Genomic DNA, 57045 nt, shown 5'->3' with positions numbered 1-57045 from the left:
GGGTGGCGGGATCGCCCGGGGTCAGGCGCAGCAGGCGGGTCGTCGCGATGAGGAAGGCCGGCGAGGTGCCGGTGAATCCGGGCGCCCGGACGTTGCCCTCGGTGGCCTCCGCGCCGGCGGGGTCGGTGCGGACCCAGGTGACGCCGTCGATGGCGGCGCCGCGGACCTGCCAGCCGGAGGCGTTGACCTCCAGCCGGATGGGGCGGCCGATCTCGTCGACGGCCAGGTCCACCGAGCCGGCGTGATCGCCGTTCGGGGTGGTGCGTTGGGCGACGTAGCGCCATCCGGAGGGGCCGGGCGCGCAGTGGAAGTGTTCCTCGCCGAGGGGCGTGTGGTCGTGCGGGTCGTGGAGCGAGTAGCGGCCGCGGGGCATCGGGTCCCAATTCTCGGATGGCCGCAGGGGCCTGGGTGGTCGGGGGCCTGGGGGCGGGGACGGGGCAGGCCCCCGGCGTGGTGCCGGGGGCCTGCCTGTGGTGCCGTGCCGCGGATCCGTCGGGGATCAGTAGCGGTAGTGGTCGGCCTTGTACGGGCCTTCGACCTTGACGCCGATGTAGGCGGCCTGCTCGGGGCGCAGGGTGGTGAGGCGGACGCCGAGGGCGTCGAGGTGGAGGCGGGCCACCTTCTCGTCGAGGTGCTTGGGGAGCACGTAGACGTCGGTGGGGTACTCCGCCTGCTTCGTGAAGAGTTCGATCTGGGCCAGGGTCTGGTCCGCGAAGGAGTTCGACATGACGAAGGAGGGGTGGCCGGTCGCGTTGCCGAGGTTCAGCAGGCGGCCCTCGGAGAGGACGATGAGGACCTTGCCGTCGGGGAACTTCCAGGTGTGGACCTGGGGCTTGACCTCGTCCTTGACGATGCCGTCGATCTTGGCCAGGCCGGCCATGTCGATCTCGTTGTCGAAGTGGCCGATGTTGCCGACGATGGCCTGGTGCTTCATCTTGGCCATGTCCGAGGCCATGATGATGTCCTTGTTGCCCGTGGTCGTGATGAAGATGTCGGCCGTCTCCACGACGTCGTCCAGGGTCGCGACCTGGTAGCCGTCCATGGCCGCCTGGAGGGCGCAGATCGGGTCGATCTCGGTGACGATGACGCGGGCGCCCTGGCCGCGGAGGGACTCGGCGCAGCCCTTGCCGACGTCGCCGTAGCCGAAGACGACCGCGACCTTGCCGCCGATGAGGACGTCGGTGGCGCGGTTGATGCCGTCGATGAGGGAGTGGCGGCAGCCGTACTTGTTGTCGAACTTCGACTTGGTGACGGCGTCGTTCACGTTGATCGCCGGGAAGAGCAGGGTGCCCTCGGCCATCATCTCGTACAGGCGGTGGACGCCGGTGGTGGTCTCCTCGGTCACGCCGCGGATCTCGGACGCGAGCTGCGTCCACTTCTGCGGGGACTCGCCGAGGGTGCGGTTCAGCAGGGTGAGGATGTGGGCGTACTCCTCGGAGTCCGCCGTCGACGGGTCCGGGGCCGCGCCGGCCTTCTCGAACTCGACGCCCTTGTGGACGAGGAGGGTGGCGTCACCACCGTCGTCGAGGATCATGTTCGGGCCGCCGGTGGGGGTGTTCGGCCAGGTCAGCGCCTGCTCCGTGCACCACCAGTACTCCTCCAGCGTCTCGCCCTTCCAGGCGTAGACGGGGACGCCCTGCGGGTTCTCCGGGGTGCCGTTCGGGCCGACCGCGATGGCGGCGGCCGCGTGGTCCTGGGTGGAGAAGATGTTGCAGGAGGCCCAGCGGACGTCGGCGCCGAGGGCGACGAGGGTCTCGATGAGCACGGCGGTCTGCACGGTCATGTGCAGGGAGCCGGTGATGCGGGCGCCGGCCAGCGGCTGGGCCTCGGCGTACTCGGCGCGGATCGACATCAGGCCGGGCATCTCGTGCTCGGCCAGGGTGATCTCCTTGCGGCCGAAGGCGGCGAGGGAGAGGTCTGCGACCTTGAAGTCCATGGGTGCTGCTCCTCATGGTTCGAGAGGGTGGGTACGGCTGAGCCGTGCATGGGCGGACCCGTGCACCGAGCACAGTCCGTCGGGGGCCCTCTCTCCCCTCGGCCGGTCACGAGGACCGCCCGACCGCCATCAGCAGCGACGCCTGACACTGGTGACGAATCTACACCGACCGGCCCGGTGAGCCCCAGCGGGCCGGAGAAGAAGTGCCAAGCGGACTCGGGCCGTCCGGCGCAGGGGTTCAGGGCCTTTCGGTCTTTTGGTCGGCCCCTCGCGTGTAGAAGGATGCGGTGGATCGGGTCGTGAGTGCGATCCCGCAGGACCTACGGCACGAAGGAGATCTCAGTGACCAGTCCGGCAGGCCCTCCCGGTGGCGGGGGCGCGAGCGTGGGCAAGCGCCTGAAGCTGCTCGCCGTGACCGCGTGCCCCACGGGGATCGCGCACACCTACATGGCGGCGGAGAAGCTCCAGCAGGCCGCGGAGCGGCTCGGCGTCGACATCAAGGTGGAGACCCAGGGGTCCATAGGGGCCGAGAACGTACTCGATGACAACGATGTCAATGAGGCGGACGGGATCATCATCGCCGCCGACAAGGAGGTCGATCGCACGCGGTTCGCGGGCAAGCGGGTCCTGTCGACGGGGGTCGCGGACGGGATCCACCGGCCCGAGGAGCTGATCGAGCGGGTGCGGAGCGCGCCGGTGCAGTCGGGGGCGACGTCGTCGGAGAACTCCGGGGGCGGCGGCAACGAGCGCAGCGCCGCGTACAAGGCGCTGATGAACGGCGTCTCGCACATGATCCCGTTCGTGGTGGTGGGCGGTCTGCTGCTCGCCGTCTCGATCGCGCTCGGCGGCCACTCGTCCGCGAAGGGCATCACCTTCGACGAGGGGTCGTTCTGGTTCTACGTGAACGCCCTCGGCGGCCTCGGCTTCAAGCTGATGCTGCCGATCTTCTCCGGGTACATCGCCTTCGCGTTGGGTGACCGGCCCGCGCTGGTGCCGGGCATGCTCGGCGGTTTCCTGGCCGCGGAGGCCACGACCGTCTACGGGGCGGAGGCGAACGCGGGGTTCCTGGGCGCCATCGCGACGGGCTTCCTCGCCGGCTACCTGGTGATCTGGATCAAGAAGGTCAAGGTCCCGAGGTTCGTCCAGCCGATCATGCCGATCATCGTGATCCCGATCGTCTCGACGCTGGCCCTCGGTCTGCTCTACATCTACGTGATCGGGCGGCCGATCTCCTGGGTGTTCACGCACCTGACCGACTGGCTGAACGGGATGACCGGCTCCAGCGCGATCGTGCTCGGCGCCCTCATCGGTCTGATGATCGCCTTCGACATGGGCGGTCCGGTCAACAAGACGGCCTTCCTCGTCGCCGTGGGTCTCATCGGCACGAACAATGCCGTCATGGGCATGGCCGCCGCCGCCATCCCGGTCATGCCGCTCGGCCAGGGCCTGGCCACACTGCTGCGGCGCAAGCTCTACGGCGATCAGGAACGGGAGACGGGCATCGCCGCTCTCTTCATGGGCTTCTTCGGCATATCCGAGGGCGCCATCCCGTTCGCCGCGGCGCGACCGGCGCAGGTGATCCCGGCGAACATGCTCGGCGGGGCGGTGGCCGGCGCCGTCGCGGGCATGGCCGGGGTCGAGAACTCGGTGCCGCACGGCGGTCCGATCGTCGCGCTGTTCGGCGCGGTGAGCGGTCTCGCGATGTTCTTCGTCGCCATCGCCGCGGGTGTCGCGGTCACCGCGCTGACGACCAACGCGCTGATCGGGATCAAGGAGCGGCGGAGCCGTTCCTCCGTGCCGGTACCGGGCGCGGTGCCCGAGCCGGTGCTCGTCGGGGTGGGCGCGGGTGCGGCGGGCGCGACCGAGGGGTCGGTCCCGGCCCCGCGGGCCGCCGGTGCCGGTGCCGGTGCCGGCGGCGCGAAGGCGACCGCGAACACGACGGTCGTGGCGGGGCCTTCGGCCGGCACGGACGACGGCGCGGAAGACGGTGGGGCCGAGGTGCTCTCCGGGTACCTGACCGCGCGGACCGTGAGGACGGAGCTGGTCGCGGACACCAAGGAGGCGGCGATCCGCGAGATGGCGGAGATGCTCGCGGCCACCGGCAACGTCCGTGACGTGGAGGAGCTGGTACGGGTCGCCCTCGCCCGGGAGGCGCGGGGGACGACGGGGCTCGGCGAGTCGATCGCGATCCCGCACGCCAAGACGGACGCGGTGACGAGTCCCACGGTCGGCTTCGCCCGGTCCGACGAGGGCGTCGAGTGGGGTGCGCCGGACGGCACGAAGGCCCACCTGGTCTTCATGATCTCGGTGCCGGAGGCGGCCGCCGGTGACGAACACCTGCGGATCCTGGCCCTGTTGTCGCGCAAGTTGATGGACGTCGACTTCCGGGCCCGGCTGCGGTCCGCACCGGACGAGCGGGCCGTCCTCGCGGTGCTGCGCGAGATCGCGTAGCCGGGCCGGGACGTGCGAAGGCCCCCGCGGCCGGTGGGCGGCGGGGGCCTTCGCACGTTCTCGGGGTGTGTCAGTGGGCGGGATCGCCGCCGGGGGTGGCCGCGGGGTTGGCGCCGGCCGCGGCGGCCTCGGCGTTGTAGATGTCCGGCTCCAGGTAGATCACCCGGGCGATCGGGACCGCGGCGCGGATGCGGGCCTCGGCCTCGTTGATGGCGTTGGCCACCTCGGTCGCGGTGTCGTCGTGCCGGACGGCGATCTTCGCGGCGACGAGCAGTTCCTCGGGGCCGAGGTGCAGGGTGCGCATGTGGATGACGCCGGTGACCACGTCACCGTCGACCAGGGCGGCCGTGATCTTGTCGACGTCCTCGGTGCCGGCGGCCTCGCCCAGCAGCAGCGACTTGGTCTCGGCGGCGAGCACGATGGCGATGATGATCAGCAGGACGCCGATGCAGAGGGTGCCGATGCCGTCCCACACGCCGTCGCCGGTGGCCAGGGCCAGACCGACGCCGCCGAGGGCGAGGACCAGGCCGATGAGCGCCCCGAGGTCTTCGAGGAGGACGACGGGAAGCTCGGGGGCCTTGGCGCGCTTGACGAACTGGGCCCAGGTGAGCGAGCCGCGGATCTCGTTCGACTCCTTGATGGCGGTGCGGAAGGAGAAGGACTCCGCGATGATCGCGAAGACGAGGACGCCGATCGGCCAGTACCACTGCTCGATCGGGTGCGGGTGGTTGATCTTCTCGATGCCCTCGTAGATGGCGAACATGCCACCGACGGTGAACAGCACGATGGACACCAGGAAGGCGTAGATGTAGCGCTCGCGCCCGTACCCGAAGGGGTGTTGGGGGGTGGCCTCGCGCTTGGCCTTCTTGCCGCCGAGGAGCAGCAGCCCCTGGTTGCCGGAGTCCGCGAGCGAGTGAACGCTCTCCGCGAGCATCGACGACGAGCCGCTGAAGACGTAGGCCACGAACTTGGCTACGGCGATGGCGAGGTTGGCGGCGAGTGCCGCCACGATCGCCCTGGTACCGCCCGACGCGCTCATGGGTGCTGGGTGTCCCTTCCTCGATGCGGCGCCCCTGGGCCGGGGAGCCGCGCTACGGCCGCATATTGTCGCAGCCGCCGGTAGGGACGGTACGTCAGACCACGACGGTGGCGCGGAAGACGGTACCGCTACCGGACAGTTCGACCATTTCGCCGGCCGGTACGAAGACGGACTCGCCTGGGGCCAGGGTCAGTTCGCCGGCCTGCGGGGCGCCGGCGGTGCAGAGCAGGATCTGCGGGGCCGTGTCGGGGAGGGACCGGGGGGCGCCGCCGGGGGCGAGGAGGAAGCGGGAGAGCCGGAACTCGTCGATGGGGGTCTCGTAGACCTCCTCGGCGCCGCCTTCGGGGCGCTGCACCGCGGGGTCGCCGGACTCGAAGCCGACGATCTTCAGCAGCTCGGGAACGTCGACGTGCTTGGGGGTGAGGCCCGCGCGCAGCACGTTGTCGGAGTTGGCGAGCAGCTCGACGCCGAGTCCGTCGATGTAGGCGTGTGGGACGCCGGCGCCGAGGAACATGGCCTCGCCGGGCTGGAGCCGTACGTGGTTGAGCAGCATGGCCGCGATGACGCCGGGGTCCCCCGGGTAGTCGTGGACGAGTGCCGCGTACGGGGCGTAGCGGCCGCCGAGGCGCGCGGCGGCGGCCGCGGCCTCGGTGACGGTGCGGGCCATCTCCGTGCGGTCGGCGGTGAGGACGGCGGTGAGGACCTCGCGCAGCGCGGCCTCTTCGGGGTGGGCGTGCAGCAGGTCGACGTACGGCTTGAGGGAGTCGACCTCCAGGCCGGCGAGGAGTTCCGCGGTCTCCAGCGGGGCGCGGAAGCCGCACAGGCCGTCGAAGGGGGTGAGGGCGCAGATCATCTCGGGCTTGTGGTTGGCGTCCTTGTAGTTGCGCTGGCCCGCGTCGATCGGGACGCCGCGGCGCTCCTCGTCCGCGAAGCCGGCCCTGGCCTGTTCCAGGTCGGGGTGGACCTGGAGGGAGAGCGGGGCGCCGGCGGCGAGGAGCTTGAGGAGGAAGGGCAGTCGGGGGCCGAACCTGGCGACGGTGGCGGCGCCGAGCTCGCGCTCGGGGTCGGCGGCGATGACGTCCGAGAGGCTGACCTCGCCGGCTCCGCGATCGAGGCGGGACGGGGCGCCGGGGTGGGCGCCCATCCACATCTCGGCCTGGGGTTCACCGGTGGGCTCGACCCCGAGGAGGGCGGGGATCGCGGTGGTCGATCCCCAGGCGTAGGGGCGGATGGTGTTCGTCAGACGGTCCATCGTCGTCTTCCTGGGTCTTGATGTGGGGCTGGGCAGGCGGGCACGGGTGTGCCTCAGCGGTGTCCCCCTGACGCCAACGCCAGGTAGGCGGTGGCGAAGTCGGTGATGGCGAGGAGTTCGGCGAGCTGTTCCAACTCGGTTCCCTCCTCCGGTTCGAGTTCGCTGATGGCCGTGTCGTGGCCGAGGGCGAGCTCGCGGGCGGCGGGTGCGGCGCTGAGGCCGCCGGTGGGTCGGTCGCGCAGCAGGACGACGCGGGCGCGCAGGGCCTGGGGTTCGTCGACGCGGTCGCGGAAGAAGTCGTCGGGGTCGGCGCCGGCGGCGAGGGCCCCGGCGAGGAGCACGCCGTGTGCGGGCAGTGCCTCGGGGAGTTCGGCGGCGAGGGCGGGCCGGCCGGCGAGTTCGGCGAGGGTCGCGGCGAACCGGCGTCCGGCCGGGCCGGCTCCGAGGCCTTCGCTCCAGATGAGCGGGAGGGATTCGGCGAGTTCGGAGGCGAGGGTCTTGGCCGGGTTGGAGTAGGTGACGATGGCCGGTCCGCAGCGCTCCGCGGTGCGGTCGAGCCGGTCGGCGACGAGCTGGAGGGTGGCGGGGGCCGCGGTGACGAGTCCGACCTTGTCGAGGAGGACCAGCAGCGGGGTGAGCAGGGCCCACAGGGCGCCGGGGCCGGCCGCGGCGGATTCGTCGTACTCCTGGTACGGGGCCCGGGCCATCGGTACGAGCACTCCGTGGGCGCCGTCGACGGACTCGGTCAGCGGGGAGCGTTCGGGGGCGACGGCGACGACGGTGCAGCCGCGGCGGTAGGCCTGTTCGGCGAGGAGGCCCAGTCCGGGCTCGGTTCCGTCGGTGGTGGCGATGAGCAGCAGGTCGACCGGTCCGGCCCAGCCGGGCAGCGTCCAGCGCAGGGCGCCGGAGGCGTGGGCGACGCCGGTGGGGTCCAGGCGGACGACGGGCGCGGACGCGCCGGCGAGGGCGCCGAGCAGGTCGGCGACGCCGGTTGCGGCGGTGCCGGAGCCGGCGATGAGCACGGCGCGGGGGCGGCCGTCGGGCCGCAGGTCGGCCAGGCCGGCCTCGGCGGCGTGCCGGGCGGCGGTGCGGACCCTGGCTCCGGCGTCGGCGGCGCCGCGGAGCAGGCCCCGGCGGTCGGCGCGGACCAGGGCGTCCGGGTCGTCGAGGAGTGACTCGTCGAGCATGGCGGCCTCCGGCTGTGTGTGGACGGACCCGGGGGCGAGGGCCCCGGGGGACGGAACCGGTCTCAGCGTCTGCGCGGGCGGGTCAGGCGGGGCGGCGGGCCTCGTCCACGAGGAGGACCGGGATGCCGTCACGGACGGGGTACGCGAGGCCGCAGTCCTGGCCGGTGCAGATCAGCTCGGGGGTGGTCTCGTCGGCCGACTTGTCGTCGAGGGGCGAGTGGCAGGCGGGACAGGCGAGGATCTGCAGGAGGCCGGCTTCGAGCGGCATGGGGCGCTTCCCTTCGAACATGCGGATTGGGCGAGGTCAGCGTACCGCCGGGCCGCGTGTGACGCGGCCCGGCCCGGTGTGCTGCCGGCGGCTTGTTGTGGGGCGGGGTGGCTACGCGCGGACGAGCGCGAGGACCTCGTCGCGGATCTTTTCGAGGGTCGCGGTGTCGCGGGCCTCGACGTTCAGGCGCAGCAGCGGTTCCGTGTTGGACGGGCGCAGGTTGAACCACCAGTCGGCGGTGGTCACGGTCAGGCCGTCGAGTTCGTCGACGGTGGCGTCGTCCCGGGTGCCGTAGGTCTTGCGGACGAGGGCGGTGCGGCCGGCCTGGTCGGCGACGGTCGAGTTGATCTCGCCGGAGCCGACGTAGCGGTCGTAGGAGGAGACCAGGTCGGAGAGGGGGCCGGGCTGGCCGCCGAGGGCCGCGAGGACGTGGAGCGCGGCGAGCATGCCGGTGTCCGCGTTCCAGAAGTCCTTGAAGTAGTAGTGCGCGGAGTGCTCGCCGCCGAAGATGGCGCCGGAGGTGGCCATCTCCTGCTTGATGAAGGAGTGTCCGACGCGGGTGCGGACGGGGGTGCCGCCGTGTTCCTTGACGACCTCGGGGACGGACCAGGAGGTGATCAGGTTGTGGATGACGACGCCGGTGCCGCCGTTGCGGGCCAGTTCGCGGGCGGCGACCAGGGCGGTGATGGCGGAGGGGGAGACGCCCTGGCCGCGCTCGTCGACGACGAAGCAGCGGTCGGCGTCGCCGTCGAAGGCGAGTCCGAGGTCGGCGCCCTCGGCGAGCACGCGGGCCTGGAGGTCGACGAGGTTCTTCGGGTCGAGGGGGTTCGCCTCGTGGTTGGGGAAGGTCCCGTCGAGTTCGAAGTACATGGGGACGAGGTCCAGCGGGAGGCCCTCGAAGACGGTGGGGACGGTGTGTCCGCCCATGCCGTTGCCCGCGTCGACGACGACCTTGAGGGGGCGGACGGCCGTGAGGTCGACCAGGGCCTTGAGGTGGTCGGCGTACCCGGTGAGGGTGTCCTGCTCGGTGATGGTGCCCGGGACGGTGCCGGCGGGGGCGCCCTCGTCGGTCCACTTCTCGGCGAGTTCGCGGATGGTGGCGAGGCCGGTGTCCTGGCCCACGGGGGCGGCGCCGGCGCGGCAGAGCTTGATGCCGTTGTACCGGGCCGGGTTGTGCGAGGCGGTGAACATCGCGCCGGGCAGGTCCAGCGTGCCGGAGGCGTAGTACAGCTGGTCGGTGGAGCACAGTCCGATCAGGGTGACGTCCACGCCGCGGGCGGCCGCGCCGCGGGCGAAGGCGCCGGAGAGGGCGGGCGAGGAGGGGCGCATGTCGTGGCCGACCACGATGGCGGTGGCGCCGGTGACCTCGACGAAGGCGGCGCCGAACAGTTCGGCCAGCGATTCGTCCCACTCGTCGGGCACGACGCCGCGCACGTCGTACGCCTTGACGATGTTCGAAAGATCTGCGGCCACTGCCTGCCCCCCTGAAGGATCCGTGCGGTGGGGCAAACCTACCCTGTGCCCGGATCGCCCTTTCGGAGGAGCCGAGGGGCGGCGGGCGGGGTCAGGAGTCGGGTGAGCGCAGGACGCGCAGGTGTCCTCTTCGGGTCTCGCCGGGGGTGGGGGCGCCGGGTCCGGAGCCGCCCGCCTGGGCCGCGCGGTCGTGCGGGCGGGCCGCCTCGCGCACGGCGTTGGCCAGGGCTTCGAGGTCGTCGCCGCTGGGGCGGGAGGGGGCCGAACCGTCGGTCAGGCGCACCACGTCCCAGCCCCGGGGGGCGGTCAGGCGCTCGGAGTGCTCGGCGCACAGGTCGTAACAGTGGGGTTCGGCGTAGGTGGCGAGCGGGCCGAGAACTGCGGTCGAGTCGGCGTAGACGTACGTCAGTGTGGCGACGGCAGGGCGGCCGCACGCGGTGCGCGAACAGCGACGTACAAGGCTCACGACGTTGGACGGTACCGCACTCTTGACCGGGCCGCGACGACTCCCCCACCGGGTACGCCCCCGTGTCGCCCTGAACGGGCCCCGACCCCGGCCGGATTGCTCGCGGTACGACATGGGGCCGTGCCCGCCGGGAGGCCCTGCCGGGGGGCAGGGTGACGGCTACCCTGCGAGGGTGACGGACAGCCCGCTGAAGCCCCCGATTCCCACGAGTCCCGAAGGGACCCCCCACGAGCCGAGGCCCCGGCGGCGCGACCGCCACGGGCGGGGGATGCGGGGGCCGGTGGCGCCACCTCAGGTGCCGCTGTCGGCGAGCCGGGCGGAGCTGTTCGGTGATCTCGTACGGGATTCCGTGGAGCGGTTGGAGCGGCGCTGGACGCAGCTCGCCGAGGTGGAGTTCGTGGTCGCGGACGTGCCGGGGCCGCCGGGTGGCGCGGACGGTGGTTGGAACGACGAGGCGGTGCCGCTCGGCGGGCTGGTGGAGGCCCGGGACGGGCGACCGGCGCGGATCGTGGTGTTCCGGCGGCCGGTGGAGATCCGGGCGAAGGGGCGCGACGAGAAGGCCGTGCTGGTGCACGAGATCGTGGTGGAACAGGTGGCGGAGCTGTTGGGGCTCTCGCCGGAGATCGTGGATCCGCGCTACGGGCAGCAGGACTGACGGCCCCGCCGGCGCGTGCGGCGCGGGGCTTCGCCGGGTGCCGGCGGAGCCCCGCGGCGGTTCACCTGGTCAGGATCGAGAGGTCCTCGACGGCCTTGGGGACCGAGACCGTGGAGAGGTCGTCGGCGAAGGGCTGGATGGTGAACATGGGGATGCCCTCGTGCGGCAGGGTCAGCGTGCGGGAGGCGTACACGGGGCCCCCGGACAGGGTTTCCAGCGTCAGGGCGTAGGCGCCCTTCGCGCCGGTGGGGACTGGCGGCGGGGACACGGCCAGGGTGGTTCCCGCCTTGACGGTGACTTCCTTGACGGTGGGTTCGCCGCCGTCGGTGCCCGGTGAGGCCGTGACGCGGACCTTCGCGTCCTTGCCGCCCGCGGCGGTGAGGGCGAGCAGGGTCGCCTTGTCGTCGAGCCGGTTGTCCGCGACGGTGGCCCGTGCGCCCACGGGGGCGGTGGCCGGGAGGAAGCCCAGCTCCTGCTTGGCTCCGGTGCCGCGGACCACGCGGACGGCCGCGACGATCGGGGTGGCCTTCTTCGGGTCCGCGGGGGTCAGGTGGAGGGAGCCCACCTCGCCGCGGGTGAGGTCCTTGAGGTCCACGCTCGCCGTCATGCCGGCCTTGACGTGCAGTTGTTCGTTGCCGGCCGGGCTGATGGAGCCGCCGGGGCCGGCCAGTCGCAGGTTGAGGTCGGCGTCGTCCTCGCCGGGGGCGAAGGCGACGAGCCGGACGGAGGTGGCGTCCGCCGGGATGCCGGGTAGGACGAGGCTGCCCGTGGGTCCGGTGGACGCCGGCAGCCAGTCGACGCCGACTCCCTCCTCGGCGATCTGCGCGGTGGCGCCGACCCGGCCGGTGACGACGGTGACGCGGGCGGTGAGGTCGGTGAGCTGGGTGCCCGGGAGGAAGTCGGACAGCATCACCTTGGCGCTGGCGCGGGGGTCGACCTTGTAGGGGAGCCGTTCGGGGCTGCCGGGCTTGTCCTTGAGCAGGCCGTCCGGTCCGTACAGCTTCACCTGGACGGTGGCCTCGGTGTCGTCCGGGTTGGTCAGGTGGATGGAGTCGAGGCGGCCCTTGGCGCTGCTGAGGGCGGGGAACCAGAAGTCGGTGCCGGGCGGTGTGCAGGCGACGCCGAGGAGGCCGCGGGACTGGCCCACCGCGACCTTGGTGGTCTGTTGGGCGGTCCAGCCGGGGGCCATGGCCCCGTCGGCGAAGCCGGTCAGCGGGGGCGCCTCGGCGCCCGAGGCGGCGGCTCCGGCGGGCTTGCCCGGCTCCTTGGGTTGCACGACGGGCTTGCCGTCCCTGGTGAGGAGCCGGGCCGTGCCGCGGGCGCCCGGTTTGCCGGGGGTGATCGAGGTGTACGTGGTCTCCGCGATGTCCGAGGTGCTGGGTGCGGGGCACGTCAGCACGGACCGTTCCACGGGCATCCGGGAGGCGCCCGCGGCGCCCTCGGCGGCCGGGGCGGCGGGGGCGGTCAGTGAGGCGATGCCGGTGACGGCGGCCAGCGCGGCGGCCACCGCCGCGAGCGTCAGGGGTGCGCGCTGCTTCACTGCTGGGGGCTCCCGTCCGGACGCGGTTCGTGCTGTCCGTAGGTGTTCTCGTACGGCTCGTACTGGTACGGGTACTGCTGTTGCTGTTGCTGCTGTTGCTGGTAGGGGTCCTGGGGCGGGTACGGGTACGGCTCGGCGTACTGCTCCCGGGTGGGCTCCTGCGGGGCCTGCCGCTGCTCGTACGGGTAGTCCTGGTACGCGTACCCCTCCTCGCCGTAGGCCTGCTGCGCGGGGATCTGCGCGTACGGGTCGGCGACGGCGGCCGTCGGGGTCGCGGGCCGCTGTTCGGCCTCGGCCTCCGCGCGCAGGCGGCGGGCGCGCCGGCCTTCCCCGGCGGCGTCGGCCTGGGCGGGGATGGCGGCGTCCTCCTCGGGGAGGTCGTCGTCGAGGCGTGCGCGGCGGCCCGGCAGGGCCATCACGAGCAGCACCAGCGCGAGGAGGCCCTGGGCCCAGTGCCAGGCGTCGCGGCCGGCGGCGTCCTCGTGGACGAGGTCCAGGCGGCCTTCGCCGGCGGGCAGTTCGAAGCCCTGCGCCCAGCCGTCGACCGTCTTGGCCTTGAGCGGCTCGCCGTCGACGGTGGCCCGCCAGCCCGGGTCGGCCCGGTCGGCGATGCGCAGGACGCGGCCCTCCTCGCCGGCCGGGATGGTGGTGTGGACCTCGACGGGTCCGGCTTCGATGGCGACGGGGGCCTGGCCCTGGCGGCCGGGGACGATGACGGCGCGGGCCGGGGCCCGTTCGACCTCCCAGGAGGCGACGTCGTCGTCCTGGACGGCCTTGAGGCCGGGGGTGGCGTCGAGTACCTGGCGGAAGTGGGCGGGCGCGCCGGGCTGGAGGACGACGTAGCGGACGGCGAAGTCGTCGAGCTGGTCGGACTGGTCGGCGCCGGAGCCCGAGACCAGGCTGGAGACGACCTTGGTGAGGCGGGGTTCGGAGCCGGCGCCGGCGAGGAGTTCGGCGTCGCCGAGGCGGGCGCCGGAGCCGCGGACCAGGCTGTAGGAGACGGTGGCGGGCGAGTCGCCGGTCAGGACGAGGGTGCGGGTCTGGTTGGTGTCGCCGCTGAGGTAGGCGGCGGCGGCCGGTACCTGGGCGGGGTCGCGGCGGGTCAGCGGGCCCTCGGCGCCGGAGAACATCCAGCCGGCGGCGGCGAGCAGCGGGCCGACGGCCGCGGCGAGTCCGACGAGCGCGGCGAGGGGTTGGCGCCAGCCGAAGCTGCTGGCGGCGACCCGGTGCTTGGCGCCGTCGGCGCCGAGCAGGGCGGCCGCGAGGAGGCCGATGCCGTAGACGAGGGTGGCGGGGCCCGCCCAGGTGTCGCGGTTGAGGAGGACGGCGAGGAGCAGCCCGGTCAGGGCCGTGGCCCAGGCGACGCGGACGGCGAAGCGGCGGTCGGCGCGCAGCAGGGCGGCGAGCGCGGCGAGCAGGACGCCGATCAGGAGGAGTCCGCCGCCGGCGCCGGGGCCGCCGGGGCTGATGCCGAGCAGGTCGAGGGCGCCGGCGCGGGCCCCGTAGGGCAGTCCGGCCTCGCGCAGGAAGCGGGTCGGGTGGGTGAGCAGGCCCAGGGACCAGGGGGCGAGTACGAGGAGGGGTACGCCGAGGTTGGCGAGGAGGCGGGGTCCGTACGTCTTCCAGCGCGCGCGGCGGGTGATGAGCGCGGCGGTGCCGAGGACGAGGGCGAGCGGCCACACGACGGGGGTGAAGGCGGTGGCCAGGGTCAGCAGCAGGGTGTACGTCCACAGTGCCCGCCAGCTGCCTTCGGCCTCGGGTCCGCCCAAGCCGAAGGCGGTGACGGCGGCGCGGGCGATGAGCGGGAGCAGGACGGCGAGGACGGCGGTGCCGAGGAGGCCGCCGGCCAGGGCGCCGGTGACGGCGGGGAGGAAGGCGTAGGCGACGGCGGCCCAGGCGCGCAGCAGCCGGGATTCGAGGAGGGGCCGGGACGCGAAGTAGGCGGTGAGGCCGGCGAGCGGGACCGAGCAGACGAGCAGCAGGGTCAGGGCGGCCTGGGTGGAGCCGTACAGCAGGCCGGCGACGGCGCCGAGCACGGCGAGGTAGGGCGGGGCCCCGGTGGTGGTGCCGAGGCCGACGGGCTGCCAGTCGGTGGTGTAGGCGCGCCAGAGGTCGAGGCCCCGGTCGGGGGCGGGGAGCAGGGCGCCGCCCATGAGGGAGCCGCCGAAGAGCAGGGAGCGGCAGGCGACGAGGGAGACGAGCAGGAGCAGGGCGAAGAGGACGGGGGCCGGGTTGCGGGCGATCCGCTTGAGCCGGGCGAACTGTTCGATCTCCAGGTAGTCGGCGTCGTCGCCGCCGGGGCCGGATTCGATGGCTCCGCCGTGTCTGCTGACGCCGGCGGAGTCGCTGTCGCGGTCGGCGCCGAAGTACCCGGCGAGTTGTTCGACGTTGGCGCGCAGGGTGGCGCCGGGCGGCGGGAAGAGCGGGCGCAGTTCCTTGGCCGGGACGACGGCGCCGCGGCGAGCCTTGCGGGCGGCGAGGAGCCGGCCGGGGCGGAGCAGGGTGGCGAGGAGGCCGGTGAACTCGTCGACGGCTTGGCCGGGGGCCTTGCCGACGAGGTAGCCGAGGGTGCGCAGCAGGGTGCCGAGGAGCAGCCGCAGCAGGACGTACGGCAGGGCGCGGCCGGAGCTGTTGGTGAGCACGGTGTAGACGGCGCCGGCCTTGTCGACGCGGTGGGCCCCGACGGCGGAGCGGCCGGCGCAGTCGACGGTGCGGCGTTCGCGGGCGGCGGCCTCGGCGTGCCGCATGACGGCGTCGGGGGCGACGAGGACGGTGTGGCCGGCGCTCTGTACGCGCCAGCACAGGTCGACGTCGTCGCGCATGAGCGGGAGCCTGCGGTCGAAGCCGCCGAGGGCGTCGTAGACGTCGCGGCGCACCAGCATGCCCGCGGTGGAGACGGACAGGACGGGGCGGATCTGGTCGTGCTGGCCCTGGTCCTGTTCGCGGCGGTCGAGTCCGGTCCAGCGGCGGCCGCTGCGGGCGATGGTGACGCCGGCTTCGAGGAGCTGCTTCTTGTCGTACCAGCCGCGCAGTTTGGGGCCGATGACGGCGGCGTCGGGGTTCTCCTCGGCGACGCGCAGCAGTTCGGCGAGGGCGTCGGGTTCGGGGGCGCAGTCGTCGTGGAGCAGCCAGAGCCACTGCACCGGTTCGCCGTGGGGGAGTTCGGGGAGGTCGTACGCGTCGTCCCGCCAGGTGCGGCTGACGGGGTCCCAGCCGCTGGGGCGCTTGAGGTAGGGAAGGTCGTCGGTGGTCGGTACGCCGGCGGTGCGGACGGCCTCGTCGACGGCGGTGCCGAATCCGGTGCGGCGGGCCAGGTGCAGGACCCGGTCGGCGCCGAGGGCCTCGGTCAGCAGTCGCGCGGACTCGTCGGCGCTGCCGGTGTCGGCGGCGACGTGGTTCTGCGCGGGGCGTTCCTGGCCGAGGAGTCCGGCGAGGGCGCGGGGGAGCCAGCGCGCGCCGTCATGGGCGACGAGGACCGCGGTGACGACGTGCCGGGGGAACTCGGGGGTGGCGGCGCCCTGGTGGGAGGCCGACGAGTTGCTGTGCAGGGACATCGCGGTACGGGCCCTCCGGCCGGGGGTCCGGGGGTGGTGTGCCCTCGGAGGCTGCTGGACAGCGCCCCACACTAACGGCTCGGAACACAGCGGTCCGCCTCCTGCGGGGAAGGTGCGGGAGGCGGACCGTTTGCTCTGTTCGTCCTGCGGTTCGGCGCGCGGTTCCGGACGGGGCGGATCCGCGGGTGGATCGTACTGCGGGCCGGTCTTCGGGAGGGTCGGCGGCCGGTGTGCCGGCGGATATGAGGTGCGTGGTGCCGTCGGCGCCGGGCAGCCGGCGCGCGGTGCGCCTCAGACCGCCGCCTTCTTCAGGCGACGGCGCTCACGCTCGGACAAACCGCCCCAGATACCGAAGCGTTCGTCGTTCGCGAGGGCGTATTCGAGGCATTCGGAGCGGACCTCGCAGGCGAGGCAGACCTTCTTGGCTTCGCGGGTGGAGCCGCCCTTCTCGGGAAAGAAGGACTCGGGGTCGGTCTGGGCGCAGAGTGCGCGCTCCTGCCATCCGAGCTCCTCGTCCGCCTCCTCGACCAGCAGTTCCTGAAACAGCTCGGTCATGTGCGCCCCTCGCTCTGTCTGTGCGTCCCCGTGGTGTTGCCGTCACTGATCGCTACGTAACGACACGAGTGAAATTACAAGTGGGGGGCTCCAGCGCAGTCAAGCCGAGATCTGCTATTGGGCCCCTTATTCACTCTGCGGAACCAAGCGTATGCAGTAAGTGTTCATATCGCCAAAAATCGTGACACATGCCACTGGCCTGAAAGCAGCGCCCGAAACGGCACCCCGCCCTCACCCGTAGCCGACGTGACACCGAGTGACGTGGTTGCGATCCGTCCCGAGATGCGGCGCGGATCACAGTCAGGTCACGAGTGGCGTCAGTTGGTTTGAATTCCGATTGACACGACTCTCGGGGCGGCACATGCCCCGGTCCCCACTGCACAAACCTTTCTCCGGACGCAGTAACCGGATGAGGTGAAACTTTTGCCTCAAACCGGACATTGGGTTGACAGTCCGACCCATCGCCGGTTCTCCTTGTACGCATGTCAGCGCCCGCAGTCGCCACCTGGACCCCCATTCGTGGGTTCCTGCGCGCTGCCCAGGTTCGCTGTTGCTGTTGCAGCTGTTGATGCCACCGGAGCCACGGCTCCCCTGAGCACCGGCTCCCCACAGCAACCGCCAGCACGACTGACATCCGTCGAGGACTCCCCCGATGAACAGCACCACCGCCCCGCACCCCACCGCCGCGGCCCCCGCCGTTCCCTCCTTCGCGACGCCCATGGTCGAGAGCGACCTCCAGATCGCCGGCGACATCCTCTCCGTACAGCACCTCCTCCAGCCGGCCCGCGAACACCCGACCACCGTCGCCGAGTTCGTGGGCCTCGCCCGTTCCATCGCCGCGAACCGCGCCGAGTGGGAACACCTGGTCCAGTACGACGCCACCACCCGCTGGTACCACCGACTGCGCACCGGCCCCGGCTACGAGGTGTGGCTGCTCAGCTGGGTCCCCGGACAGGGCAGCGGCCGGCACGACCACGGCGGCTCCTCCGGCGTCCTGACCGTCCTGGACGGCGAACTCACCGAGCACGCCCCGCGCGGCCCGCTGACCCTGCGCGCCGGGTCCCAGCGCGTCTTCGCCCCCGGCTACGCCCACGAGGTCGTCAACGACACCCTCGACGGGGCGGTCAGCCTGCACGTCTACTTCCCCGGCCTCACCGAGATGCCGATGCACAGCTGCTCCCCGGCCAGGCCGGAGGCCCTCTCCGTCTGATCGACGGACGCCCGACCCGCTCCGCCCGTCACCCGACCACCGCCCCTCGACGGGCGGCCCGCGGCTGACAGACTGTCCGCATGCGCATTGTTGTTCTGGCCGGCGGTATCGGCGGCGCCCGTTTCCTCCGCGGACTCAAGTCGGCGGTTCCCGAGGCGGAGATCACGGTCATCGGCAACACCGGTGACGACATTCACCTGTTCGGGCTGAAGGTGTGCCCCGACCTGGACACCGTGATGTACACCCTCGGCGGTGGCATCAACGAGGACCAGGGTTGGGGACGCACCGACGAGTCCTTCACCGTCAAGGAGGAACTCGCGGCGTACGGGGTCGGACCCACCTGGTTCGGCCTCGGCGACCGCGACTTCGCGACCCACATCGTCCGTACCCAGATGATCGGCGCGGGCTACCCGCTCAGCGCCGTCACCGAGGCCCTCTGCGACCGCTGGCAGCCCGGGGTCCGGCTGCTGCCCATGTCCGACGACCGGGTCGAGACCCACGTCGCCATCACCGAGCCCGGCTCCGGCGAGCGGCGCGTCATCCACTTCCAGGAGTACTGGGTCAAGATGCGCGCCGCGGTGGACGCGGAGGCCGTCGTACCCGTGGGCGCCGAGCAGGCCAAGCCCGCGCCCGGCGTGCTGGAGGCCATCGCCGCCGCCGACGTCATCGTCTTCCCGCCGTCCAACCCGGTGGTCTCCGTCGGGACCATCCTCGCCGTGCCCGGCATCCGGGAGGCGGTGGCCGCCGCCTCGGCCCCCGTCGTGGGCCTCTCCCCCATCGTCGGGGGCGCCCCCGTGCGCGGGATGGCCGACAAGGTGCTGGCCGCCGTGGGCGTCGAGTCCACCGCCGCGGCCGTCGCCCTGCACTACGGCACCGGCCTGCTCGACGGCTGGCTGGTGGACACCGCCGACGCGGCGGCCGTCGCGGAGGTCGAGGCCGCCGGGATCACCTGCCGTGCGGTGCCGCTGATGATGACCGACCTCGACGCCACCGCGGCGATGGCCCGGGCGGCGTTGGAGCTGGCGGAGGCCTCCCGGTGACCGTTCCCTCCTACGAGGTGCGGGCCGTCCCCGGGATCCCCGAGGTCGCCCCGGGCGACGACCTGGCCGCGCTGATCGCGGCGGCCGAACCGGGGCTGCGCGACGGGGACGTCCTGCTGGTCACCTCGAAGATCGTGTCCAAGGCGGAGGGCCGGATCGTCCGGGCCGATTCCCGCGAGGACGCCATCGACGCGGAGACCGTGCGCGTGGTCGCCCGCCGGGGCGCCCTGCGGATCGTCGAGGACCGCCGCGGACTGGTGATGGCGGCGGCCGGCGTGGACGCCTCGAACACCGCCCCTGGCACGGTGCTGCTGCTCCCCGAGGACCCGGACGCCTCGGCGGCCGCGATCCGCGAGGGGCTGCGGGCCGCGCTCTCGGTGGACGTCGGCGTGATCGTGACGGACACCTTCGGGCGCCCCTGGCGCTCCGGGCTCACCGACGTGGCGATCGGCTCGGCCGGCGTACGGGTGCTGGACGACCTGCGCGGTGGCGTGGACGCTCACGGGAACCCGCTCAGCGCGACGATAGTGGCCACGGCGGACGAACTGGCCGCGGCCGGCGACCTGGTCAAGGGCAAGGCCTCGGGCCTTCCCGTGGCCCTCGTGCGCGGGCTGTCGCACCTGCTCGGCGAGGGATCCTCGGCGGCCGACCTGGTCCGCCCGTCCGTCGACGACATGTTCCGGCTGGGGACCTCCGAGGCGGTACGGGAAGCCGTGACGCAGCGGCGCACCGTACGGGCCTTCACGGACGAGCCGGTGGACCCGGGCGCGGTCCGCCGGGCGGTGGCGGCGGCCGTGACGGCCCCGGCCCCGCACCACACGACGCCGTGGCGGTTCGTCCTGCTGGAGTCCGCCGCGGCACGGCTGGAACTCCTGGACGCGATGCGGGACGCGTGGATCGACGACCTGCGGCGGGACGGCAAGTCCGAGGAGTCCGTCGCGAAACGGGTGCGGCGCGGCGACGTGCTCCGCAACGCCCCGTACCTGGTCGTGCCGTGCCTGGTCATGGACGGGGCGCACGACTACGGGCACGCGCGCCGGGACGCGGCGGAGCGGGAGATGTTCGTGGTCGCGATGGGCGCGGGCGTCCAGAACTTCCTGGTCGCGCTGGCCGGCGAACGGCTGGGCTCCGCGTGGGTGTCCTCGACGATGTTCTGCCGGGACGTGGTGCGCAAGGTGCTGGCGCTCCCGGAGGACTGGGACCCGATGGGGGCGGTGGCCGTGGGCCACGCCGCCGCGGCCGCGGCGGAGCGGCCCGCGCGGTCGGCCTCCGCGTTCGTCGAGGTGCGCTGAGGCCGCGCCGGTGCCTGGAAGGGGGAGGGGTCGCGGGGAGACCGCGGCCCCTTTCCTCGTACCCGGGGTGCGGCGCGCACCGGGGTGGGGGGTCGGCGCCGGGGTGGGGGTCAGAGGCGGCCGATGTCCGTGCGCGGCATCTTCGGCGTGCGGCGGGGCGGGACGCGGCCGGCCAGCAGGATGAGGCGGGCCGCGCGGTGGCGCTGGCCCTCGTACGGGGCGAGGAGTTCCAGCATGGCCGCGTCGTCCGCGTCCCGGTCCCCGGCGAGGGCGTAGCCGACGATGCCCGGCAGGTGGAGGTCCCCGGTGGTGACCGCGTCGGCGGCGCCGTTGCTGCGCTGGAGGGTCTCGGCGGAGGTCCACGGGCCGATGCCGGGTACGGCCTCCAGCCGCCGGGTCGCCGTGGCGAGGTCCATGGCGACGGCCTCCTCCAGCCGGTTCGCGACCCGGGCGGCGCGGACGATGGTGGCGGAACGCTTCGAGTCGACGCCGGCCGTGTGCCAGTCCCAGGACGGGATCATGGCCCAGACTCGGGCCGTCGGCATCACGTACAGGTCCGGGCGCGGGCCCGGTGCGGGCTCGCCGTGGCGGCGGACCAGCCGGCGCCAGGCGCGGTAGGCCTCGTCGGTGGTGACCTTCTGCTCCAGGACGGTCGGGATCAGCGACTCCAGGACCAGCCCGGTCCGGGTCAGGCGCAGTCCGGGACGGCGGCGGTGGCTGGCGTGCACGAGCCGGTGCCGGGGCACGAAGGCGGCGGGGTCGTCGGCGGCGCCGAGGAGTTCGGGCAGCCGGTCCAGGATCCAGTCGGCGCCCGGCCCCCAGGCCTCGGCGCCGACGTTGCCGTCGGCGCCGGCGACACGGAGGGTGGCGGGCCCGTCGGGGGTCCGGCTGGTCTTCCACACCGAGCCGTCGGGGCTGGTGCGGAAGGTGGGGTCGGCGGGGCCGCGCCTGAGGGGGCCGAGGGTGAGACCCAGGTCGACGGGTCCCTCGGGGACCCATACCCGGCTCCGGGCGTCGGTCGCCTCCCCCGCCGGGTGGCCCCGGCCCGCGGGCACGTCGGTGCGGCCGCCGCGGATCGCGGTGCGGGTGAGGGGGTCGAAGCGGCCGGCCATGCCTTTGAGCGTAGCCGGGTGGGGGGTGGGGCGGGGCCGGGCCGTTTGCGGGCCCCCGGCCCTGTGGGAGGGCCGACACCCCGGCCCCGGCCCCGGCCCCGGGCGGCGGGCGGCGGTCGGCCGGGGCCGTGCGGCGCCGTGGCGCGGAGCGGCCCCGGCTGCGCCGGGCTTTCGGGGCTCCGCCCCGGACCCCGCGCCTCAAACGCCGGCGAGGCTGGATCGGCCCGGCCCCGGTGCGTCCGAACCCTGGCGGCCGGACCACCCGCGAGGCTGGATCGGCCCGGCCCGGGTGGGTCAGCGGCCCTGGAGTTTGGCCGCTGAGGTTCGGGCCGGGGGGAGTTTGCCGTAGAGGAGGCGGCCCGGGCATTCCGTGGCGAAGCCGTCGCGGTGGCCCGAGATGACGTTGAGCTTCACGTTGCGGCCCTTGGCGTACAGGTTGCCGCCGCCCGACTTCAGGGTGGCCTTCGCCCGCGGGTCCGCCCCGAAGAGGCCCAGCTTCCAGGCCGTGAGGCGGGCGACCGCGTTGACCGAGGCGGCCGGTGGGGTCGTGGAGGTGTACGAGCCGATCACCGCGATGCCCATGCTGTCGGTGTTGAAGCCCATGGTGTGGGCCCCGAGCACCGGCTTGGCGACGCCGCCCGCCCGGCCCTCGTAGACGGTGCCGCACTTGTCGACGGCGAAGTTGTAGCCGATGTCGCGCCATCCACTGCTGACCACGTGGTAGCGGTACAGGCTGCGCAGGACCGCGGGGGCGTCCTTGCAGGCGTAGTTGTTGCCGGAGGCGGTGTGGTGGACGAAGGCGGCCTTGACGGTCTTGGTGTAGACGAAGCCCTTCTCGCGCAGGCCCTCGTCCGCGCCCCAGCCCTTTCGGGTGACGATGCGGGGGCGCGGCCCGATGTACGGGCGCCCCGCGGCGGCGAGGGACTCGTCGGCCAGGACGGCGTCCGCGGTGGAGTCGGCCTTGTTGAGTTCGGTGATCTCGTCGGCGCCGATCGGGGCGAGCGGGACGTTGGCGGAGGAGGACTCGGCCATCTCCATCGTCATGCCGGGGAGGAGGACGGGTTCGCCCTTGTCGTCGCCCTCGGGGTCCTCGTCCGGGTCGTCCTTCGGACCGGCGTTCTTTCCGTCGATGGTGATCGGCGGCGTCTGCGCGCCCGGGTCGACGAGTTCGATCCGCATCCCGGACGGGAGGCGGGACGGGGCGCGGGTGGTGGTGGCGCCCGTCTCGGCCTGGACGCGGACCTCGACGCCGTCGGACTCGCCGACCCACAGGGGGGCGGTGCTGCCGCGCACGCGGCCGGATCCGCGTTCCACCGCGTCGGGGTCGGCGGCGTGTTCGCTGTTGTGGGTCTCGACGTCCTGCCAGCCGGACCAGGTGGACGTCTTCACGGAGCGGGTGCGGACCTGGACCCGGCCGAGGAGTTGGGTGCTCGCGTCGTCCCAGACGACGCCGACCAGCGAGAACGTCTTGACCTCCCGAGCGGTCAGGCCCCGCGCCTCGGGGAGGCGCGGCGAGGTGCTCGTGCCGGGGGTGGCGGTGGCGCGGTCCGCCGTCGGGCCGAGCGGGACGAGCCGCAGTGACTGGGTGGACCCCGCGGGGTCCGCGGGGGCGACCGCCCCCGCGGAGGGGGTGGCCAGGGCGGGAGTGGGGAGCGCGAGCGGCATGGCCAGCGCGGCGGCCGTCGCGACGCCGATCGAGGAAGCAAGGAATGCACGCATGAAAAGATGCTCGGCACGCTCACCGGCGCGCGCCATCGGAGAACTGACGCCCCGTCCGGTACGACGTCGATACCCCTCCCCCGTACGGGGGAGTCCGGGGCCGCCGTACGGAGGAGGGCGCCGCGTACCCTGTGGCGGGTGAACGCCACTGACCGCACCCCTGCCGACCTGCTGCGATCCGCGCTCGCCGCCGATCCGGGCCGCCCGCTCGTCACCTTCTACGACGACGCCACGGGCGAGCGCGTCGAATTGTCCGTCGCCACCTTCGCCAATTGGGTGGCCAAGACCGCCAATCTGCTCCAGGGCGACCTGGGCGCGGAGCCCGGCGACCGGCTCGCGCTGCTGCTTCCCGCGCACTGGCAGGGCGCCGTGTGGCTGCTCGCCTGCGCCTCCGTCGGGGTGGTCGCGGAGGTGGGCGGGGATCCGGCCGCCGCGGACCTCGTCGTGACCGGTCCCGACACGCTGGAGGAGGCCTCCGCGTGTGGTGGGGAGCGGGTCGCGCTCGCCCTGCGTCCGCTGGGCGGCAGGTTCCCGCAGCCGCCCGCCGGGTTCGCGGACTACGCGGTGGAGGTTCCGGGGCAGGGCGACCGGTTCGCCCCGTTCCAGCCGGTGGACGCCGACGGTCCGGGGCTGGTGGTGGGCGGCGAGGAGCTCTCGTACGCGGACCTGGTCGCGCGCGCCCGCGAGGACGCGGCCAAGCTCGGCCTCGGCGAGGGTTCCCGGGTGCTGTCCGGTCTGGGGTACGACACCTGGGAGGGGTTGTCGGCCGGTCTCTTCGCGCCGCTGGCCTCGGGCGGGTCCGTGGTGCTGTGCCGGAACCTGGACCGGCTCTCCGAGGGCGGGCGGGCGCAGCGGGTGGAGAGCGAGCGGGTCACCCACACCGTCTGAGTCTCCCGCGCCGCCCGGGTTCCGTCGCCCCTTCCGGACCCCTCGGCGTGGTCCGGCCCCCTCACCCGCGCCGCACCGCGCCCACATCGAGCGATTTGTCACCCGTTCGGCCCTTTACAAGGGGTCGCCCCCGGGCCGCCTCGGCGACTCGGGGGCAGGATCGGCTCAGGCCACATCCACCCGTGCGGCCTCCCGGTACGGCGAGGGGACGGAACGCCAGTGACGGACAGCGCAGGCATACCGGGCGGCACCGACGCGGCCGGGGGGCCCCGGAAGACCCCGCACGGCCGCAGGCGCCGACTGCTGCGCCGGGCCGGGCTGGGGGTGGCCGTGCTGGTGCTCGCGGGGGCGGCCGGCGGCTGGTGGGCCTACCACAAGCTCGACGGGAACATCACCGAGGACAGCTCCGCGGCCGCCGAGCTGGAGCGGTACGAGCGGGAGCGCCCGACGCACCTCGCGAACGGCTCCCAGAACATCCTGCTGATCGGCTCGGACTCGCGCTCCGGCAAGGGCAACGCGAAGTACGGGCCGGATCGCGGCACCCAGCGCTCGGACACCGTGATCCTGCTGCACCTGCCGGCCGACCGGAAGAGCGCCGCGGCGGTCTCGATCCCCCGGGACCTGATGACGGACGTGCCGAGTTGCCTCAAGGGTGACGGGCAGCGCACCCGCGAACAGCTCGCGCAGTTCAACTGGGCCTTCGAGTGGGGCGGCGCCGCCTGCACGATCCGTACGGTCGAGAAGCTCACCGGGATCCGGATCGACCACCACATGGTGGTGGACTTCAGCGGCTTCAAGCAGATGGTGGACGCCGTCGGCGGGGTGGAGGTCTGCCTCGGGCGGCCGGTGAACGACACGGAGGCCAAGCTGAGGCTGCCGGCCGGCCGGAACCTGCTCCGGGGCGAGCAGGCCCTCGGTTTCGTGCGGGCCCGCCACAGCCTGGGCAACGGCAGCGACACCGACCGGATGGAGCGGCAGCAGCAGTTCCTCGGTTCGCTCGTGAACAAGGTGCAGAGCAACGGGGTGCTGCTGAATCCGACGCGGCTCTACCCGGTGCTGAACGCGGCGACGTCCTCGGTGACCACGGACCCGGGGCTCGCGTCACTGCGGGGGCTGTACGAACTCGTGCGGGGCGTAAGGAACATACCGACCGAACACATAACGTTCCTCACGGTTCCTCGCCGACCATATCCTTCCAATCCGAACCGCGACGAACTGGTACAACCCGAGGCCGGTCGACTGTTCGGACAACTGCGCGCGGACAAGCCCCTGAAGGTGACTCCCCCGTCGCCGATGGAGGAGCGGGAGCGCAACGAGCGCACCTCGCACACCCGAACGTCGTCCCCCGAACCCCGTCCCAGCGGAACCGGCACGGGCCCCTCACCCGTCCCCACCTTCACGGGAACCACCGCGGACGCCGCGAACTGCCGGTAAAGCAATCCAAAAGGCCGGTGCCGAACCAGGCCGGTTGGGCGATTTGGGGCGTTATAAGGGGAGTGGAATTTGTCACCAGCATGGTTTGCGGTTGACCTGGCCGGATAGGGTGAGCGATCCGGTGCACCGGCCAGCAAAGAGGCCTTGCACCAGCAGCCGGACGTTGACCGTGCGCCTTGGGGGAGGCGCATCGCGAGGCACCGACGGAGGATTCGAGCAACCGTGGATGCGCAAAGCCGTGGGCGGGCAGACGAGATCGACCCCGCAGACCAGTGGGTTCTCAACCCTCGCACCGGCAACTACGAACTGCGACTGGGCGATTCCGTTGCGCAGCAACAGAAGCCTTCCGTCGCCACCCCCCGCAGATCCCGTACGACCCGTCCCGCTCCCCCGGGAACAGGCACCCCCGCGACACCCGGAGTCCCGAAGCCGCGCCGCGGCGACGGGCCGCCCGGCGGTCGACGCGGCGGGCGTTCCCGCAAGGCCGGCGGCAGGGGCCCGAGCAAGCGCAAGAAGCGGCTCGCGATCACCGGCGGCACGCTGGCGTTCCTGCTGCTCGGCGGCTCGCTGGCGGGGTACCTCTACTACCAGCACCTGAACGGCAACATCAACGTCATCAACACCCCCGGCGCGAGTTCGGGCACCTTCAGCAAGGGCCGCGCGATCAACATCCTGGTGATCGGCACCGACAAGCGCAGTGGCGCGGGCAACGAGGGCTACGGGGACTCGGGGAGTGTCGGGCACGCCGACACCACGATCCTCTTCCACGTGTCGAAGGACCGTTCCAACGCGACGGCGCTGTCCATCCCGCGTGACCTGATCACCGACATCCCGGCGTGCAGTTCGCAGCAGCCGGACGGTTCGGTCAAGCAGGTGCCCGCCGAGAAGGGCACCCGCTTCAACACCAGCCTGGGGCAGTCGGGCCGGGACCCGGGCTGCACGATGAGCACGGTCAAGAACCTGACCGGCGTCCCGGTCGACCACTTCATGATGGTCGACTTCAACGCCGTGAAGAACCTGAGCACGGCCGTCGGCGGCGTTCCGGTGTGCGTGGAGAAGGACGTCAACGACAAGGACTCCAAGCTCAACCTCAAGGCGGGCGAACACCGGTTGCAGGGCGAGCAGGCGCTGGCGTTCGTACGGACCCGGCACGCCTTCGGCAACGAGAGCGACCTGGACCGCATCCAGACGCAGCAGCAGTTCCTCGGCTCGATGATGCGCGAGATGAAGTCCAAGGAGACGCTGACCAGCCCGAAGAAGTTCTTCTCCCTCGCGGAGGCGGCCACCAAGTCGCTGAGCGTGGACCAGGGCATCGGTGGCATCAAGCAACTCACCTCACTTGCGGGCGAGTTGAAGGGCATCGATCTGCAGAACATCACCTTCACCACCTTGCCGGTGCTCGACAACCCGGCCGAGCCGGCGAACCGCAAGGCGACGGTCGTCCTCAACAACACGCTGGCCAAGCCGCTGTTGGAGATGATCCGGGGCGACGTCTCCCTCACGGAGGTCAAGGCGGCGAAGGCCGCGGCCGACAAGGAGGCCAAGACCAAGGAGGACGCCCAGCTCCAGGGCGCCCGCTCACCCGCCGGGGACGTCCGGGTGGACGTCTTCAACGGCGGTGGCCCCTCCGGTTCGGCGCAGACCACGCTGAACTGGCTGCAGAACAGCAAGGGCGTGAACAAGGCCGCCAACCGGGGCAACGCGCCGTCGAAGGTGGCCACCACGCAGCTGGAGTACGCCCCCGACCAGGCCGACCAGGCGCGGGCGTTGGCGGACATGATGGGGCTGTCGGCCTCGGCGCTGAAGGTGGGCACGGCGGACTCCGGGGGCAAGACGCCGATGAAGCTCACGCTCGGTTCGGACTTCAAGGAAGCGGGGAGCCCGTTGACCGCGGCCGCCCCCCAGAAGGCGCCCGAGGGTCTCCAGCGGGTGGAGGCGGACAAGGCCGTCTGCGCCAAGTAGGGCACGCGCACGCTCCGGCGAACGGCCGCCACACCGGCGGCCGTTCGCCGACACACCGGCCACCACCGCCGCACCACGGGCGGTGGCGGCCGGTGGGACCGGCAGCACACCGACCAGCAGTGATCTTTAGGGGGGGTACACGTGGGGCACAGCAGCGTGCGTGGGGAGGGGGCGCCCGACCAGGCCGTCGGTGGCATACCCGACGGTGCGGGGGCCTCGGGCGGCAGCGTGCCCCCGCCCCGGTCCGGCTCGGGTGGTTCCCGGGGCTCGGGTCACCGGGCGGCCCCCGTCAGGCGCCGCAGACGGCGCGTGCTGTTCTGGGTGGCCGCGGTCCTGGCGTTCCTGATCCTCGCGACCGCCGCGGCCGGCTACCTGTACTACCGCCACCTCGACGGCAACATCCGCAGTGGCCAGCGGCTGAGCGGCGAGAGCGGCGTGGAGAGATCCGAGGCCAACGCCGACGGGCAGCGCCCGCTGAACATCCTGCTCCTCGGTTCCGACAGCCGGAACAAGCCGGAGAACCTCGAACTCGGCGGTCACCGCGACAGTGTCGGCTCTCCCCCGCTCGCCGACGTGCAGATGCTCCTGCACGTGTCCGCCGACCGGCAGAACGCCTCGGTGGTCAGCGTCCCGCGCGACACCCGGGTGGACATACCGGAGTGCACGGATCCGAAGACCGGCGAGAAGTTCAAGAAGACCAACGCGATGATCAACGAGACCCTCGGGCGCGGGGGTCCCGGCTGCACCCTCGCCACCTGGGAGAAGCTGACCAACATCTACATCGACCACTGGATGACGATCGACTTCTCCGGTGTGGTGCAGATGGCCGACGCGATCGGCGGCGTCGAGGTCTGTGTGAAGAACAACGTCTGGGACCGGCCCCTGCCCACCGCCGGCGGCGGTTCGGGCCTCAAGCTCAAGGCCGGCAAGACGAAGGTCAAGGGCGAGCAGGCGCTCCAGTGGCTGCGCACCCGGCACGCCTTCAGCAGCGACCTCGGCCGGGCGCAGGCCCAGCACATGTACATGAACTCGATGATGCGCGAGTTGAAGGGGCAGAACGCGTTCACCGACGTCGGTCGGATCACGGCGCTGGCCGAGGCGGCGACCAAGGCGCTGGAGGTGTCCGAGGAGATCGGCTCGGTCAAGAAGCTGGGCTCCCTGGCGATGCAGCTCAAGAACGTGCCGACCAACCGCATCACGATGACCACGATGCCCACGCTCCAGGACCCGCTGGACGTCGACCGGCTGGTCGTGAACCCGACGGACGCCGACAAGCTGTGGACGATGGTCCGCAAGGACGTGCCCTTCGACAAGAACGGCGCCCCGCAGGCCCCCGAGGGCGCGAAGCCGTCCGGCCCGGCGTCGCCTCCGGCCTCGCCGGGCCCGGAGCCCTCGAAGGCTCCGGTGACCGCGCCCGACAAGGTCAACGTGTCCGTGGTCAACGGCACGGGCGCCGGCATGCCGCTGGTCAACGGGCGGGCCGGCGCCGTCGCGCAGGCACTCGTGGGCAAGGGTTTCACCGCCGCCAAGGCGGCGTCCGGGCTCACCCCGGAGAAGACCACCGTGATCCGCTACCCGAGTGCGGACCTGGCGGACGAGGCGCGGAGCGTCGCGGCCGCGCTGGGCGTCCCGGACACGTCGGTACAGCTGTCGGCCGAGGTGTCGCGGATCACCGTGATCGTGGGCGCCGACTGGCGCGAGGGCGCCGCCTACCCGCGGCAGGCGCCGCCGGAGGCCGGGGCGGTCCCGGAATCGGCCGAGGCGATCAACGGCTCGGACAGCGACGCCTGCATGGACGTGTACAAGCCGTACCGCTGGTGAACCGTGCCGCCGCCCCGCGCGAGCGGGGCGGCGGCACGGAAAAGGGGTGACCCGGTCCGCGAGGGACCGGGTCACCCCTTTCGGGTTTCCGTGGGCCGGTTCGGGCTCAGACTTCCGCGGTGTCCCGGCGCACCGACGGGCGGCGGCTCGCGATGACCTTGTTCGCGAGCGCCCGCGGGCTGGTCAGGAAGCCGAAGCCCCAGCACATGTGCATGGTGGCGAGGGCGACGGGGATCTGCGCCCGGGCCTTGAGCGAGAGCCCCTTGCCGGCCGGCAGGGAGCCCGCGACGATCGCCGCGAGGTAGCCCGCCGGGACCACGAGGGCCCAGGGCGTGACGGCCACGCCGGCGACCACGCCGGCCGCGATGGCGCAGACGGCGGTCGGAGGGGCGAGGTAGCGCAGGTTGATGGAGCCCGAGTGGTAGCGGGCCACGACGTGGCGCCAGCGCCCGTAGTCCTTGTACTGCTTGGCGAGGGCCCGCACGGAGGGCCTCGGGCGGTACTGGACCTTCAGCTCGGGCGAGAACCAGATGAGCCCGCCGGCCTCGCGGATGCGGAAGTTCAGCTCCCAGTCCTGGGCGCGGATGAACTCCTCGTTGTACCCGCCCTGCTGTTCCAGGGCCTCCCGGCGGAAGACGCCCAGGTAGACGGTCTCGGCCGGGCCGGCCTCGCCGCCGGTGTGGAACGCCGCGTTCCCGACGCCGATCTTCGAGGTCATCGCCGCGGCGACGGCGTCCTCCCAGGCGTTCTCGCCCTCGGCGTGCATGATGCCGCCGACGTTCTGCGCGCCGGTCTCCTCCAGGAGGCGTACCGCGGTGGCGATGTAGTTCGGGGAGAGCATGCCGTGGCCGTCGACGCGCACCACGATGGGGTGGCGCGAGGCCTTGATGGCGGCGTTGAGGGCGGCGGGGGTGCGGCCGGTGGGGTTCGGGACGGTGTGTACGCGCGCCCGGGGATGGGAGGCGGTCTCGCGTACGAGCTCGGCGGCGATCTCGTCGGTGCGGTCCTCGGACGGCCCGAGCGCGATCACCACCTCCATCTCGCCCGCGTACTCCTGTCCGAGGATGTGGCGGACGGAGTCGCGCAGATGGCGCTCCTCGTTGAGCACCGGCATGATCACCGAGACTGCGGGCTGCTGGGCGGGCATGTGGTCCTTCAAGGTCGGGTATCGGTGTCACGTTACCGCGTACGGGGGAACCGGGTGCGCGGCGAACGGGCGGTACGGACAGATGCTGATCGTATGGGCCTACTGTTCTGACGATCTGCCAAATCGGTCGCCATCCCCACTTAGCCGACTTTTCACCACAGAAGCCCCGGCAGCCCCAGCCGTTCCGGTCGTCCCCGCGGAGGTGTCCCCCGTGCCCCAGCCGCACCGCCCCACCCGTCCCGCCAGGCCACAGCAGTCGCAGCGCACGTCGCGTCGCGGTGGCGGTGGTCCGGCGCGCCGGCGGAGGGACAAGCCCCGGTGGGGTGTGCGGCTCGCGGCCGGGGTGTCGATCGTGGTGCTCGGCTCCGGGGCGGTCGGACACGCCGTGATGACGGGCTTGGACACGGGGATCGAACGGGTCGACCCGTTCAAGGACATGAAGAACCGCCCCCAGGCCGGGCACGGGGTGAACTTCCTGCTGGTCGGCACGGACGGCCGGGAGAAGATCACCCCGGAGGAGAAGCGGGAGTACCGCCTCGGCGGCGCCCCCTGCCACTGCACCGACACGATCATGCTGGTGCACCTGTCCGCCGACCGGGAACGGGCCAGCGTGATCAGCCTCCCCCGGGACAGCTACGCCGAGGTCCCCGCCCACCGGGACCTGACCACCGGCAAGGACCACAAGGCGCACGGGGTGAAGCTCAACGCGGCCTACGCGGAAGGCGGCCCCAACCTGACCGTCCGCACCGTCGAGAACATGACCCGGGTGAAGATCGACCACTACCTGGAGGTCGACTTCACCAGCTTCATGAGGACCGTCGACGCGATGGGCGGCGTGGACATCTGCACGGCGAAGGCCATGCGCGACGCCAACACCGGCCTGGACCTGCTGCCCGGCACACACCGGCTGACCGGCGGGCAGGCCCTGCAGTACGTGCGCTCGCGCCATGTGGACGGCGCCTCCGACCTGGGCCGGATGCAGCGCCAGCAGCGGTTCGTGGCCGCGCTGATCAAGCAGGCCACCGGCGGCGGGGTGCTGCTGAACCCGGTGAAGTTCAAGGAGGTCAGCTCGACCCTGCTGGGCTCGGTCCGGGCCGACGAGGGCTTCGGCTCGGAACAGATGCTGGCCCTGGGACAGGCGATGCGCGAGTTCACGCCCTCGTCCTCGGAGTTCGCCTCGGTGCCGATCGGCGACCCCTCGTACAGCGTCAAGGGCATCGGCTCGACCGTGAAGTGGGACCAGGCGAAGGCGGCGAAGCTCTTCGACTCGGTGCGCCGGGACCAGCCGCTCCAGCCCGTCCGCCCCGGTCGCCCCGCCCGACAGCCCGCGGTGGCGGTGGACGTGCCTCCGGCGCAGATCCGGGTCCAGGTGGAGAACGGCACCCGGATCGACGGGCTCGGCGGGCGCGTCGACGAGGGCCTGCGGGCCACCGGCTTCGACACCACCCGGGCCCCGGGCAACGGCGCCAGCCGGGAGGTCAAGCGCACGGTCGTGTCGTACGACCCCCGCTGGGACCGCTCGGCCCGCACCGTGTCGACCGCACTGCCCGGGAGCGAACTGCGGGCGGTCGCCGGGCAGGGACGGACGGTGCTGGTGATCGCGGGCGCGGACTACAAGAAGGTGGTGCCGGTCCGGGCGGAGGACCCGTACCAGGGCGGAGCGACGGCGGTGGTCACCGGTGACCAGGTGGTGTGCGCGAAGCCGGGGCAGTAGCGCCGGGGCCGGGCCGCCGTGGCCGCCGCGCCCCGGGCTCCACCCGGGACGGCGCCCGGGTGGTGGCGGACGTCACTCGTCGAGGCCCTCGGCGGAGCGGCGCGCGCGCAGCTCCGTGATGGCCTGCCGCCGGGCCAGCCGGTGGGTGCGCCGGATCTGCGCCTCCTGGTAGCGGCGCTCGTCCTGTTCCGTCTCCGGGAGGACCGGCGGGACGGTGCGGGGCTTGCCCTCGGCGTCGACGGCCGCGAACACCAGGTAGGCGCTGCCGACCTGGGTGGCGGGCGTGGACTCGTTCCACCGCTCCGCGAGGACCCGTACGCCGATCTCCATGGAGGAGCGGCCGGTCCAGTTGCACTGGGCGCGGACGTGGACCAGGTCCCCGACGCGGACCGGCGCGAGGAAGGCCATCTCGTCCATGGAGGCGGTCACGGCGGGACCGCCCGAGTGCCGGCCGGCCACGGCGCCGGCGGCGTCGTCGACCAGTTTCATGATCACGCCACCGTGCACCGTGCCGAGCAGGTTGGTGTCGTTCGCGGTCATGATGTGGCTGAGGGTCGTCCGGGAGGCTGATGTGGGCTTTCCCTCAGGCTCGCCCGCAGGCTCGCCCGCCTTATCGCCCGCCGTATCGCCCGCTGTGTCTGTCATATGGACACCTTAAAGCGGTATCGGAAGCATCAGCTCTGCAACAGCACCGGAACGAAGTGCGCCCCGGACTGTCGGGCGACACGCCGGGGCGTGCATTCTTGTCCGCATGAATGACTGGCCAGAAGGGTGGACCGGAGACCGCGACGACCGCGGTCGCCGGGACGACGGGTACGGACGCGGCAGCGCTCAGGCGCAACCGGAGGGTCCGCAGCGGATGCGGCACATCCAGCGGCAGCAGCCCGCTCGGCCCCAGGTGCCGCCGCCCACGCGGCGCCCCGGCACGCCCCCTCCGCCGGCGCAGTCCCCCGCGTACGGGGTGCCCCCGCAGGCACAGAACCCGGACGGGTACGGCTACGACAGCGGCTACAACACCGGCCAGGTCTACGGGGCACCCGCGGAAGCCCCCGGTGGTCCCGGCGGCGGCGACGGCCGGCCCCCGGCCGGCCCCGGCAGGCCGGGCCGCTCCCCCGGCCCGGCGCCGAACCGCGCCCGACAGATCAAGATCGGCGCGATCGTCCTGGTCTCCGCGCTGCTGGCCACCGGCATCGGCACCTACTTCTGGGCCGACTCCAAGGTGCGCCGCGAGGTCGACCTGTCCAAGGTCATCGAGCGGCCGAAGGAGGGCGACTGCACGACGTACCTCATCGTGGGGTCCGACAGCCGTGAGGGCATGTCCGCCGAGGAGAAGAAGAAGCTCCACACCGGCTCCGCCGAGGGCAAGCGCACGGACTCCATGATGATCCTCGCGAAGTGCTCCAGCGGGAACACCATGGTCTCCCTGCCGCGCGACTCGGACGTGGAGATCCCCTCCTTCGTCGGCTCGCAGTCCGGCAAGACGTTCAAGGGGCAGGGCCGGCGGGTCAAGCTCAACGCCGCCTACGCCGAGGACGGACCGGAACTGCTCGTGCGGACGGTGGAGTACAACACCGGTCTGCGCATCGACCACTACGCCGAGATCGGCTTCGCCGGATTCGCGAACATCGTCGACGCGCTGGGCGGCGTGGAACTCGACATCGAGAAGGGCTTCAAGGACGAGAAGTCCGGGGCCGACTTCAAGGCGGGCAAGCAGACCCTCAACGGAGAGCAGTCTCTGGCCTTCGTCCGCACCCGGTACGCGTTCGCCGAGTCGGACCTCCAGCGGACGAAGAACCAGCAGAAGTTCCTCTCCTCGCTGGCGAGTCAGGCCGCCACTCCGAGCACGGTCCTCAACCCCTTCCAGCTGTACCCGGTGATGGGCGCCGGTCTGGAGACGCTGATCGTGGACGAGGACATGTCCCTGTGGGACATGGGCCAGATGTTCTTCGCGATGAAGGGCGTCAGCGGCGGCGAGGGCGTGTCGATGAACATGCCGATCTCCGGACAGCGCGGCGGCAACCTGGTCTGGGACAAGGCCAAGGTGAAGCAGCTCGTCCAGCAGATCCAGAAGGACGAGAAGGTCACCGTCCAGTCGCGCTAGGCGGGACGATTCCGGGGGCGCTCCAGGCTCGCTCCCGCTCCACGTCGACTCCTCGTCCGCTCCACATCGACTCCTCGTCCGCTCCGCCGGTCAACGGCTGGGCGGACGGGCGGAGTCGCCAATCGCCAATCGCTACTCGCTACTCGCCGGAGCGGGCGCGGAGCATCCACGGCATGGCGATGGATTCCAGTTGGACGGCGAGGTTCATCTTGGACTCGCCGATGGTGCGGTCCTCGAAGTGGATCGGAACCTCCACCACCTGGAACCCGCGGCGCAGGGCGAGGTACTTCATCTCGACCTGGAAGCTGTAGCCGGCGCTGCCGATCGACGCGAGGTCGATCGCCTTCAGCGCGTCGGCGCTCCACAGGTTGAAGCCGCCCGTGATGTCGCGGACGCGGGTGCCGAGGATGGTGCTCGCGTAGGCGTTGGCCCAGCGGGACAGCAGCTTGCGGTGCGCGCCCCAGGCGTCGGAGAGGCTGCCACCGGGAACGTACCGACTGCCGACGACCAGGCCGGCGCCGGTGGAGCGGGCCACGCCGAGCAACTCGGCGATCTTGGCGGCCGGGTGGGAGCCGTCGGCGTCCATCTGGAGCACGTACGCGGCGCCCTCCTCGACGGCCCGGGTCATGCCGGCGGCGTAGGCGCGGCCGAGGCCGTCCTTCGCGGTGCGGTGCAGGACCGACATGCGCGGTTTGCCGTCCTCGGTGAGGAAGCCCTCCGTCAGCTCGTCGGCGATCCTGCCCGTGCCGTCGGGCGACGAGTCGTCGACGACCAGCAGGCGCAGGCCCGGCTGGTCGAGGCCCATCAGCAGCTCGACCATGCCCGGCAGGTTGCCCGCCTCGTTGTAGGTGGGCATCACCACGGTGAGCGGGGTCCGCGCCCATGCGTCGGGGAGCCGCGTGGACGCGGCGTCGTCCGCGGCGTCGGCCGCGCGGGAAGTCTGCTGCTCGGCCGTCACCGGGGTCGCCTCACTGGGATTGCCTTACTGGGGTTGGCTCACGGGGTTGTCGACTCGCCGGCGTCGGTCAGCGGTCAGCGGTCAGCGGTCAGCGGTCGGAGGAGAAACGCACGGAGGCGGAGGGCAGTTCGGCCTCGCACCACACCCGCGCTCCCGCGCGGAGTTCGTTGTCGGCCCCGACGATCGCGCCGTCTCCGACGACCGCGCCGTCCAGCACCGTGCGCGTACCGACCGAGGCGCCGGCGCCGACCAGGCTGGCGGTCACGTGGGTGTCCGAACCGATGACCGCGCCGTCCATCAGGATGGAGCCGTGGACGATCGCGCCCGACGCGACACGGGCGCCGGCCCCGACGACCGTACCGCCCGACAGCTTGGCCCCGTCGGCCACGTGGGCGCCCGGCAGGACGAGGGACTCGCCGCGGGGACCGGGAACGGCCGGGGAGGAGACGATGCCGCGGACGAGGTCGGCGGAGGCCTGGACGAAGGACTCGGGCTTGCCGAGGTCCAGCCAGTACGTGTCCTCGGTGACGCCGTGGAGCTTCGCCCCGGAGGTGAGCAGGCCGGGGAACGTCTCGCGCTCGACGGACACGGCGCGGTCGGCCGGAATGGAGTCGATGACGCTGCGGCGGAAGACGTAGCAACCGGCGTTGATCTGGTCGGTGACGATCTCTTCGGGGGTTTCCGGCTTCTCGGTGAAGGCCAGCACCCGCCCGTCGGGGTCGGTGGGCACCAGGCCGAAGGCCCGGGGGTCCTCGACCCTCACGAGGTGCAGGGTGACGTCGGCGTCGGCCTCGCGGTGGGAGTCGACGAGGCCGGCGATGTCCAGGCCCGTGAGGATGTCGCCGTTGAAGACGAGGACGGACGTGTCCGGGCCGCCGGTGAGGCGTCGGGCGGCGTTGCGGATGGCGCCGCCGGTGCCCAGGGGCTCGTCCTCGACGACGTATTCGAGGCTGACGCCGAAGTCCGACCCGTCGCCGAAGTAGGGCTCGAAGACCTCGGCGAGATAGCAGGTGGCCATCACGATGTGCGTGACACCGGCGGCCGCGGCCCTGGCTATCTGATGGGCGAGGAACGGGACACCCGCGGCCGGCACCATCGGTTTGGGGGTATTCACCGTCACAGGGCGCAGACGCGTCCCCTGCCCGCCAACAAGCAGGATCGCTTCCGTCATTGTGTCTCCCCAACCGATTCGGGCGTACGAGGGCACAAATTTAGCCCATCGGGGGCCTGACGAAGGCCGGAGACGGCAGGTGGGACCGCCTGCGGCTCAATGTCGTCCTCAGGGCGGGTCGCGAGCCCAGACGATGCGCTGGACCTGGGTGGTTTCCTCGTGGATCGGAGTGCTTTACGGCACACCTCACTCCGGGCCGCGCGGGCACCCTCGCGGAGGAGCTTGTCCGGGTTTCCTTCTTCATCGCCTGCCTGCCCCTCCGGTCCACGGGATGCGCAGGGCGCAAGAGGAAGTCGTTCCCCTGTATGAGGGAACCCGTCATTTCCGTGTGTACTGCTCCAACGTCGTCCCGGGGATGCTCCAGACGGAGGGGTACGCGGCAGCTCTGCTGTCCACCATCGCCGCCTTCCAGGGAACTCCGGACGACTCGGAAGCAGCAGCCGCGTCCCGGGTTGAGCGTTCACGCGTCCTCCATGAGGGCGACCACCGGTTCGGCCTGCTCTTGGAGGAAACGGTGCTCCGCTACCGCATCGGCGACGACGCCACGATGGCCGGCCAACTCGGCTACCTGCTGGCGCTCATGGCCCTGCCCAATGTCAGCCTGGGAGTGATCCCCTTCACGGCTCAGAGGCTTGTCTGGCCGTTGGAGGCCTTCTACCTGTTCGACAGCCGGCAGGCGAGCGTCGAACTACTGACGGCCGCCGTGAACGTCTCGGCGCCGAGCGAGGTCGCCACCTACGCGAAAGCCTTCTCCGAACTGTCCAAGATCGCCGTTCACGGTGGTCCCGCCCGCGCTTTGATCTCGGAAGCGATCACCGCTCTCGGATAGTTCTCATGCAAGCCCGTGCAACATCGGCGTCACCGACGCGTGGTTCAGGTGGTGCGACGCGGATGACGACAGCGGCGAGGCCACCTTGTGGTTCTTCGCCGATGACGGCAGGTCGTGGGCGACCGTGGAGTACGTCCCGGACGCGCGGACGTACGAGGTGGAGCAGTACGGCCCCCGGGCGCTGTGGGACGAGGTGCGCGAGGCGTTCCTGCGCTGGCACGACCTGGGGAAGCCGGAGCGGTCCCGCTTCGGCCTGTCGGTCGATGTCGATGTCGATGGCGACGGCGACGGCCGGCGGGTCTGGCTGGACGACCCCGCCGGCGCCGTCGGCCGTCTGTGACTGTGAACCTTGGGACGAGGCCCCCGCTGCGGCGGGGGCTTTCCGCGTTGACGCGGCTGTGCGGCTGTGCGGCTGCGCGGCTAGGCGGCTAGGCGGCTGCGCGGTACGGCAGCGTGGCCCAGGTCCGGGTGCCGCCGCCGGGTTCCCGGGCCGGGCCGAAACCCCATTCCCCCTCGCAGTCACGTACCAATGCGGCGAGGACCCTCAGATGCCCTCGCCGGCGAGCCTCGCAGAGCGCGGCGAGGCGGGGGTGCGGGTGCGCCGCGTGGGCGTCGTAGACGATCAGGCGGAGCGAGTCGTCCCGGTAGCGGACGGAGAGGTACAGGCCGTCTCCCGGGCTGCTGTGCCAGCCGGCGGCCATGAGTTCGCCCGTCACCTGGGCGGCGACCGCCACGAGTGCGTCCAGGCGGTGCGTCCGGAGCACCGACGCGACGGTCCTGCGCGCGAGGGCCGCGCTGTAAGGCTCACCGGGGAGGGTGAGGCTGTAGCTGAGGGCGGAAGGGGAGGGTGGCGCGTACGAGGTGGGGGCGGGCTCTGCGTGGCAGGCGGTGACGGTTGCGGACATCGCTGACTCCTTGGGTGAGCGGGAGGCGTGGCCTGTCGGTTCGTTCTGTCGGTGGGCAGGGCGAACCGGTGCGCTTCAACTCCCTTGCGTGAGCGCTGCATCACAAAGCGTAGGACATGGGGTGGTTAATACACCACCACTTCAGTGACACTCTGATCACCTTGGTTCTTTGGAGGCGTCACGGCAGACTGCGGGTATGCCACCGAGAACGACACCGACGTACCGACAGACGAGGCTGGGTGCCGAACTGCGACGGATGCGGATGGCGGCCGGAATGACGGCCGACGCCGCCGCGGCGCTCCTGGGCCTGGACCGGGGGAAGATCTCCAACATCGAGTCCGGCGTCCGGACGCTCAGCGCAGACCGGCTGCGCACCCTGGCCGACAACTGTTCGTGCACGGACGCGGCTTACGTCGACGCGCTGGTGGACATCGCGCAGCCCCGCTCGCGTGGCTGGTGGGACGAGTATCGAGGGAAGGTGCCACCAGGTCTTCTCGACATCGCCGAACTGGAGTGGCACGCCACTCGACTACACACGGCCCAGACCGTACACATTCCCGGCCTGCTCCAGACCGAGGACTACGCGCGCGCCATCTTCGGTGCGGTGCTGCCGGAACTTCGCCGTCTGGACGTGGAGTTGCGAGTTGCCCAGCGCAATGCTCGGCAACAGGTCCTTGAAGGCGGCAAATTGACCCCGTACGTCGGCTACGTCCATGAAGCAGCCCTACGCATGCAGTTCGGTGGTCGAGCAGCCACGCGGCGCCAGCTTCAGTTTCTGAACGATCAGGGCGAACGGGAACACATCACGCTCCGAGTGCTGCCGGTCGAGTTGGGGATCTTTCCGGGCGCCGGCAACGCCGTGCTCTACGCCGAAGGCCCCGTCAAGGCCCTCGATACGACTCAACTCGATACCGCGCACGGCCCTGTCTTCATGCACGCAGAAGCCCAGTTGGCCAAATACTGGAGTCATCTGGAGTGGATGAACAAGGCGGCGCTGTCCCCTCAAGGGTCCCGCGAGTTCATCCACACGATCGCCACGGACCTGTGAGGAACGTCGTGCACGACATCGACTGGGAAGACGCCTTCTGTGGAGAGGGCAACAACTGCTACCGCATCGGCACCGACGCGGACGGGAACAGCTACATCGCCGTCGCCGGCCAGGAGAACACCTACCTCAGCGACAGCGGCGACGCTCTCCGGCAGCTGATCCGGGACATCAAGGCAGGCAAGGCCGACCACCTGCTCTGAGCCCGGGCGGGCGTCACGACGGCCCCGGCGCGCGTCGTGCCGGGGCCGTCGTGGGACGTCGTCGTGGAACGTCGCCCGTGGGACGTCGAGTGGGTCGTTACGGCAGGTTGCGGGCCATGACGATCCGCTGGAGATCTGCGCGCTCTACAGCTCATACGGTCTCCACCTGCACAGACGCCCTCTGACGTGGGACGTCCCCAGGATTCCCCCATGATCACAAGCTTCGGCGTCCAGCCCGGGCCCCTGCTGATCCTCGGCCGAGACTAGGGGACTGGCCCGGTTTCCAGTAACGGAAACTCGAACCCCTTGTTCCTCGGGTTGGGAGCCGCGAGCATCGGACGCGACACCCGACGACGAGGGGGCAGGCCGTGAAGCTGACACGACTGGTAGGCCAGTGCGACGAGGGCGAGTGTCCCACCATCTTTGCGACCGATCGAGGCACGCTGGTCGTACAGGGGGCCCGCGTGGCGGACCACGGGCAGGAGATTCCAGCTCACGAAACCATGGTGGAAATCCCTATCGAGCTCATCCGAAAGGCCATTCGTGACAACCTCATCTAAGACGCTGGGGGATTGGTTCAACAACTTCAGTCGGGAGGCGTTCCGACTGGAGACTCTGGATGATTACAGCAAATCGGGTGGCGTTGACGCCTACCAAGCATTCCTTGCCGGTGATCCACAGCCAGAGGATTACAAGACCGCAGGATGGATGACGACGGTCGGGGACGCGGTCCAGTCGGGAAGGCGAATCTACCGCGTGCACATCCTCGCCCGTCCACTGACGAATTACCTGCGCTTCGAACTTTCCTGGGGTTACCGTCGCAACATGGCCGCCGGGGAAGAATTCTTCATCCTGGACACGACCAACCAGGAAAACCCGATCGCGGATGCACCGGATTTCTGGCTCTTCGATGAGCGAGTCATCGGAGCCATGAACTACGACGCGGAGGGTAAGTACCTGGGTGCCGATTTCCTCGGAGAAGATCAGCTGTCCAGGTTCCTGGCGTACAGGGACACGGCTATGGCTCAAGCCGTGCCCTTCGCTGAATGGTGGGCGAAGTACGGCGAGTGAATAAGTCTAGCCTTGGGTCAGCGCTGCGGGAACTGCGTGAGTCTTCCGGGAAGGAAGCGAAGGCGGTTGCCCGTGGCGCTGCCATGTCTTGTTCCAAGCTATCCAAGATTGAGAACGGGAACACAGCGCCCAGCGTCACAGACGTCGACTGCATCCTCACGGCCATAGGCGTATCGGATGGGGTAAAGGCCGAGTACATGGCTGCTGCCAGAGAGGCGGCCACGGAAGTCACAGCGTGGCGACTTATTCGCCGATTGGGCTACAGCCGTAAACAACAACAGGTACAGGCCCTTGAATCGCAAACAGCCCTACTGCGTCTATTTCAGCCCTCACTCGTTCCCGGCCTGCTTCAGACACCCGAATATGTGCGGGCGGTTTTTGCCCGAAGGAACCTGACAGATGAACAGCTGGAGCGCACCGTCGGTGCGAGGCTGGCACGTCAAAGTGTTCTGTACTCGGAAGGGAAGGCCTTCCGTTTCATCATCACGGAATCGGTCCTGCGGTGGCGCATCATCCCGCCCTTGATGATGGTGGGGCAGCTCGACCGATTGATCTCTGCCTCTCGGCTGCCCAACGTGGATATCCGAGTCGTCGCCCTGTCGACCCCACAGGTGGACTTTCCTGGCCACTCGTTCTCCATCAGGGACGAACGCACGGTAACCATTGAGACGGTCCACGCGGAGACGGTGGTTACCGACCCTAGGGACGTCGCCCTGTACGTAGCCAAGTTCGAAGGGTTCGCCGCGATGGCAGTATCCGGTGACGTCATGCGGGCCATGCTCGAAGCCATCCGAGACGAGCTTTTGCGCGAGCAGGAAACCGGCTAGAACCTGCCCCCGCCCCCCGGCCACCATTGGCTGTCGATTCCCGGAGACAGCGGCGAAGGGGTGCGCAATGGCGACCAAGACGGACACGTTCGAGTACGCGACCTACACGGAAAAGCACGAGACGTGCCCGTCGTGCAACATGCCCATCCCCCTTCACCAACTCGCCCGGCGGGGGACGCTCGCGGGTGAGGACGGGCCGCCGAAGGTCGCGTACTGGCACACCCGTTGCGTCAACGCGGACGGGTCGCGCCGATGACGCGCTCCGTCATCCGATACGCCGAGCACCGGATCCTCAGAGACCCCGAGTGCACGCCCACCACGGTCGCGAGCTGCCTCTACGCGGAGTGCGGCTGGGCTGCCGTTCCCGGCCCCGATGTGGCCGAGGTGGATCGACAGTGCATGACGCACACGGGCCTGAACGCCGGTCACGGCCGCTTCCTCCGAGGGTTCGAGGACGTCGCCCTTGTTCATCGGGTCGAGGCGCCCTGGCATAGCCCCCCGCCCCGCCAGGGCGGGCAGCGAGACCCATCGACAGAAGGAGTCGCACGATGACGACCGTGGTGGAAAGCCCCGTCGCCTTACGGCACGGGCGGGACCTTGTCAGCCCCGAGCTGTTCGAGCGGCTGGCCGCGTTCTGCGCGGACGAGTACGGCCTTGAGCGAGTCGTGGCCGATCGCGTGATGGATCAGGCCATCGCCTTCGTGTATGTCCTGGGCAGCCAGAAGGCGTACGACATGGCGCCCAGTGAGCGGGTGGACCCCGGTTGGCACTCGTTCATGCTCCACACGCAGGAGTACGCCGCCTGGTGTCAGGAGCAGTTCGGCTACTTCGTCCACCACTCTCCGAACGCCAGGGTTCGAACGCGCCCGCTGATGGTGTCGGTGGCCGACCGCGTCGCGGCCGCCGGGTTCGAGGTCGACGCCCGGCTGTGGGGTACCACCGCCGAGTGCAACCAGCCGGCCTGCTGCGGCGACGGCGACGGCTGCTGACTCGCTGACCCGCTGACTCGCCCCAACACACGGATCACGGCGTGATCCGCTCGTACGAAGTGGGACCCGGACACGTCACAGGTGCCCGGGTCCCACTCTGAGCAAAGGTACCGCCCATGCCATCTGATGAGGGTCTGACCGGGAGCGGCAGGGTCACCGTCTTCGCCATGTTCGGCGTGGTCTTCGGGTACGCCACGCACCACCTCGACGAACGGCGGATCGGAGACGTGGCCGTCATCGGCCCGCTGACTCCCGGGGTCGAGTGGCCGCGCCTGTGGCAGATGGCCCGCAACTGCGGGCGGCCCACGGCCGGCGAGACCGAGCCGGCTCAATGGGTGCTCACTCAGGCAACCCGGGCATTCGTGTGCGGCAGCGACCGTATCGCGCAATTCCAAGAACAGAGGTGGAAGTTGGAGCCGGGCGGTAAGCGCGTCCGCTTCGATTCGACGTACGCCAACCGTGACCAGCTCTGGACGGGGAACCTGACTGTCGAAGGGCTGACACCGAACCAGGTGGCGGAACGTCCTACGCTCTACAACGCCTAGCCGAGACCCCATGGGCGGAAATACAGAAGTCCCCCGCACCCTTGTCGGGTACGGGGGACTTCACTTGCAGCCGGTTTCCAGCCCGGTGTCCGGCCAGGATTCCCCCGGCATGACGCCCGAGGACGGCCCGGAACGGACCCGAGCGGACCGGAAGCCGACAGCCGCTCCCCGATCACCCGAGACAGCGGATGACCTGCGAAAAACCTGCTACGGCAGGTTGCGGGCCATGACGATCCGCTGGACCTGGTTCGTGCCTTCATAGATCTGCGTGATCTTCGCGTCGCGCATCATGCGCTCCACCGGGTAGTCACGGGTGTAGCCGTAACCGCCGAGGAGCTGGACGGCGTCGGTCGTGACCTCCATGGCCACGTCGGAGGCGAAGCACTTGGCCGCGGCGCCGAAGAACGTCAGGTCCTCGTGAGGGCCTCCGCCGGAGACGCGCTCCGAGCGGGCGGCCGCCGAGTACGTCAGCTGGCGGGCGGCCTCGATCTTCATGGCCATGTCCGCGAGCATGAACTGCACGCCCTGGAAGTCGCCGATCGGCTTGCCGAACTGCTTGCGCTCCTGGACGTAGCCCTTGGCGTAGTCCAGGGCGCCCTGCGCGATGCCGAGCGCCTGGGCGGCGATCGTGATGCGGGTGTGGTCGAGGGTCTTCATCGCGGTGGCGAATCCGGTGCCCTCGGCGCCGATCATGCGGTCGGCGGGGATGCGGACGTTGTCGAGGTAGACCTCGCGCGTCGGGGAGCCCTTGATGCCGAGCTTCTTCTCCGGGGCGCCGAAGGAGACTCCCTCGTCGCCCTTCTCGACGACGAAGGCGCTGATGCCCTTGGAGCGCTTCTCCGGGTCGGTGACGGCCATGACCGTGTAGTACTCGGAGACGCCGGCATTGGTGATCCAGCGCTTCACGCCGTTGAGCACCCAGAAGTCGCCGTCGCGCACGGCGCGGGTCTTCATGCCGGCGGCGTCGGAGCCCGCGTCGGGCTCGGAGAGGGCGTACGAGAACATCGCGTCGCCCTTGGCCAGCGGGCCGAGGTACTTGGCCTTGAGCTCCTCGGAACCGGAGAGGATCACCGGGAGCGAGCCGAGCTTGTTCACGGCCGGGATGAGGGAGGAGGACGCGCAGACGCGGGCCACTTCCTCGATCACGATCACGGTGGCGAGCGCGTCCGCGCCGGCGCCGCCGTAGGTCTCGGGTACGTGGACGGCGTGCAGGTCGCTGGCGACCAGGGCGTCGAGGGCCTCCTGCGGGAAGCGGGACTCCTCGTCGACCGCCGCCGCGAACGGCAGGATCTTCGCCTCGGCGAGCGAGCGGACCGACTCGCGGAGCATGTCGTGCTCCTCGGCCGGGCGGTACAGGTCGAAGTCGGCAGAACCCGCCAAGATCTCTCACTCCCCAAGGTGATGCGTGACGCATCAGTGATGCTAACTACCGTTAAGTAACCCAAATCTTAGTGTCCGGGGTCCCGGCAGCGATATGTAACACGTACGTGAGCTGCGTGACAGCGCGCCGGTGGCCGCCCGCCGCCCGCCGCAGGGGCCGCGACTCCCCGGGAACCTCCCCGTGCGCGGGCCGGCCTATGCTCGGTGGCCGCAAAGGCCCGCCACACCTGGAGCAACGCATGCCCCTCAAGATCACTGTGATCGGCACCGGCTACCTCGGTGCCACGCATGCCGCCGCCATGGCCGAGCTGGGCTTCGAGGTACTGGGGCTGGACGTCGTCCCGGAGAAGATCGAGATGCTCGCCTCGGGCCGCGTCCCCATGTACGAACCGGGGCTGGAGGAGCTGCTGGCCTCGCACGTGGAGGGGATGCCGGGCTCGACGGGGCGGCTGCGTTTCACCACCTCGTGGGAGGAGGTCGGCGCGTTCGGCGACGTCCACTTCGTGTGTGTGAACACCCCGCAGAAGCACGGCGAGTACGCCTGCGACATGAGCTACGTGGACTCCGCGATGGATTCCCTGGCCCCGCACCTGACCCGGCCGGCGCTGGTGGTCGGCAAGTCCACCGTCCCGGTCGGCTCGGCCGAGCGGCTCGCGGCCCGGCTCGCGGACCTCGCCCCGGCGGGCGAGGAGGTCGAGCTGGCCTGGAACCCCGAGTTCCTGCGCGAGGGCTTCGCCGTCGGGGACACCCTGCACCCGGACCGCATCGTCATCGGCGTGCAGGGTGAACGCGCGGAGAAGCTGCTGCGCGAGGTGTACGCGACACCCATGGCGGAGGGCACCCCGCTGGTGGTGACCGACTTCCCGACGGCCGAGCTGGTCAAGACGGCCGCGAACTCCTTCCTCGCGACGAAGATCTCCTTCATCAACGCGATGGCCGAGGTGTGCGAGGCGGCCGGCGGTGACGTGGCCAAGCTGGCCGAGGCCATCGGTCACGACGAGCGGATCGGCTCGAAGTTCCTGCGCGCGGGCATCGGCTTCGGCGGTGGCTGCCTGCCCAAGGACATCCGGGCCTTCATGGCGCGGGCGGGCGAGCTGGGCGCGGACCAGGCGCTGACCTTCCTGCGGGAGGTCGACTCCATCAACATGCGCCGGCGCGGCCACATGGTCGAACTGGCCCGGGACGCCGTGGGTGGTTCGTTCCTCGGCAAGCGGGTCGCGGTGCTGGGTGCCACCTTCAAGCCGGACTCGGACGACGTGCGCGACTCGCCCGCGCTGAACGTGGCCGGGCAGATCCACCTCCAGGGCGGCCAGGTCACCGTCTACGACCCCAAGGGCATGGACAACGCCCGCCGCGTCTTCCCCACGCTGGGCTACGCGGACTCCGCGCTCGCGGCAGCCCGGGGCGCCGAGGTCGTGCTGCACCTCACCGAGTGGCGCGAGTTCCGCGACCTCGACCCGGCGGAGCTCGGCGAGGTCGTCTCCGACCGGCTGGTCCTGGACGGCCGCAACTCGCTGGACCCCGAGCGCTGGCGCGCCGCCGGCTGGACCTACCGCGCCATGGGCCGCCCCCGGGCCTGACCGACAAGGTCCGACGCGGACGCTCCGGGCGTTCCTGCGGCGCCGTGCGGTCCCGTGCGGCGCGTGAGGTGAACCACGCGTCGCGCGGCCGGTCCAGGAGCTCGGCGATCAGCCCGGGAAACCCGGAGGGGACGGCGGGCCCGCCGTCCCCTCCCGCGCTCCCGCAACCTGCGCTCCCGCGCTCCTACGGCTGGAGCACCGCGTTGGACGGCCCCCGCGCCGCGGTGAGCTCGCGGGCCACCGCTTCGGCGTCGCGCAGCGCCCGTACGGCGTTGGACCAGGTCAGCTTCGTCAGGTCGGCGCGCGACCAGCCGCGTGCCAGCAGCTCGGCGATCAGGTTCGGGTAGCCGGCGACGTCGTCCAGCCCGGCCGGGGTGAAGGCCGTGCCGTCGTAGTCGCCGCCGATGCCGATGTGGTCGACGCCCGCCACCTCGCGCATGTGGTCCAGGTGGTCGGCGACGGTCGCGGCGGTGGCCACCGGGCGCGGGCGCTGCGTCTCGAAGGCCCGGTGCAGGGCCATCGCCTCGGGGGTGGTGTCGAGGTGGTGGAACCCGTGGGCCCGCAGGTTCTCGTCGGCGGCCAGGGTCCAGGCGACGGCCTCGGGGAGGATGAACTTGGGCACGAAGGTGGCCATGGCCACGCCGCCGTTGGCGGGCAGCAGCGCCAGCACGTCGTCCGGGATGTTGCGCGGGTGGTCGCAGATCGCCCGCGCCGAGGAGTGCGAGAAGATCACCGGCGCGGCCGAGACCGCGAGGGCGTCGCGCATCGTGGTCGCGGCCACGTGCGAGAGGTCCACGAGCATGCCGACGCGGTTCATCTCGCGGACGACCTCGCGGCCGAAGCCGCTCAGGCCGCCGTGCCGGGGTTCGTCGGTCGCCGAGTCCGCCCAGTCGATGGTGTCGTTGTGCGTGAGCGTCATGTACCGCACGCCCAGCCGGTGCAGGGCGCGCAGGGTGGCGAGCGAGTTGTTGATGGAGTGCCCGCCCTCGGCGCCCATCAGGGAGGCGATCCGCCCCTCGGCGCGGGCCGCCTCCATGTCGTCGGCCGTCAGGGCCCGCACCAGGTCGGCGGGGTAACGGGCAATCAGCTGGTCGACGAGGTCGATCTGCTCCAGGGTGGCGCTGACCGCCTCGTCGCCCGCGTAGTCGGAGCGCACGTACACGGACCAGAACTGTGCGCCGACCCCGCCGGCGCGCAGCCGGGGCAGGTCGGTGTGCAGGTGGCCCGACTGGTCGGCGGCGATGTCCCGCCGGTCGAGGTCGTAACGGACCTGCTCGCGCAGCGCCCACGGCAGGTCGTTGTGGCCGTCGACGACCGGATGCTCGGCCAGCAGCTCACGCGCCTCGCCCAGGCGCTGCGCGGCGCTCACTTGCCGAACCCGAAGGACTCCGCGCCCGCGACCTTGGCCCGCAGTCGCTTGCCCTTCTCGGTGGCCTGCTCGTTCAGTTCCTGCTGGAACTCCCGCATGCGGGCCAGCAGCTCCGGGTCGTGGGCGGCGAGCATCCGGACGGCCAGCAGGGCCGCGTTGCGCGCTCCGGCGACGGAGACGGTCGCGACGGGAACCCCGGCGGGCATCTGGACGATCGACAGCAGCGAGTCCATGCCGTCGAGGTACTTCAGCGGTACCGGTACGCCGATGACCGGCAGCGGGGTGACGGACGCGAGCATGCCGGGCAGGTGGGCGGCGCCGCCCGCGCCCGCGATGATCGCCTTCAGGCCGCGGCCGTCGGCCTGCTCGCCGTACGCGATCATCTCGCGCGGCATCCGGTGGGCGGAGACCACGTCGACCTCGTACGGGATCTCGAACTCGTCCAGCGCCTGGGCCGCGGCCTCCATGACCGACCAGTCGGAGTCCGAGCCCATGACGATGCCGATGACGGGGCCTGCGGAAGAGGTGCTCATGCGGTGATCGTCCCTCTGAGGTAGCCGGCAGCGTGACGTGCTCGCTCCAGCACGTCGTCCAGGTCGTCGCCGTAGGTGTTGACGTGGCCGACCTTGCGGCCGTGCTTCACGTCCTTGCCGTACATGTGGATCTTCAGCTGGGGGTCGTGGGCCATGCAGTGCAGGTACGCCGCGTACATGTCCGGGTAGTCCCCGCCGAGCACGTTCGCCATGACCGTCCAGCGGGCCCGCGGGCGCGGGTCGCCGAGCGGGAGGTCCAGGACCGCCCGTACGTGGTTGGCGAACTGGGAGGTGATCGCGCCGTCCTGGGTCCAGTGGCCGCTGTTGTGCGGACGCATGGCCAGTTCGTTGACGAGGATCCGGCCGTCGGTGGTCTCGAACAGCTCCACGGCCAGGTGGCCGGTCACGCCGAGTTCCTTGGCGATGCGCAGGGCCAGGGACTGGGCCTCGCCCGCGAGCTCCTCGGAGAGGTTCGGCGCGGGGGCGATCACGGTGTCGCAGACCCCGTCGACCTGGATGGACTCGACCACCGGGTAGGCCACCGCCTGGCCGTGCGGGGAGCGGACGATGTTCGCCGCGAGCTCGCGGACGAAGTCCACCTTCTCCTCGGCGAGCACCGGAACCCCCGCGTGGAAGGGCGCCGCCGCGTCCTCGGGGGTGCGCACGAACCACACGCCCTTGCCGTCGTACCCGCCGCGCACCGTCTTGAGGATGACGGGGAAGCCGCCGACCTCGTCCGCGAAGGCCACCACGTCCGCCGGATCGGCCACGATCCGGTGGCGGGGGCTGGGCGCGCCGATCTCGTCGAGGCGGGCGCGCATCACCCCCTTGTCCGCGGCGTGCACCAACGCGTCGGGCCCCGGGCGGACGGGGATGCCGTCCGCTTCCAGGGCCCGCAGGTGTTCGATGGGTACGTGCTCGTGGTCGAACGTGATCACGTCACAGCCGCGCGCGAAGGCGCGCAACGTCTCCAGGTCGCGATGGTCGCCGATGACGACATCGCTCACTACCTGGGCCGCCGAGTCCTGTGGGGTGTCACTGAGGATCTTGAATCTGATGCCGAGGGGGATGCCCGCCTCGTGGGTCATGCGGGCGAGCTGTCCGCCGCCGACCATGCCGACTACCGGGAACGTCACCTCTCCAGGGTATCCGTCGGTATTGCGCCATCCGGACGCAGCCCTGGCGCGGACCCGCCGGACGCCGTGTGCCGGACCCCGCAAGGGCGCGAGGCACGCGAAGGCACGGGCGTGCTCCGGGGGCGACACTTAACATGGACGGGTTGACGAGAACGGGTGACGCCCCCGCACCGGGGCGACGGACATGGCGACGGGTACGGCGACGGACAGCACGGACACGACGGATACCGCGGACACGACGAACAGGGACTGACCGATCACATGAGCACGCCGAAGAACGGATCCGCCCTCGAACGCCTGCGCGGCCTGGCACGGGAGGCCGCCAGATTCGGGGCCGTCGGCGGAGTCGGTGTCCTGGTCAACCTGGGTGTCTTCAACCTGTTGCGGGCGACCACCGACCTCCAGGTGGTCCGGGCGAGCGTGATAGCCATCGTGGTGGCCATCGGCACGAACTACATCGGTTTCCGCTTCTTCACCTACCGGGACCGGTCCGGCGGCGACGGCAGCCGGCCCCCGACCCGCGAGCTGCCCCTGTTCGCCCTCTTCAGCGCGATCGGCCTGGTCATCGAGAGCGGCGTGCTCTACGCGGGGACCTACGGCCTGGGCATGGACGGCAGGCTGGCCACGAACGTCTTCAAGTTCGCCGGCATCGGCGTCGCCACCGTCTTCCGCTTCTGGTCCTACCGCACCTGGGTCTTCAAGGCCCTGCCCGCGAGCCGGCCCCCGGCGGCCGGGGCCGTCGTCGAGCAGCGGGAACGCCACGCGTCCGAGCCGGAAGCCCCGGCCGCCTCGGTGGTCCCGGTCACGCCGGTCGTCCCTCTGGCGCACGAGTCCGCCGCCCAGTAGACCGGTCGCCCGATCCGGGCCACCCTCGTCCCGCGGCCCGGCTCGGCGCACCGTCGGCTCAACGCACCATCGGCTCGGGGTCTTCCGCGCGCTCCGGCGCGGTGCGGCTGAGGAACAGCGCGAACACCGGCGGCTGGGTCTGCAGCAGCTCCAGGCGTCCGCCGTCGGCCTCCGCGAGGTCGCGCGCGACCGCCAGGCCGATACCGGTGGAGTTCCGGCCACTGATGGCCCGCTCGAAGATCCGGTTGCCGAGGTCCGGCGGGACGCCGGGGCCCTCGTCCGTGACCTCCAGCACCGCCTGGTTGCCGGTCACCCGGGTACGCAGGGCGACCGTGCCGCCGCCGTGCATGAGCGCGTTCTCCACGAGGGTGGCCAGCACCTGCGAGACCGCGCCGGGGGTGCCCACGGCCCGCATGCCCGTCTTCCCCGAGCGCACGATGGCCCGCCCGGCGCTGCGGTAGGCCGGCCGCCACTCCTCGACCTGTTGTTTGACGACCTCGTCCAGGTCGAACGGGACCGCCGAGCCGGTCCGCGGGTCCCGCGAGTTCGTCAGCAGCCGCTCGACCACGTCCGTGAGCCGCTCCACCTGGGTGAGGGCGATCGTCGCCTCGTCCCGCACGGTCTCCAGGTCGTCGGTGACCGTGATCTCCTCCAGCCGCATCGACAGGGCCGTCAGCGGCGTCCTCAACTGGTGCGAGGCGTCCGCGGCGAGCCGCCGCTCCGCCGTCAGCATCCGTGCGATCCGCTCCGCGCTGGAGTCCAGCACGTCCGCGACCCGGTCGAGCTCGGGAACCCCGTACCGCTTGTGGCGGGGCCGCGGATCCCCGGACCCCAGCCGTTCCGCCGTCTCCGCGAGGTCGGTGAGCGGGGAGGCCAGCCGGTTGGCCTGGCGTACGGCGAGCAGTACGGCCGCCACGACCGCCAGCAGCGCCACCGCGCCGACCACGGCCAGGGTGCGGCCGACCTCCCGGGTGACCGTCGAGCGGGTGGCCTCGACGACCACTTCCTCGCCCTGCTCGCCGTGGGCGGTGCCCCGGATGACGCTCTCGTCGATGGGATCGCCGACCTCGACGGGCGCCTGCCCCGGGACGGTGATGCGGGCGTACTTGCCGACGTCCAGTTGCTCGGCGAGCGCCGCGGGGTTGATCGGCTTGTTCTCCAGGACGTTCGACTCGACGATGCCCACCAGGCGCAGCGCCTCGGACCCGATGCGGTCCTGGGCGCTGCTGGTGATGGTCCGGGTCTCGACGATGACCAGGGAGACCCCGAACACGGCGATCACGACGAGCACCACGGCGAGCGTGGAGTTGATCAGGCGGCGGCGCATGACTCAGTAAGTACTAGCTCTTCTCGAAGCGGAAGCCGACGCCCCGGACGGTGGCGATGTAACGGGGGTTGGCCGCGTCGTCGCCGAGCTTCTTGCGCAGCCAGGAGATGTGCATGTCGAGGGTCTTGGTGGAGGACCACCAGGTGGTGTCCCACACCTCGCGCATCAACTGGTCGCGGGTGACGACCCGACCGGCGTCCCGGACGAGGACGCGCAGGAGGTCGAACTCCTTCGCGGTGAGCTGGAGCTCCTCCTCGCCCATCCAGGCGCGGTGCGACTCGACGTCGATCCGCACGCCGTGGGTGGCGGGCGGCTGGGAGGCCTCCGTGGCGCCGCGGCGCAGCAGGGCCCGTACCCGGGCCAGCAGTTCGGCGAGCCGGAACGGCTTGGTCACGTAGTCGTCGGCGCCGGCGTCCAGGCCGACGACCGTGTCGACCTCGTCGGCGCGGGCGGTGAGCACGAGGATCGGGAACCCGTGTCCCTCGGCCCGCAGCCGCCGGGCCACTTCCAGGCCGTCCATTCCGGGGAGCCCGAGGTCCAGGACGACGAGGTCGACGCCGCCCTGCAGTCCCGCGTCCAGGGCGGTGGGGCCGTCCTCCCGGACCTCGACCTCGTAGCCCTCCCGGCGCAGGGCGCGGGCCAGGGGTTCCGAGATGGATGCGTCGTCCTCGGCGAGCAGTACACGCGTCATGTGGGTGATGGTAGTCCGCACGGGGTCAAAGGAGTGGCACGCCGATAGAGCCCTCTCTATCTGGGTATACGAGGGACTTACGGCCTTCGAATATGGCCGAACGGTTCCCTACAAACCTGTGATCCATCTCTCAAGTCCTTCCATATCCCTCAGTGTCGTGTCGTATGGTGGCGAGACGCCTGATGCACTACCCAGGGGACCTTTGTGCCGAATTGCGGCCAGGGGTCTTCGATTCTGTTCCGGGCGGATCGGCGGTCTCGCACACGTTCGTGTGACGGACCGTCCTGTCCGACCCGGATGACCGTGAATGACCTGTGGGCCGGGCCCTGCGCGCGAACGTGCGCGAAGGGCGTGGATCCCGGTGACCGATGTTCCTTCGCCCCCCACCCCGTGGGGCGAGACCCCCGGGCGTGGGGTGGGACTTCCGTCGCCGGTGCTGGCCACCCCCCACCGGGCGCCGATGAGCTCACAAAGCCACGCGTCCCGAGCAAGCAAGGATCGACCATGGCTTCCAGCCTGACGAAGGACTCGGCGGATACGTCCTCCGAGAAGACCTTCTTCGGCCACCCCCGTGGCTTGGCCACTCTCTTCATGACCGAGATGTGGGAGCGGTTCAGCTTCTACGGCATGAAGGCCCTGCTCCTCGTCTACCTGCTCTCGGGTGGCCCGGATGCCAAGGAAGGCGGCCTGGGCGGCGGCATAGGGATGGACGAGAAGACGGCGATCGCCATCTTCTCCATCTACGTCTCCATGGTCTATCTGCTGGCCATGCCCGGCGGCTGGCTGGGCGACCGCGTCTGGGGTCCCCGCAAGACCGTGACCATCGCGGCCGTGACCATCATGGCCGGCCACGTGATCCTGGCTCTCCCCGGTCACACGACCTTCTACGCCGGTCTGGCGCTGGTGGCCATCGGCTCGGGCCTGCTGAAGGCCAACATCTCGACGATGGTCGGGCAGCTGTACACGGACGCGAAGGACCCGCGCCGTGACGGTGGCTTCACCATCTTCTACATGGGCATCAACGCGGGCGCGTTCTTCGCCCCGCTGGCCATCGGCACCGTCGGCCAGAAGGTCAACTGGCACCTCGGCTTCGCGATGGCCGCGGTCGGCATGGGCATCGGCCTGGTCGTCTTCCTGCTGGGCAGCAAGAACCTGAACCCCGTGAGTTCCGTCGTCCCGAAGCCGCTGTCGGCCGAGGAGCGGACCTCGTGGCTGCGCAAGGTCGCCCTCTGTGTCGCGATCGTGGGCGTCTTCTACACCGCCGTCGGTCTCGCCGGCATGTTCACCAAGGCCTGGGCGACCATCCCGCTCACCCTGATCGGTCTGATCGTCCCGACCTTCGTCCTGCTGCGCATCAAGCGGGACAAGGACCTCAGCGCGGGCGAGCAGTCGAAGATGACCGGCTACATCTGGTTCTTCGTGGCCGCCGCCGCCTTCTGGATGATCTACGACCAGGGTGCCTCGACGGTCCAGTCGTTCGGTGAGACCAAGGCCTCCGGCTCACTGCTCGGCTTCGAGTTCCCGTCGTCCTGGTACCAGTCGCTGAACCCGCTGTTCATCATGTGCCTGGCCCCGGTCATGGCCTGGATCTGGATGTGGCTGAACCGCAAGGGCAAGGAGCCGTCCACGGTCGGCAAGTTCGCGATGGCCCTGTTCATCATCGCCGTCTCGTTCTTCTTCTTCCTGATTCCGCTCGGCATGGCCGCGAGCGGCCAGTCCGTGAGCCCGATGTGGCTGGTGGGCATCTACCTGATCCACACGGTGGGCGAGCTGTGCCTCTCCCCGGTCGGCCTCTCGGTCACCACGAAGATGGCCCCGGCCAAGTACGCCTCGCAGATGATGGGCGTGTGGTTCCTGGCCGTCACCGCCGGTGACTCCATCACCAGTCTGCTGTCCGACCCGGCCGTGTTCGGCGTGAACCTCAACGGCACCGGTGCCGTGGCCATCGAGGCCACCCTCGCCGCCTTGGCGGGCATCGCGGTCTTCATGTACCGCAAGAAGGTCAAGGCGCTCATGGGCGACGTGCGCTGACACGTCCCCACCCCCGCACGTGGAACGGCCCGGCACACCGCGAGGTGTGCCGGGCCGTTCGCTTTCCCGCTGCTACCGGGTGCCGCGCAGGCGGCGCCACGGGGTGAAGGTGAAGACCGCCCCGCCGAGCAGGATCACCGTGCCGGCGACCAGGGCCAGGGCCTTGATGCCGCCGTCGTCCTGCGCGCCGGTCTCGGCGAGGCCGCCCGAACCCGAGGGCGTGCCCGCGCTCGTGCTGCCGGTGGAGGACGGTGAGCCGGAGCCGCCGGCCTGGGCGGTGGTGTCCAGTTCCAGCGAGACGGCGCTGCTGGTGGCCTTGCAGGGCACGTTGATGGGCGTGGAGCCCGGTGCCATGGTGACGTCGATCGTCAGTTGGTCGGGGGTCAACGTCACCTTCCCGGTCTTGCCGGGCTTGTAGGTGCCGGTCATGTCGCTGAGGCTGACGGGGGCCTTGTCGGGGATCGGCTCGGCGTTGGCCGGGCCGGAGACCTTGACCGTGCCGGTGTCGGCGCCGCCGAGCTTGACGTTCATCGAGGGCTTGAGGGCGCCGGCGGGCAGGGCCATGGGCGCGGCCATCGCGCCCTTGGCGGTCTTGACCGTCAGGTCGTAGGCGCCGCCGTTCTTCTTTGCGTTGACGGTGACCGGGGTCTTGATGCCGCCGGGGACGACCGGGCCGCAGTCGAAGGCGACCTCGACGGCCTTGCCCGGGAAGTCGGTCTGACCGCCGCCGCCGCCCGTGGTGGAGCCGGTGGTGGCCCCGCCGGTCGTCGCCCCGCCGGTGGTGGCCCCGCCGGTCGTGGCCCCGCCGGTCGTGGCACCTCCCGTCGTGGCACCTCCCGTCGTCGCGCCGCCGGTGGTCGCGCCGCCGGTGGTCGCGCCTCCCGTCGTCCCGCCCGTGGAGCCGGCGGAGACGTCGATGGTGGTCCCGCCCGTCACGGTGCCCACGGGGGCGCACTTGGTGACGAAGGTTCCGAAGGGGAAGGAGACGGCGACCTCGTACCGGCCGGGCGTCAGGGTGATCTTCCCCGCCTTGGTGAGCTTGAGCTTGCCCTTCATGGTCGACATGACCATCGGGGCCTTCTTCGGGATCTCCGGGTTCTTCTTCTCCCCGACGACCTTCAGCTCGGCCCCGCCGCCGCTCACCGTGAACCAGCCGGTGGGCACCACGGAGTCCTTGGGGATCACCATCAGGTCCGTGTTGTTGGAGGCGGGCTTGACCGTCTCCCACGACACGTCGACCTCGTCGCCGACCTTGGCCGTCGCGGGCGCGCTGATCTTAGCGGTGGTCTCTCCCTCCACCGGGGCGCCGCCGCCGGCGGGCGGTACGCACTTCACCTTGAACGTGGCGTCGGCCGCCTGGGCGGGGGCGACCGCCGCCAGGATGCCCGCGCCGCCGAACAGCAGCACGACAGCCGCCGCGCTCACCCTCCGTTGGGTCTTCACGAATGTCCCTTCGTTGTCGGACGGTTCTCAGACGGTGCGGACGCCTGTGGGGCAGGTGGGCCTGGTGGTGCTCCGGGTCCCGGCGCGCTGTCCGGGGTGAACCACGGCAGGACCGCCGTGGTCGTCTGGGGGGAGGCCGCCGGGGTGTCGGCGGCGGGCGGCGCGGGCGGGGATCCGCGTACGGCCGGGATCCGTGGCAGTCGGGCCGTCACCGCCGACGCCGCCGCCTCCAGGGCCTTGGCGCCCCGGTGGCGACCGCCGGTCGGGGTCCCGCGCGGTCGGACCCGGTCGACGACGGCCATGCCGACGCGGAAGACGGCGGCGGGCACGACCAGCAGGAGCAGGCCCCAGAACAGCAGGACCCCGTACGGGCGGTCCACGCCCCACGGCTGCGTGGCCAGGACCTTGTCCCCGTACTTGAGGGAGACGGTGTAGTCGCCGTGGGCTCCCGCCGACAGGGTGGTGTCCAGGCGGATCTCCGCCTTGCCGCCGGGCGGGACGGTGCCCTTCCACCGGGCCTCCTCCCACAGCGGGGCGAACACCCCGTGGGCGGTCCCGAGTTGGAAGACCGGGTCGGTGACGGGGGCGGAGCCCAGGTTTCCGACGATGACGGTGAACTTCCGGGTGGGCGGGGCGCCGAACCAGGTCAGGACCCCGTCGTCGCCCTCCAGTCGGACCCCCGTCAGCACCGCGAGACGGGCCGTACCGGAGTCGGTGGGCAGTTCGGCCACCGGATGGTCGGTGATCTTCAGCGGTGCGGCGACGGTGGACTGGTCCCCGTTGACGGACGTCACGTTCACCACGCAGGGGCAGGGCTTGGGCGGTTCCACGACGGGGAGTTGGGCGGTGAACCGCCCGTCGTCGGCGACCGCGACGGCGACGCCGTCGGCGTTCGCGCAACTGTTGGTGCCGCCGATCATGTTCTGCCCGCAGACCAACAGCATCACCATGGTCTTGGCCCGCCAGCCGGCGCCGGTGACCGTGATCCCGGTGCCCTTGGCGACCTCCTGGAGGGAGAGCGCCACCGTCGGCTTGGCCTCCGCGGCCGCGACCGGGGCCGCCGGGAACAGGGCCAGGGACACCAGGGCCAGGACCGAGACCACGAGGGCCGACACCGCCGACCACCCCGAGGCGACGGGGGTCCCGCCCGTCCCGCCGACCTTGGCGCTCACCTGGGTGCTCACCTGGGTGCTCCCGTCAACTCGTGTTCCTTCGAAGTCGGTTGCCCCTGTCCCGGTACGGGCCCGGCCGGCTCCGGCGGTTCCTCACGGGGCGTCCGTCGCGTGCGTACGAGGAGCAGCGCGGCGGTGGTGGTCGCGCCGAGGGCGAGCAGCCCGAGGCCCGTCCAGCCGGCGAGACCCCAGGGCACGAACCATTCGGAGGCACCGGCCGTGGCCCGTGCGCCGCCCGGGGCGGTGACGGTGAGGTTCAGTCGGACCTTGTCGAACACCGGTGCGCCGGGCCAGGGTTCGGTGAGTTCGACGCGCCGGCCGGGCAGCAGTTCCACGGGCAGGGGGTGGGCGGCGCGCCCCGGGACCTCGCCGAAGCGGCCGCGCGCGTGGAGGGCGAGTTCGGGGGCGAGGGTCACGTTGCCCCGGTTGACGAGGGTGTAGGTGACGCGGGTCGCCGCGCCCTTGCCGCGTACGGAGACGTTCTCGACGGTGAGGGCGGCCAGGGTGGGCCCGCCGACGCGCAGGTGGATGCGTACGCCGACCTCGTGGCCGGCCTCGGTGGCGACGATGGCGGCGGGGTGGTCGCCGGGCGGGGTCGCGGGTGGCACGGAGACGGTGAAGGGGACCACGGCGCGGGTGCGGGCCGGGATCCTCACGGTCGCGCTCGCGCCGAAGCTGAGCCAGGAACCGGCGTCGGTGGACCGGCGGGCGGGGCGTACCGCGAGGGCCCCGTCGGCGGTGTTGTAGGCGTCGGCGCCGCGCAGGGTGAGGGTGCGTTCCCGGTCGGTGGTGTTGGTCAGGGCGAGGCGGTCCTCCAGCACGCTGCCGGAGGTGCCGGCGAGGTAGAAGTACGGGCGTACGGCGCCGGCGGACCGTCCGGCGGCGGGTTCGGCGGTCCAGCCGGGCTCGTCGGCGACGGCGGCGGGCGCGCCGAGGAGCAGCGCGGCCCCGGCGAGCAGCGCCGGGCCGAGGCGCCGGAGCTTGGGATCGAGGCGCCGGACGGCCGGGCCGAGGCGCCGGGGGGTGGGGGGTGCGGGCATGGGCGGGGCCGCTCCGTTCAGGACCGGGCCTGCCGGCCGCGCCGGGTCAGCCAGAGCACGCCGGCGGCGCCGGAGAGCAGCACGGTGGCTCCGAGGGTGCCGAGCGCGAGGGCGGAGTCGGCGGGACCGGTCTGCGGG

General features: G+C 71.5%; 52 protein-coding genes (1 of these 52 only partly in view). 24 read left to right on the top strand and 28 right to left on the bottom strand.

All coding sequences use genetic code 11. The annotated features are described in order from the left end of the window. Window positions 1-373 carry the 5' portion of a hypothetical protein gene (locus tag ADK55_RS22045; RefSeq protein ID WP_053681327.1) on the bottom strand. Its footprint begins 254 nt before the window's first position, so 373 of the gene's 627 nt are visible here — the first part of the coding sequence; it begins with the start codon at window positions 371-373; the stop codon falls past the left edge of the window. Between the two features lie 126 nt (window positions 374-499). Continuing rightward, on the bottom strand, window positions 500-1936 hold the full coding sequence (gene ahcY, locus ADK55_RS22040; protein WP_053681325.1) for an adenosylhomocysteinase: 1437 nt from the start codon (window positions 1934-1936) through the stop codon (window positions 500-502). 342 nt (window positions 1937-2278) lie between these two features. Between ahcY and ADK55_RS22035 the strand changes: the two genes are divergently transcribed. Further along, complete coding sequence (locus ADK55_RS22035) at window positions 2279-4387, top strand: fructose-specific PTS transporter subunit EIIC (RefSeq protein ID WP_053681322.1); 2109 nt, start codon at window positions 2279-2281, stop codon at window positions 4385-4387. Window positions 4388-4457: 70 nt separating this feature from the next. Here ADK55_RS22035 and ADK55_RS22030 read toward each other — a convergent pair whose 3' ends face one another. From ADK55_RS22030 to ADK55_RS22005, 6 genes are all read right to left on the bottom strand, one after another. Continuing rightward, window positions 4458-5426, bottom strand: a complete 969-nt coding sequence (locus ADK55_RS22030) for a cation diffusion facilitator family transporter (RefSeq protein WP_053681320.1) — start codon at window positions 5424-5426, stop codon at window positions 4458-4460. Window positions 5427-5520: 94 nt separating this feature from the next. Next, a complete protein-coding gene (gene manA, locus ADK55_RS22025; RefSeq protein ID WP_053681318.1) occupies window positions 5521-6678 on the bottom strand; it encodes a mannose-6-phosphate isomerase, class I in 1158 nt (385 codons plus the stop codon). 53 nt (window positions 6679-6731) lie between these two features. Further along, entirely contained in the window at window positions 6732-7865 is a 1134-nt protein-coding gene (locus ADK55_RS22020; protein ID WP_053681316.1) for an SIS domain-containing protein, read from the bottom strand. An 82-nt stretch (window positions 7866-7947) separates the two neighbouring features. After that, the gene (locus ADK55_RS22015; protein ID WP_053681314.1) at window positions 7948-8133 is read right to left on the bottom strand and encodes a Trm112 family protein; all 186 of its coding nucleotides are present in this window, start codon (window positions 8131-8133) and stop codon (window positions 7948-7950) included. Window positions 8134-8244: 111 nt separating this feature from the next. Further along, on the bottom strand, window positions 8245-9606 hold the full coding sequence (locus ADK55_RS22010; RefSeq protein WP_053681312.1) for a phosphomannomutase/phosphoglucomutase: 1362 nt from the start codon (window positions 9604-9606) through the stop codon (window positions 8245-8247). A gap of 91 nt (window positions 9607-9697) precedes the next feature. After that, window positions 9698-10072: a DUF3499 domain-containing protein gene (locus tag ADK55_RS22005; protein WP_053681310.1), complete on the bottom strand. Its 375-nt coding sequence runs from the start codon at window positions 10070-10072 to the stop codon at window positions 9698-9700. 112 nt (window positions 10073-10184) lie between these two features. On the opposite strand from ADK55_RS22005, the gene ADK55_RS22000 reads away from it, so the two are divergent. Then, on the top strand, window positions 10185-10727 hold the full coding sequence (locus tag ADK55_RS22000; protein WP_078999266.1) for a metallopeptidase family protein: 543 nt from the start codon (window positions 10185-10187) through the stop codon (window positions 10725-10727). Between the two features lie 61 nt (window positions 10728-10788). On the opposite strand, the gene ADK55_RS21995 is transcribed toward ADK55_RS22000, so the two are convergent. The 3 genes from ADK55_RS21995 to ADK55_RS21985 form a co-directional block, all read right to left on the bottom strand. Continuing rightward, the gene (locus ADK55_RS21995; RefSeq protein WP_053681306.1) at window positions 10789-12267 is read right to left on the bottom strand and encodes a DUF5719 family protein; all 1479 of its coding nucleotides are present in this window, start codon (window positions 12265-12267) and stop codon (window positions 10789-10791) included. After that, a complete protein-coding gene (locus ADK55_RS21990) occupies window positions 12264-15821 on the bottom strand; it encodes a glycosyltransferase family 2 protein (protein ID WP_053681304.1) in 3558 nt (1185 codons plus the stop codon). The genes ADK55_RS21995 and ADK55_RS21990 overlap by 4 nt, the downstream gene beginning before the upstream one ends. Window positions 15822-16112: 291 nt before the next feature. Next, the gene (locus ADK55_RS21985) at window positions 16113-16376 is read right to left on the bottom strand and encodes a WhiB family transcriptional regulator (RefSeq protein WP_003983763.1); all 264 of its coding nucleotides are present in this window, start codon (window positions 16374-16376) and stop codon (window positions 16113-16115) included. A 718-nt stretch (window positions 16377-17094) separates the two neighbouring features. Between ADK55_RS21985 and ADK55_RS21980 the strand changes: the two genes are divergently transcribed. The 3 genes from ADK55_RS21980 (at window position 17095) to ADK55_RS21970 (ending at window position 19918) form a co-directional block, all read left to right on the top strand. Continuing rightward, window positions 17095-17586, top strand: coding sequence for a cysteine dioxygenase (locus ADK55_RS21980; RefSeq protein WP_053681347.1), 492 nt, complete (start codon window positions 17095-17097; stop codon window positions 17584-17586). Window positions 17587-17666: 80 nt separating this feature from the next. Then, the gene (gene cofD, locus ADK55_RS21975) at window positions 17667-18626 is read left to right on the top strand and encodes a 2-phospho-L-lactate transferase (RefSeq protein WP_053681302.1); all 960 of its coding nucleotides are present in this window, start codon (window positions 17667-17669) and stop codon (window positions 18624-18626) included. Next, the gene (locus ADK55_RS21970; protein WP_053681299.1) at window positions 18623-19918 is read left to right on the top strand and encodes a coenzyme F420-0:L-glutamate ligase; all 1296 of its coding nucleotides are present in this window, start codon (window positions 18623-18625) and stop codon (window positions 19916-19918) included. The genes cofD and ADK55_RS21970 overlap by 4 nt, the downstream gene beginning before the upstream one ends. A 110-nt stretch (window positions 19919-20028) precedes the next feature. On the opposite strand, the gene ADK55_RS21965 is transcribed toward ADK55_RS21970, so the two are convergent. Both ADK55_RS21965 and ADK55_RS21960 read right to left on the bottom strand, forming a co-directional pair. After that, window positions 20029-21030: a DNA-3-methyladenine glycosylase family protein gene (locus ADK55_RS21965; protein ID WP_053681297.1), complete on the bottom strand. Its 1002-nt coding sequence runs from the start codon at window positions 21028-21030 to the stop codon at window positions 20029-20031. A gap of 294 nt (window positions 21031-21324) precedes the next feature. Continuing rightward, a complete protein-coding gene (locus tag ADK55_RS21960; RefSeq protein ID WP_053681344.1) occupies window positions 21325-22749 on the bottom strand; it encodes a peptidoglycan recognition protein in 1425 nt (474 codons plus the stop codon). Between the two features lie 138 nt (window positions 22750-22887). Here ADK55_RS21960 and ADK55_RS21955 point away from each other — a divergent pair, with 138 nt between their 5' ends. The 4 genes from ADK55_RS21955 (at window position 22888) to ADK55_RS21940 (ending at window position 28854) form a co-directional block, all read left to right on the top strand. Beyond that, a complete protein-coding gene (locus ADK55_RS21955; protein ID WP_053681295.1) occupies window positions 22888-23637 on the top strand; it encodes a TIGR03089 family protein in 750 nt (249 codons plus the stop codon). A gap of 219 nt (window positions 23638-23856) precedes the next feature. Beyond that, window positions 23857-25071 carry an LCP family protein gene (locus tag ADK55_RS21950; RefSeq protein ID WP_053681293.1) on the top strand — a complete coding sequence of 405 codons (1215 nt, stop codon included), beginning with the start codon at window positions 23857-23859 and terminating at the stop codon, window positions 25069-25071. Window positions 25072-25293: 222 nt separating this feature from the next. Then, window positions 25294-27033, top strand: a complete 1740-nt coding sequence (locus ADK55_RS21945) for an LCP family protein (protein ID WP_053681291.1) — start codon at window positions 25294-25296, stop codon at window positions 27031-27033. Between the two features lie 141 nt (window positions 27034-27174). Next, a complete protein-coding gene (locus tag ADK55_RS21940) occupies window positions 27175-28854 on the top strand; it encodes an LCP family protein (RefSeq protein WP_385262897.1) in 1680 nt (559 codons plus the stop codon). A 106-nt stretch (window positions 28855-28960) separates the two neighbouring features. Here the strand turns inward: ADK55_RS21940 and ADK55_RS21935 are convergent, their stop codons facing one another. Next, on the bottom strand, window positions 28961-30001 hold the full coding sequence (locus ADK55_RS21935; RefSeq protein ID WP_053681289.1) for a glycosyltransferase family 2 protein: 1041 nt from the start codon (window positions 29999-30001) through the stop codon (window positions 28961-28963). Window positions 30002-30212: 211 nt separating this feature from the next. Between ADK55_RS21935 and ADK55_RS21930 the strand changes: the two genes are divergently transcribed. Further along, window positions 30213-31715 carry an LCP family protein gene (locus tag ADK55_RS21930; RefSeq protein ID WP_234350193.1) on the top strand — a complete coding sequence of 501 codons (1503 nt, stop codon included), beginning with the start codon at window positions 30213-30215 and terminating at the stop codon, window positions 31713-31715. A 72-nt stretch (window positions 31716-31787) separates the two neighbouring features. On the opposite strand, the gene ADK55_RS21925 is transcribed toward ADK55_RS21930, so the two are convergent. Continuing rightward, window positions 31788-32360: an acyl-CoA thioesterase gene (locus ADK55_RS21925; protein WP_053681285.1), complete on the bottom strand. Its 573-nt coding sequence runs from the start codon at window positions 32358-32360 to the stop codon at window positions 31788-31790. A 106-nt stretch (window positions 32361-32466) separates the two neighbouring features. Here ADK55_RS21925 and ADK55_RS21920 point away from each other — a divergent pair, with 106 nt between their 5' ends. Then, on the top strand, window positions 32467-33816 hold the full coding sequence (locus ADK55_RS21920) for an LCP family protein (RefSeq protein ID WP_078999263.1): 1350 nt from the start codon (window positions 32467-32469) through the stop codon (window positions 33814-33816). Between the two features lie 139 nt (window positions 33817-33955). Here the strand turns inward: ADK55_RS21920 and ADK55_RS21915 are convergent, their stop codons facing one another. Together ADK55_RS21915 and ADK55_RS21910 are read right to left on the bottom strand one after the other, a co-directional pair. Continuing rightward, complete coding sequence (locus tag ADK55_RS21915; RefSeq protein ID WP_053681283.1) at window positions 33956-34774, bottom strand: polyprenol monophosphomannose synthase; 819 nt, start codon at window positions 34772-34774, stop codon at window positions 33956-33958. Between the two features lie 88 nt (window positions 34775-34862). Then, a complete protein-coding gene (locus tag ADK55_RS21910) occupies window positions 34863-35945 on the bottom strand; it encodes a sugar phosphate nucleotidyltransferase (protein WP_053681281.1) in 1083 nt (360 codons plus the stop codon). A 328-nt stretch (window positions 35946-36273) separates the two neighbouring features. Here ADK55_RS21910 and ADK55_RS21905 point away from each other — a divergent pair, with 328 nt between their 5' ends. Then, window positions 36274-36774 (top strand): DUF5753 domain-containing protein, encoded by a 501-nt coding sequence (locus tag ADK55_RS21905; protein WP_234350192.1) that lies wholly within the window; start codon window positions 36274-36276, stop codon window positions 36772-36774. 124 nt (window positions 36775-36898) lie between these two features. After that, window positions 36899-37114, top strand: coding sequence for a hypothetical protein (locus ADK55_RS21900; RefSeq protein WP_159041508.1), 216 nt, complete (start codon window positions 36899-36901; stop codon window positions 37112-37114). A gap of 88 nt (window positions 37115-37202) precedes the next feature. Here ADK55_RS21900 and ADK55_RS21895 read toward each other — a convergent pair whose 3' ends face one another. Further along, complete coding sequence (locus ADK55_RS21895; protein WP_053681277.1) at window positions 37203-37679, bottom strand: hypothetical protein; 477 nt, start codon at window positions 37677-37679, stop codon at window positions 37203-37205. 196 nt (window positions 37680-37875) lie between these two features. Here ADK55_RS21895 and ADK55_RS21890 point away from each other — a divergent pair, with 196 nt between their 5' ends. The 8 genes from ADK55_RS21890 to ADK55_RS21855 all read left to right on the top strand — a co-directional run bounded on the left by ADK55_RS21890 (window position 37876) and on the right by ADK55_RS21855 (window position 42359). Continuing rightward, window positions 37876-38727, top strand: coding sequence for a DUF5753 domain-containing protein (locus ADK55_RS21890; protein WP_053681274.1), 852 nt, complete (start codon window positions 37876-37878; stop codon window positions 38725-38727). Between the two features lie 8 nt (window positions 38728-38735). After that, window positions 38736-38927 (top strand): hypothetical protein, encoded by a 192-nt coding sequence (locus ADK55_RS21885; protein ID WP_053681339.1) that lies wholly within the window; start codon window positions 38736-38738, stop codon window positions 38925-38927. A gap of 368 nt (window positions 38928-39295) precedes the next feature. Continuing rightward, entirely contained in the window at window positions 39296-39487 is a 192-nt protein-coding gene (locus tag ADK55_RS39980; RefSeq protein ID WP_053681272.1) for a hypothetical protein, read from the top strand. Next, window positions 39471-39998 (top strand): DUF6879 family protein, encoded by a 528-nt coding sequence (locus ADK55_RS21875; protein ID WP_053681270.1) that lies wholly within the window; start codon window positions 39471-39473, stop codon window positions 39996-39998. The genes ADK55_RS39980 and ADK55_RS21875 overlap by 17 nt, the downstream gene beginning before the upstream one ends. Continuing rightward, window positions 39995-40825: a helix-turn-helix domain-containing protein gene (locus ADK55_RS21870; RefSeq protein WP_053681268.1), complete on the top strand. Its 831-nt coding sequence runs from the start codon at window positions 39995-39997 to the stop codon at window positions 40823-40825. The genes ADK55_RS21875 and ADK55_RS21870 overlap by 4 nt, the downstream gene beginning before the upstream one ends. 67 nt (window positions 40826-40892) lie before the next feature. After that, complete coding sequence (locus ADK55_RS21865) at window positions 40893-41081, top strand: hypothetical protein (protein ID WP_053681266.1); 189 nt, start codon at window positions 40893-40895, stop codon at window positions 41079-41081. Window positions 41082-41373: 292 nt separating this feature from the next. Next, entirely contained in the window at window positions 41374-41814 is a 441-nt protein-coding gene (locus ADK55_RS21860; RefSeq protein WP_199826595.1) for a hypothetical protein, read from the top strand. Between the two features lie 116 nt (window positions 41815-41930). Continuing rightward, window positions 41931-42359: a hypothetical protein gene (locus ADK55_RS21855; RefSeq protein ID WP_053681264.1), complete on the top strand. Its 429-nt coding sequence runs from the start codon at window positions 41931-41933 to the stop codon at window positions 42357-42359. Window positions 42360-42566: 207 nt separating this feature from the next. On the opposite strand, the gene ADK55_RS21850 is transcribed toward ADK55_RS21855, so the two are convergent. After that, a complete protein-coding gene (locus ADK55_RS21850; RefSeq protein ID WP_031147482.1) occupies window positions 42567-43739 on the bottom strand; it encodes an acyl-CoA dehydrogenase family protein in 1173 nt (390 codons plus the stop codon). A 239-nt stretch (window positions 43740-43978) separates the two neighbouring features. Between ADK55_RS21850 and ADK55_RS21845 the strand changes: the two genes are divergently transcribed. Beyond that, window positions 43979-45319 (top strand): UDP-glucose dehydrogenase family protein, encoded by a 1341-nt coding sequence (locus ADK55_RS21845; RefSeq protein ID WP_053681261.1) that lies wholly within the window; start codon window positions 43979-43981, stop codon window positions 45317-45319. A gap of 184 nt (window positions 45320-45503) precedes the next feature. Here the strand turns inward: ADK55_RS21845 and ADK55_RS21840 are convergent, their stop codons facing one another. Genes ADK55_RS21840 through ADK55_RS21830 form a run of 3 tightly spaced genes read right to left on the bottom strand, consistent with a single transcriptional unit; the run spans window position 45504 to window position 48357 of the window. Next, complete coding sequence (locus tag ADK55_RS21840) at window positions 45504-46688, bottom strand: dipeptidase (RefSeq protein ID WP_053681259.1); 1185 nt, start codon at window positions 46686-46688, stop codon at window positions 45504-45506. Beyond that, window positions 46685-47221 carry a 5-(carboxyamino)imidazole ribonucleotide mutase gene (gene purE, locus ADK55_RS21835; RefSeq protein ID WP_053681257.1) on the bottom strand — a complete coding sequence of 179 codons (537 nt, stop codon included), beginning with the start codon at window positions 47219-47221 and terminating at the stop codon, window positions 46685-46687. Before purE ends, ADK55_RS21840 begins: the two co-directional genes overlap by 4 nt. Further along, window positions 47218-48357 carry a 5-(carboxyamino)imidazole ribonucleotide synthase gene (locus ADK55_RS21830; RefSeq protein ID WP_053681255.1) on the bottom strand — a complete coding sequence of 380 codons (1140 nt, stop codon included), beginning with the start codon at window positions 48355-48357 and terminating at the stop codon, window positions 47218-47220. Before ADK55_RS21830 ends, purE begins: the two co-directional genes overlap by 4 nt. Before the next feature lie 261 nt (window positions 48358-48618). On the opposite strand from ADK55_RS21830, the gene ADK55_RS21825 reads away from it, so the two are divergent. Then, entirely contained in the window at window positions 48619-49203 is a 585-nt protein-coding gene (locus ADK55_RS21825; protein WP_078999269.1) for a GtrA family protein, read from the top strand. 58 nt (window positions 49204-49261) lie between these two features. Here ADK55_RS21825 and ADK55_RS21820 read toward each other — a convergent pair whose 3' ends face one another. Together ADK55_RS21820 and ADK55_RS21815 are read right to left on the bottom strand one after the other, a co-directional pair. Then, the gene (locus ADK55_RS21820; RefSeq protein ID WP_053681253.1) at window positions 49262-50530 is read right to left on the bottom strand and encodes an ATP-binding protein; all 1269 of its coding nucleotides are present in this window, start codon (window positions 50528-50530) and stop codon (window positions 49262-49264) included. Window positions 50531-50543: 13 nt separating this feature from the next. After that, on the bottom strand, window positions 50544-51221 hold the full coding sequence (locus ADK55_RS21815) for a response regulator transcription factor (protein WP_053681251.1): 678 nt from the start codon (window positions 51219-51221) through the stop codon (window positions 50544-50546). Between the two features lie 504 nt (window positions 51222-51725). On the opposite strand from ADK55_RS21815, the gene ADK55_RS21810 reads away from it, so the two are divergent. Continuing rightward, a complete protein-coding gene (locus ADK55_RS21810) occupies window positions 51726-53252 on the top strand; it encodes a peptide MFS transporter (protein ID WP_053681250.1) in 1527 nt (508 codons plus the stop codon). A 72-nt stretch (window positions 53253-53324) separates the two neighbouring features. On the opposite strand, the gene ADK55_RS38740 is transcribed toward ADK55_RS21810, so the two are convergent. The 4 genes from ADK55_RS38740 to ADK55_RS36645 form a co-directional block, all read right to left on the bottom strand. Further along, on the bottom strand, window positions 53325-54695 hold the full coding sequence (locus ADK55_RS38740; protein ID WP_159041507.1) for a hypothetical protein: 1371 nt from the start codon (window positions 54693-54695) through the stop codon (window positions 53325-53327). Beyond that, on the bottom strand, window positions 54692-55879 hold the full coding sequence (locus ADK55_RS21800) for a hypothetical protein (protein ID WP_324611195.1): 1188 nt from the start codon (window positions 55877-55879) through the stop codon (window positions 54692-54694). The genes ADK55_RS38740 and ADK55_RS21800 overlap by 4 nt, the downstream gene beginning before the upstream one ends. Beyond that, window positions 55876-56907, bottom strand: a complete 1032-nt coding sequence (locus tag ADK55_RS21795; protein ID WP_053681248.1) for a hypothetical protein — start codon at window positions 56905-56907, stop codon at window positions 55876-55878. Before ADK55_RS21795 ends, ADK55_RS21800 begins: the two co-directional genes overlap by 4 nt. A gap of 17 nt (window positions 56908-56924) precedes the next feature. After that, window positions 56925-57045, bottom strand: a 121-nt coding sequence (locus tag ADK55_RS36645; RefSeq protein ID WP_159041506.1) for an LPXTG cell wall anchor domain-containing protein, incomplete at its 5' end; no start/stop codon positions are given.

It is taken from the genome of Streptomyces sp. WM4235, assembly GCF_001279725.1.
GTDB lineage: Bacteria > Actinomycetota > Actinomycetes > Streptomycetales > Streptomycetaceae > Streptomyces.
This window is presented reverse-complemented; position numbering and strand designations above follow the sequence as displayed.

Excerpts from the sequence above, each read along its gene's own strand:
- ADK55_RS22030 (WP_053681320.1), bottom strand. The coding sequence starts at position 5,426 with ATGAGCGCGTCGGGCGGTACCAGGGCGATCGTGGCGGCACTCGCCGCC.
- ADK55_RS21845 (WP_053681261.1), top strand. The coding sequence starts at position 43,979 with ATGCCCCTCAAGATCACTGTGATCGGCACCGGCTACCTCGGTGCCACG.
- ADK55_RS21795 (WP_053681248.1), bottom strand. The coding sequence starts at position 56,907 with ATGCCCGCACCCCCCACCCCCCGGCGCCTCGGCCCGGCCGTCCGGCGC.
- ADK55_RS21815 (WP_053681251.1), bottom strand. The coding sequence starts at position 51,221 with ATGACGCGTGTACTGCTCGCCGAGGACGACGCATCCATCTCGGAACCC.
- ADK55_RS21965 (WP_053681297.1), bottom strand. The coding sequence starts at position 21,030 with ATGGCCGGCCGCTTCGACCCCCTCACCCGCACCGCGATCCGCGGCGGC.
- ADK55_RS21855 (WP_053681264.1), top strand. The coding sequence starts at position 41,931 with ATGCCATCTGATGAGGGTCTGACCGGGAGCGGCAGGGTCACCGTCTTC.
- ADK55_RS21980 (WP_053681347.1), top strand. The coding sequence starts at position 17,095 with ATGGTCGAGAGCGACCTCCAGATCGCCGGCGACATCCTCTCCGTACAG.
- ADK55_RS22000 (WP_078999266.1), top strand. The coding sequence starts at position 10,185 with ATGGGGCCGTGCCCGCCGGGAGGCCCTGCCGGGGGGCAGGGTGACGGC.
- ADK55_RS21825 (WP_078999269.1), top strand. The coding sequence starts at position 48,619 with ATGAGCACGCCGAAGAACGGATCCGCCCTCGAACGCCTGCGCGGCCTG.
- cofD (WP_053681302.1), top strand. The coding sequence starts at position 17,667 with ATGCGCATTGTTGTTCTGGCCGGCGGTATCGGCGGCGCCCGTTTCCTC.
- ADK55_RS21985 (WP_003983763.1), bottom strand. The coding sequence starts at position 16,376 with ATGACCGAGCTGTTTCAGGAACTGCTGGTCGAGGAGGCGGACGAGGAG.
- ADK55_RS21890 (WP_053681274.1), top strand. The coding sequence starts at position 37,876 with ATGCCACCGAGAACGACACCGACGTACCGACAGACGAGGCTGGGTGCC.
- ADK55_RS22015 (WP_053681314.1), bottom strand. The coding sequence starts at position 8,133 with ATGCCGCTCGAAGCCGGCCTCCTGCAGATCCTCGCCTGTCCCGCCTGC.
- ADK55_RS21810 (WP_053681250.1), top strand. The coding sequence starts at position 51,726 with ATGGCTTCCAGCCTGACGAAGGACTCGGCGGATACGTCCTCCGAGAAG.
- ADK55_RS21895 (WP_053681277.1), bottom strand. The coding sequence starts at position 37,679 with ATGTCCGCAACCGTCACCGCCTGCCACGCAGAGCCCGCCCCCACCTCG.
- ahcY (WP_053681325.1), bottom strand. The coding sequence starts at position 1,936 with ATGGACTTCAAGGTCGCAGACCTCTCCCTCGCCGCCTTCGGCCGCAAG.
- ADK55_RS21960 (WP_053681344.1), bottom strand. The coding sequence starts at position 22,749 with ATGCGTGCATTCCTTGCTTCCTCGATCGGCGTCGCGACGGCCGCCGCG.
- ADK55_RS21920 (WP_078999263.1), top strand. The coding sequence starts at position 32,467 with ATGAATGACTGGCCAGAAGGGTGGACCGGAGACCGCGACGACCGCGGT.
- ADK55_RS21910 (WP_053681281.1), bottom strand. The coding sequence starts at position 35,945 with ATGACGGAAGCGATCCTGCTTGTTGGCGGGCAGGGGACGCGTCTGCGC.
- ADK55_RS21990 (WP_053681304.1), bottom strand. The coding sequence starts at position 15,821 with ATGTCCCTGCACAGCAACTCGTCGGCCTCCCACCAGGGCGCCGCCACC.
- ADK55_RS22020 (WP_053681316.1), bottom strand. The coding sequence starts at position 7,865 with ATGCTCGACGAGTCACTCCTCGACGACCCGGACGCCCTGGTCCGCGCC.
- ADK55_RS21820 (WP_053681253.1), bottom strand. The coding sequence starts at position 50,530 with ATGCGCCGCCGCCTGATCAACTCCACGCTCGCCGTGGTGCTCGTCGTG.
- ADK55_RS21860 (WP_199826595.1), top strand. The coding sequence starts at position 41,374 with ATGACGACCGTGGTGGAAAGCCCCGTCGCCTTACGGCACGGGCGGGAC.
- purE (WP_053681257.1), bottom strand. The coding sequence starts at position 47,221 with ATGAGCACCTCTTCCGCAGGCCCCGTCATCGGCATCGTCATGGGCTCG.
- ADK55_RS21865 (WP_053681266.1), top strand. The coding sequence starts at position 40,893 with ATGGCGACCAAGACGGACACGTTCGAGTACGCGACCTACACGGAAAAG.
- manA (WP_053681318.1), bottom strand. The coding sequence starts at position 6,678 with ATGGACCGTCTGACGAACACCATCCGCCCCTACGCCTGGGGATCGACC.
- ADK55_RS21935 (WP_053681289.1), bottom strand. The coding sequence starts at position 30,001 with ATGCCCGCCCAGCAGCCCGCAGTCTCGGTGATCATGCCGGTGCTCAAC.
- ADK55_RS21925 (WP_053681285.1), bottom strand. The coding sequence starts at position 32,360 with ATGACAGACACAGCGGGCGATACGGCGGGCGATAAGGCGGGCGAGCCT.